The sequence below is a fragment of the Sphingomonas sp. CD22 genome (assembly GCF_034556155.1).
Lineage (GTDB): Bacteria > Pseudomonadota > Alphaproteobacteria > Sphingomonadales > Sphingomonadaceae > Sphingomonas.
This window is the reverse complement of sequence record NZ_JAYDYX010000011.1, coordinates 1-57,671: the sequence shown is the minus strand read 5'-3', so window position 1 is coordinate 57,671 and position 57,671 is coordinate 1. Positions and strand designations below refer to the sequence as shown.

At 68.0% G+C, this 57,671-nt stretch carries 48 protein-coding genes (1 of these 48 running past the window's edge); 18 read left to right on the top strand and 30 right to left on the bottom strand.

What is annotated here, in order from left to right; all coding sequences use genetic code 11:
* From SFC76_RS17760 to SFC76_RS17745, 4 genes are all read right to left on the bottom strand, one after another.
* Nucleotides 1-17: the start of a TonB-dependent receptor gene (locus tag SFC76_RS17760; RefSeq protein ID WP_322850741.1), read on the bottom strand. 3,019 nt of this gene lie to the left of the window's left edge; the window shows 17 of its 3,036 coding nt (coding positions 1-17); the start codon lies at nucleotides 15-17; its stop codon lies beyond the left edge, outside the window.
* Nucleotides 18-203: 186 nt separating this feature from the next.
* A complete protein-coding gene (locus SFC76_RS17755; protein WP_416222442.1) occupies nucleotides 204-1,751 on the bottom strand; it encodes a tryptophan halogenase family protein in 1,548 nt (515 codons plus the stop codon).
* A 2-nt stretch (nucleotides 1,752-1,753) separates the two neighbouring features.
* Entirely contained in the window at nucleotides 1,754-3,178 is a 1,425-nt protein-coding gene (locus tag SFC76_RS17750) for a glucoamylase family protein (protein ID WP_322850739.1), read from the bottom strand.
* On the bottom strand, nucleotides 3,175-4,176 hold the full coding sequence (locus tag SFC76_RS17745; RefSeq protein WP_322850738.1) for a LacI family DNA-binding transcriptional regulator: 1,002 nt from the start codon (nucleotides 4,174-4,176) through the stop codon (nucleotides 3,175-3,177). Before SFC76_RS17745 ends, SFC76_RS17750 begins: the two co-directional genes overlap by 4 nt.
* Before the next feature lie 167 nt (nucleotides 4,177-4,343).
* Between SFC76_RS17745 and SFC76_RS17740 the strand changes: the two genes are divergently transcribed.
* From SFC76_RS17740 to asd, 3 genes are all read left to right on the top strand, one after another.
* On the top strand, nucleotides 4,344-6,620 hold the full coding sequence (locus SFC76_RS17740; RefSeq protein ID WP_322850737.1) for a glycoside hydrolase family 3 N-terminal domain-containing protein: 2,277 nt from the start codon (nucleotides 4,344-4,346) through the stop codon (nucleotides 6,618-6,620).
* A 115-nt stretch (nucleotides 6,621-6,735) separates the two neighbouring features.
* Nucleotides 6,736-7,824, top strand: coding sequence for an NAD-dependent epimerase/dehydratase family protein (locus tag SFC76_RS17735; protein WP_322850736.1), 1,089 nt, complete (start codon nucleotides 6,736-6,738; stop codon nucleotides 7,822-7,824).
* Between the two features lie 29 nt (nucleotides 7,825-7,853).
* The gene (gene asd, locus SFC76_RS17730) at nucleotides 7,854-8,708 is read left to right on the top strand and encodes an archaetidylserine decarboxylase (RefSeq protein WP_322850735.1); all 855 of its coding nucleotides are present in this window, start codon (nucleotides 7,854-7,856) and stop codon (nucleotides 8,706-8,708) included.
* A gap of 21 nt (nucleotides 8,709-8,729) precedes the next feature.
* Here asd and SFC76_RS17725 read toward each other — a convergent pair whose 3' ends face one another.
* The 8 genes from SFC76_RS17725 to SFC76_RS17690 all read right to left on the bottom strand — a co-directional run bounded on the left by SFC76_RS17725 (nucleotide 8,730) and on the right by SFC76_RS17690 (nucleotide 15,696).
* A complete protein-coding gene (locus tag SFC76_RS17725; protein ID WP_322850734.1) occupies nucleotides 8,730-9,308 on the bottom strand; it encodes a class I SAM-dependent methyltransferase in 579 nt (192 codons plus the stop codon).
* On the bottom strand, nucleotides 9,305-9,964 hold the full coding sequence (locus SFC76_RS17720) for a PIG-L family deacetylase (protein ID WP_322850733.1): 660 nt from the start codon (nucleotides 9,962-9,964) through the stop codon (nucleotides 9,305-9,307). Before SFC76_RS17720 ends, SFC76_RS17725 begins: the two co-directional genes overlap by 4 nt.
* Nucleotides 9,961-10,950, bottom strand: a complete 990-nt coding sequence (locus SFC76_RS17715; protein WP_322850732.1) for an acyl-CoA dehydrogenase — start codon at nucleotides 10,948-10,950, stop codon at nucleotides 9,961-9,963. The genes SFC76_RS17720 and SFC76_RS17715 overlap by 4 nt, the downstream gene beginning before the upstream one ends.
* Nucleotides 10,947-11,942: a glycosyltransferase gene (locus tag SFC76_RS17710; RefSeq protein ID WP_322850731.1), complete on the bottom strand. Its 996-nt coding sequence runs from the start codon at nucleotides 11,940-11,942 to the stop codon at nucleotides 10,947-10,949. Before SFC76_RS17710 ends, SFC76_RS17715 begins: the two co-directional genes overlap by 4 nt.
* Before the next feature lie 16 nt (nucleotides 11,943-11,958).
* A complete protein-coding gene (locus tag SFC76_RS17705) occupies nucleotides 11,959-12,150 on the bottom strand; it encodes a hypothetical protein (protein WP_322850730.1) in 192 nt (63 codons plus the stop codon).
* Between the two features lie 3 nt (nucleotides 12,151-12,153).
* Entirely contained in the window at nucleotides 12,154-13,287 is a 1,134-nt protein-coding gene (locus tag SFC76_RS17700; RefSeq protein WP_322850729.1) for an epoxide hydrolase family protein, read from the bottom strand.
* Nucleotides 13,288-13,696: 409 nt separating this feature from the next.
* A complete protein-coding gene (locus SFC76_RS17695; protein ID WP_322850728.1) occupies nucleotides 13,697-14,683 on the bottom strand; it encodes a YncE family protein in 987 nt (328 codons plus the stop codon).
* A 110-nt stretch (nucleotides 14,684-14,793) separates the two neighbouring features.
* A complete protein-coding gene (locus SFC76_RS17690; RefSeq protein WP_322850727.1) occupies nucleotides 14,794-15,696 on the bottom strand; it encodes an SDR family oxidoreductase in 903 nt (300 codons plus the stop codon).
* Nucleotides 15,697-15,790: 94 nt separating this feature from the next.
* Here SFC76_RS17690 and SFC76_RS17685 point away from each other — a divergent pair, with 94 nt between their 5' ends.
* A complete protein-coding gene (locus SFC76_RS17685; RefSeq protein WP_322850726.1) occupies nucleotides 15,791-16,657 on the top strand; it encodes a helix-turn-helix transcriptional regulator in 867 nt (288 codons plus the stop codon).
* On the opposite strand, the gene SFC76_RS17680 is transcribed toward SFC76_RS17685, so the two are convergent.
* Nucleotides 16,607-18,430, bottom strand: coding sequence for a DUF885 domain-containing protein (locus SFC76_RS17680; protein ID WP_322850725.1), 1,824 nt, complete (start codon nucleotides 18,428-18,430; stop codon nucleotides 16,607-16,609). The genes SFC76_RS17685 and SFC76_RS17680 overlap by 51 nt on opposite strands.
* A gap of 107 nt (nucleotides 18,431-18,537) precedes the next feature.
* On the opposite strand from SFC76_RS17680, the gene SFC76_RS17675 reads away from it, so the two are divergent.
* Together SFC76_RS17675 and SFC76_RS17670 are read left to right on the top strand one after the other, a co-directional pair.
* Nucleotides 18,538-20,280 carry an adenylyl cyclase gene (locus tag SFC76_RS17675; protein WP_322850724.1) on the top strand — a complete coding sequence of 581 codons (1,743 nt, stop codon included), beginning with the start codon at nucleotides 18,538-18,540 and terminating at the stop codon, nucleotides 20,278-20,280.
* Between the two features lie 118 nt (nucleotides 20,281-20,398).
* On the top strand, nucleotides 20,399-21,280 hold the full coding sequence (locus SFC76_RS17670) for an alpha/beta hydrolase (RefSeq protein ID WP_322850723.1): 882 nt from the start codon (nucleotides 20,399-20,401) through the stop codon (nucleotides 21,278-21,280).
* A 51-nt stretch (nucleotides 21,281-21,331) separates the two neighbouring features.
* Here the strand turns inward: SFC76_RS17670 and SFC76_RS17665 are convergent, their stop codons facing one another.
* From SFC76_RS17665 to SFC76_RS17655, 3 genes are all read right to left on the bottom strand, one after another.
* Nucleotides 21,332-22,786, bottom strand: a complete 1,455-nt coding sequence (locus tag SFC76_RS17665) for a deoxyribodipyrimidine photo-lyase (RefSeq protein WP_322850722.1) — start codon at nucleotides 22,784-22,786, stop codon at nucleotides 21,332-21,334.
* Nucleotides 22,783-23,259: a DUF427 domain-containing protein gene (locus SFC76_RS17660; protein WP_322850721.1), complete on the bottom strand. Its 477-nt coding sequence runs from the start codon at nucleotides 23,257-23,259 to the stop codon at nucleotides 22,783-22,785. Before SFC76_RS17660 ends, SFC76_RS17665 begins: the two co-directional genes overlap by 4 nt.
* Before the next feature lie 148 nt (nucleotides 23,260-23,407).
* On the bottom strand, nucleotides 23,408-23,656 hold the full coding sequence (locus SFC76_RS17655; protein ID WP_416222441.1) for a DUF3253 domain-containing protein: 249 nt from the start codon (nucleotides 23,654-23,656) through the stop codon (nucleotides 23,408-23,410).
* Nucleotides 23,657-23,841: 185 nt separating this feature from the next.
* On the opposite strand from SFC76_RS17655, the gene SFC76_RS17650 reads away from it, so the two are divergent.
* The 3 genes from SFC76_RS17650 (at nucleotide 23,842) to SFC76_RS17640 (ending at nucleotide 26,902) form a co-directional block, all read left to right on the top strand.
* Nucleotides 23,842-24,438, top strand: coding sequence for an FKBP-type peptidyl-prolyl cis-trans isomerase (locus SFC76_RS17650; RefSeq protein ID WP_322850719.1), 597 nt, complete (start codon nucleotides 23,842-23,844; stop codon nucleotides 24,436-24,438).
* Between the two features lie 134 nt (nucleotides 24,439-24,572).
* Nucleotides 24,573-25,745 carry an alpha-hydroxy acid oxidase gene (locus SFC76_RS17645; RefSeq protein ID WP_322850718.1) on the top strand — a complete coding sequence of 391 codons (1,173 nt, stop codon included), beginning with the start codon at nucleotides 24,573-24,575 and terminating at the stop codon, nucleotides 25,743-25,745.
* Nucleotides 25,746-25,888: 143 nt separating this feature from the next.
* On the top strand, nucleotides 25,889-26,902 hold the full coding sequence (locus SFC76_RS17640) for a cupin-like domain-containing protein (protein ID WP_322850717.1): 1,014 nt from the start codon (nucleotides 25,889-25,891) through the stop codon (nucleotides 26,900-26,902).
* Nucleotides 26,903-26,997: 95 nt separating this feature from the next.
* Here the strand turns inward: SFC76_RS17640 and SFC76_RS17635 are convergent, their stop codons facing one another.
* From SFC76_RS17635 to SFC76_RS17615, 5 genes are read right to left on the bottom strand one after another with little or no spacing between them, the layout of a single operon-like run.
* On the bottom strand, nucleotides 26,998-28,008 hold the full coding sequence (locus SFC76_RS17635; protein ID WP_322850716.1) for a cupin-like domain-containing protein: 1,011 nt from the start codon (nucleotides 28,006-28,008) through the stop codon (nucleotides 26,998-27,000).
* Nucleotides 28,005-29,531 carry a tryptophan halogenase family protein gene (locus SFC76_RS17630; protein WP_322850715.1) on the bottom strand — a complete coding sequence of 509 codons (1,527 nt, stop codon included), beginning with the start codon at nucleotides 29,529-29,531 and terminating at the stop codon, nucleotides 28,005-28,007. Before SFC76_RS17630 ends, SFC76_RS17635 begins: the two co-directional genes overlap by 4 nt.
* Nucleotides 29,528-31,132 (bottom strand): tryptophan halogenase family protein, encoded by a 1,605-nt coding sequence (locus SFC76_RS17625; protein ID WP_322850714.1) that lies wholly within the window; start codon nucleotides 31,130-31,132, stop codon nucleotides 29,528-29,530. The genes SFC76_RS17630 and SFC76_RS17625 overlap by 4 nt, the downstream gene beginning before the upstream one ends.
* A complete protein-coding gene (locus SFC76_RS17620; RefSeq protein WP_322850713.1) occupies nucleotides 31,129-32,613 on the bottom strand; it encodes a tryptophan halogenase family protein in 1,485 nt (494 codons plus the stop codon). Before SFC76_RS17620 ends, SFC76_RS17625 begins: the two co-directional genes overlap by 4 nt.
* Nucleotides 32,610-34,067 carry a tryptophan halogenase family protein gene (locus SFC76_RS17615; RefSeq protein WP_416222440.1) on the bottom strand — a complete coding sequence of 486 codons (1,458 nt, stop codon included), beginning with the start codon at nucleotides 34,065-34,067 and terminating at the stop codon, nucleotides 32,610-32,612. The genes SFC76_RS17620 and SFC76_RS17615 overlap by 4 nt, the downstream gene beginning before the upstream one ends.
* Nucleotides 34,068-34,429: 362 nt before the next feature.
* Between SFC76_RS17615 and SFC76_RS17610 the strand changes: the two genes are divergently transcribed.
* The 4 genes from SFC76_RS17610 (at nucleotide 34,430) to SFC76_RS17595 (ending at nucleotide 44,561) form a co-directional block, all read left to right on the top strand.
* On the top strand, nucleotides 34,430-37,882 hold the full coding sequence (locus SFC76_RS17610) for a TonB-dependent receptor (protein WP_322850711.1): 3,453 nt from the start codon (nucleotides 34,430-34,432) through the stop codon (nucleotides 37,880-37,882).
* Between the two features lie 267 nt (nucleotides 37,883-38,149).
* A complete protein-coding gene (locus SFC76_RS17605; protein WP_322850710.1) occupies nucleotides 38,150-41,602 on the top strand; it encodes a glycosyl hydrolase 2 galactose-binding domain-containing protein in 3,453 nt (1,150 codons plus the stop codon).
* A 96-nt stretch (nucleotides 41,603-41,698) separates the two neighbouring features.
* A complete protein-coding gene (locus SFC76_RS17600; protein ID WP_322850709.1) occupies nucleotides 41,699-43,225 on the top strand; it encodes a sialate O-acetylesterase in 1,527 nt (508 codons plus the stop codon).
* A gap of 106 nt (nucleotides 43,226-43,331) precedes the next feature.
* On the top strand, nucleotides 43,332-44,561 hold the full coding sequence (locus SFC76_RS17595; protein ID WP_322850708.1) for a glycoside hydrolase family 27 protein: 1,230 nt from the start codon (nucleotides 43,332-43,334) through the stop codon (nucleotides 44,559-44,561).
* 14 nt (nucleotides 44,562-44,575) lie between these two features.
* Here the strand turns inward: SFC76_RS17595 and SFC76_RS17590 are convergent, their stop codons facing one another.
* The 3 genes from SFC76_RS17590 to SFC76_RS17580 form a co-directional block, all read right to left on the bottom strand.
* Entirely contained in the window at nucleotides 44,576-44,782 is a 207-nt protein-coding gene (locus SFC76_RS17590; RefSeq protein ID WP_322850707.1) for a hypothetical protein, read from the bottom strand.
* A 175-nt stretch (nucleotides 44,783-44,957) separates the two neighbouring features.
* Nucleotides 44,958-45,206 (bottom strand): hypothetical protein, encoded by a 249-nt coding sequence (locus tag SFC76_RS17585; protein ID WP_322850706.1) that lies wholly within the window; start codon nucleotides 45,204-45,206, stop codon nucleotides 44,958-44,960.
* Nucleotides 45,207-45,422: 216 nt separating this feature from the next.
* The gene (locus SFC76_RS17580; RefSeq protein ID WP_322850705.1) at nucleotides 45,423-45,647 is read right to left on the bottom strand and encodes a hypothetical protein; all 225 of its coding nucleotides are present in this window, start codon (nucleotides 45,645-45,647) and stop codon (nucleotides 45,423-45,425) included.
* A gap of 140 nt (nucleotides 45,648-45,787) precedes the next feature.
* Here SFC76_RS17580 and SFC76_RS17575 point away from each other — a divergent pair, with 140 nt between their 5' ends.
* Both SFC76_RS17575 and SFC76_RS17570 read left to right on the top strand, forming a co-directional pair.
* Entirely contained in the window at nucleotides 45,788-45,913 is a 126-nt protein-coding gene (locus SFC76_RS17575) for a hypothetical protein (RefSeq protein ID WP_322850704.1), read from the top strand.
* 145 nt (nucleotides 45,914-46,058) lie between these two features.
* A complete protein-coding gene (locus SFC76_RS17570; protein ID WP_322850703.1) occupies nucleotides 46,059-46,871 on the top strand; it encodes a hypothetical protein in 813 nt (270 codons plus the stop codon).
* Nucleotides 46,872-47,051: 180 nt separating this feature from the next.
* Here SFC76_RS17570 and SFC76_RS17565 read toward each other — a convergent pair whose 3' ends face one another.
* From SFC76_RS17565 to paoC, 5 genes are all read right to left on the bottom strand, one after another.
* A complete protein-coding gene (locus tag SFC76_RS17565; protein ID WP_322850702.1) occupies nucleotides 47,052-48,665 on the bottom strand; it encodes a Na+/H+ antiporter in 1,614 nt (537 codons plus the stop codon).
* A gap of 90 nt (nucleotides 48,666-48,755) precedes the next feature.
* Nucleotides 48,756-49,511: a glucose 1-dehydrogenase gene (locus SFC76_RS17560; RefSeq protein ID WP_322850701.1), complete on the bottom strand. Its 756-nt coding sequence runs from the start codon at nucleotides 49,509-49,511 to the stop codon at nucleotides 48,756-48,758.
* Nucleotides 49,512-49,551: 40 nt separating this feature from the next.
* Nucleotides 49,552-49,791 (bottom strand): tautomerase family protein, encoded by a 240-nt coding sequence (locus SFC76_RS17555; RefSeq protein WP_322850700.1) that lies wholly within the window; start codon nucleotides 49,789-49,791, stop codon nucleotides 49,552-49,554.
* Between the two features lie 4 nt (nucleotides 49,792-49,795).
* Entirely contained in the window at nucleotides 49,796-50,206 is a 411-nt protein-coding gene (locus SFC76_RS17550; protein WP_322850699.1) for a cupin domain-containing protein, read from the bottom strand.
* A 107-nt stretch (nucleotides 50,207-50,313) separates the two neighbouring features.
* Nucleotides 50,314-52,524, bottom strand: coding sequence for an aldehyde oxidoreductase molybdenum-binding subunit PaoC (gene paoC / locus SFC76_RS17545; RefSeq protein ID WP_322850698.1), 2,211 nt, complete (start codon nucleotides 52,522-52,524; stop codon nucleotides 50,314-50,316).
* Between the two features lie 200 nt (nucleotides 52,525-52,724).
* On the opposite strand from paoC, the gene SFC76_RS17540 reads away from it, so the two are divergent.
* Nucleotides 52,725-53,609, top strand: a complete 885-nt coding sequence (locus SFC76_RS17540) for a LysR family transcriptional regulator (protein ID WP_322850697.1) — start codon at nucleotides 52,725-52,727, stop codon at nucleotides 53,607-53,609.
* A gap of 208 nt (nucleotides 53,610-53,817) precedes the next feature.
* On the opposite strand, the gene SFC76_RS17535 is transcribed toward SFC76_RS17540, so the two are convergent.
* Nucleotides 53,818-54,540, bottom strand: a complete 723-nt coding sequence (locus SFC76_RS17535) for an IS6 family transposase (protein ID WP_322850696.1) — start codon at nucleotides 54,538-54,540, stop codon at nucleotides 53,818-53,820.
* Nucleotides 54,541-54,770: 230 nt separating this feature from the next.
* On the opposite strand from SFC76_RS17535, the gene SFC76_RS17530 reads away from it, so the two are divergent.
* Nucleotides 54,771-55,178, top strand: a complete 408-nt coding sequence (locus SFC76_RS17530; protein ID WP_322850695.1) for a hypothetical protein — start codon at nucleotides 54,771-54,773, stop codon at nucleotides 55,176-55,178.
* Between the two features lie 101 nt (nucleotides 55,179-55,279).
* Nucleotides 55,280-57,670, top strand: a complete 2,391-nt coding sequence (locus SFC76_RS17525; RefSeq protein WP_322850694.1) for a DUF5703 domain-containing protein — start codon at nucleotides 55,280-55,282, stop codon at nucleotides 57,668-57,670.
* Nucleotide 57,671 lies beyond the last annotated feature (1 nt).

Here is a 57,671-nt window from a genome sequence, read left to right as displayed (position 1 = left end):
CGAATCCCTGATGTCATTGCAAACCCCTCCATCCTCTCAGACCCCGTTTTGCTTCTGCTGGTCATCGACAAGCGACGCACGCAGATCGCCAGGGGCGTATGAAACCGGTTACTCCTGCGAGTAACCGGTTACAACTGGCAGCGATGGGTCCGTTTCGTTATCATTACGATTGTTGCACTCGCGCAACACCCGACGAAATGACGTCAGACGCCGACGGTGATCGCGGGCGCTCGGCAGTGCCGGGCAATGAACGCCTCATGGGTCGGCAGCGTCGCCGCGACGTCACCGATCACCGCCTCGATGTCCTTGAGGAAGGCGGTCGTCTGCTGGTCCGGGATCATGTCGACCATCGGATCATATTGCGCCCGCATTCCCTGGCCGAGCAGGACCTGCACCCAGCTTTCCTCGCGGAACAGCTCGGCCTTGCCGTGCATGAAGAAGCGTGCCGAGGCTGCGAACAGATCGAGCCGTTCGGTCAGGCTGTCGGGCACGTCCATGTGCCTGACGTGGCGCCAGAAGGGCGTGTCGTCGCGTTCGGTGACCTTGTAATGCGCGATGATGAAATCGCGTACGTCGCGATATTCGAAGTCGGTCTGGCGGTTGTATTCGGCGATATCGGCGGGATTGAAACCACGCCCCGGGAACAGCGCGATCAGGCGGAGGATACCGGTCTGGATCAGGTGGATGCTGGTCGATTCCAGAGGCTCGAGAAAGCCGCCGGCCAGTCCCAGCGCGACGACGTTCTTGTCCCAGGCGCGATGCCGCTTGCCCGGACGGAAGCGGACCGGACGCGGATCGGCGAGTGCCGGCGTATCGAGATGCGCAAGCAACGTCGCCGCGGCCGCGTCGTCCGACACGAAGCGGCTGGCATAGACATGACCGTTACCGGTGCGATGTTGCAGCGGGATCCGCCACTGCCACCCCGAACCATGCGCGGTCGATCGCGTATAGGGCGTCAGCGGCCCGCTCCGTGCGCTCGGCACCGCAAGGGCGCGGTCGCACAATAGCCATCGATCCCAATCCTCATAGCCGACGCCCATCGCATCGCCGATCAACAGGCCGCGCATGCCCGAACAGTCGATGAACAGATCGCCGTCGATCGTCCGGCCGTCGGCGAGCACGACATGGTCGAGGAAGCCGTCGTGGCTACGCCGGTTCGCAGCGACGATCCGGCCCTCGATCCGTTCGACTCCCGCCGCCTCCGCACGACCACGCAGGAAGCGCGCGAACAGCGCCGCATCGAAATGATAGGCATAGTCAAGATCGGCCAGCGGCGAATGCGGATTGGACGGATCGGGCATGGCGAAGCGGTTCATCCGCGCCGCCAGCGCATTGAGCGCATAATGATCGAGGTGCTTGGCCCGCCCGCGTGCCGCCTCCTTCAGCCAGAATTGATGACAGTGCAGCCAATAGAGATCCTGGCCGATCTTGCCGAAGCCGTGGATGTAGCTGCTGCCGGGCGTGCGCCAGTTACGGAATTCGATGCCGAGCTTGAAGGTCGCCTGTGTTGCGCGGACCATCTCGAACTCGTCGATGCCGGCAAGTCCGTTGTAGGTACGGAGCGCGGGGATCGTCGCCTCGCCGACGCCGATTGTGCCGATCTCCTCCGATTCGATCAGGCGGATCGTATAGGCGCCGAGGAACAGCCGGGCGAGCAGAGCCGCCGTCATCCAGCCGGCGGTGCCTCCGCCGACGATCGTGATCGTCTTGAGCGGCGGGTTGGGATGGTCGGCCGGCGCCGCGTCGGCCATCGTCACCCGAGCCACCCGCCGGTGAAGCCCGCCCGCTGCAGACCGCGACGGATCGTCGGCGAACGGCGCATCACGCGCCATATGCCTTCGTCGCGGGTATTGGCGATCGCGCCGGCGATCGCGCCCTGGTCGATCCCCAGATAATCGTGGTCGACCCAACCCGAGCGGGGATCGACCGAGCCCGCCGCAAGCTTGACCTGGGTCGCGCGGAACGAGGGATTGAAGCTGTCGAGGAAGCCATATTGGCCGTAGAGTCGCGGCCAGCGTTTCATCGCTTCGGCAGCCGGCACGACGATCTCAGGCGCGAAGGCGAGGCTTCCGAGCGCTGCGGTCGGCGCCAGCGTGCCGTCGTCGCGCTCGTCAGGCTGGCCAAGCGGCCCGCGCGCCGAATAGCCGAAGAAGGTCGCGGTCCGCCCCTTGAACGGCAAGGTCAGGTCGCCGGGTCCATCGCAGGCGGTCAGCCCCCAGATATCGCGCGAATAGCCGTCCCAACGCATCGGATTCGCGATGCAATATGCGCGGTTCGCATAAGTCGCGCGACGGCTGTTCTCGAAATAGTCGAGCCCGGCACGGCGCATCGCGGCATCGCGAATGCCGCGAAAGTCGATCCACATCTGGCTGTATTGATGACCGAACAGCGGAGCGAAGGCGAGATGACGGGTGGCCCCCTCCCCGCGCCAGAAGCCCGGATAGGTGCTGGTCCACGCATCCCAGGCGCCATCGGCGAGCGCTGTGCCGCGGCTGCCGAGGCCGACGATATAGACCATCATCCCCTCGTTATACCCCTCCCACGGCCGCGCGATGAAACCCTGCCCGGGATGCCAGCCCATCGACACGCTGCCGCGCGTATTCGTGAACCACGGCCAGTCGGCACGATCGGTGATGCGCTCGGCGAGCCTGCGGATTTCCGCCTCGACCGGATCGGGACGATCATACCAGCTTCCCGCGAACAGGATGCCCAGGAAGAGTAAGGTGGTATCGACGCTGGACAATTCGGTGTCGCGAAACCGCGCGCCAGTCGTCATGTCGAGGAAATGGTAGAAGAAGCCCTTGTGTCCGGCCATGCCGGCGGGAGCGTCGCCTTGCGGTGCGGTGTCGAAGAAGCGCAGGGTGGTGAGCGTCAGATCGCGCGCCTCTTCGCGTGATATCCAGCCGCGCTCGACCCCGATCGGATAGGCAGTAAGAGCAAAGCCGACGGCGGCGATGCTGGCGAAGGACGGCGTCGGCCAGCGATCCGGCACCAGCCCGTTGCTACGGCTCGCCAGATCCCAGAAAAAGCGGAAGGTGCGGTGCTCGAGGTCATCGAACCAATGCGGCAGCAAGACCCGCGGCGCGGTCGCATTGCCCGTATAGGGAAGACCGGCCGCCGCCGCGGCCAGCCCACTGGTGGCGAGCAGATCGCGGCGATTGATCGCTACGGTTGTCATGCCCCCATTCCCCCCGTCGTCGCGCGGACGATGAGTTCGACCGCGACAATCTGCGTCTCCGCCGACAGGATGCCGCCGTCCAGCGCATCGATCAGCCGTGCGACCGCGCGTTCGCCCATGGCGGCGATGTCGACGCGTATCGTGGTCAGACCGAGATAGCGGGCGAGCGGTACGTCGTCGAAGCCGGTGACCGCAATGTCGGCCGGTACCGCCATCCCGGCCTCGCGCAACGCGCCCATCGCGCCGAGCGCCATCATGTCGTTCGCTGCGACGATGCCGTCATAGACGGCACCCGCCGCCTTCAGCCGCATGACGGCCGCGGCACCCGAATCCTCGCGGAAGTCGCCGTCTATGACGATGGGTTCGATATCGGGTGCGTGGTGGGCCAGAGCCGCGACAAATGCCTCCCGACGTTCGCGCGCATCGATATTGCCATCCGGTCCGCCGATATGCACCAGTCTGCGGCGACCGATATGCACCAGATGCGCGACCGCCGCGACGATGCCGGCGGCATTGTCGATGCGATAGGCCGCGCGGCCGACGGCATCGCTACAATTGACCAGCACAGCCGGCACGTCGCGCGGCAGCGCATCGTCCAGCCCGACGGCATCCAGTTGTGGCGCCATGACGATCAGCCCGTCGACCCGCCCCCGCATCGACCGCATCGCCTGCGCGGCCAGCGCCGCATCGGCATGCATGTTCGACAGCAACAGGTGATAGCCGCGCGCCGTCACCTCGCGATCCATGCCGCGGACGATCTCCGAGAAGAATTCTCCGTAGAGATCGGGCAGCACGACGCCGATGGCATGGCTGCGCGCCAGCGACAGGCTGCGCGCACCGGCATGGGGAACGTAACCGAGCAACTTGGCGGCGGCGATCACGCGCGCCCGCGTGTCCGGATGGACGCTGTCGAGGCCGTTCAGAGCGCGGGACACGGACGCCACCGAAACCTCGGCTTCACGCGCGACATCGCGGACCGTGGCAGATGCCCGTTTCATACCCTCCCCATTCCATCTCGGGCCAAAGCCGTTTATCCGACGGACACCGCTTGTGCGATGCCTTCGGTCTGTGTAACCGGTTACAAATGAGCGTCAACGGGAAATGTGTCGCGCCCTGCGGGGATGCCCGGCACGCGCGTTGGCCCGTGTCGGGGAGAGCCTGGGATATGACCGATAGCATGATTTCGCGGCGTGCGGCGCTGCTCGGTGCGGGGGCGATCGTCGCCTGGTCCGCCAGTCCGGCCCGCGCGCTGCTGGCGCAGGTGGACGGCGCAGCACTGCCGGCGCCGATCGAGGCGATCCTGGCCCGGATGACGCTGGAGGAGAAAGCGGGCCAGTTGCAGCTCAACGCGGCGGCGTGGAGCGGCGGCACCGCCACCGGCCTCAATCCGCCGTCGAGCGGACCGAGCTTCGATGGTCAGGTCGCCGATGCGGTCGCGGGCAAGCTGACCGGCGTGTTCAACGGCAACGGCGTCGAGATGGCGCGGCGCATGCAGGATGCGGTGATGCGGGGATCGCGGCTGAAGATCCCGCTGATCTTCGCCGCCGACGTGATCCACGGTCACCGCACCATCTTCCCCGTGCCGGTGGCGGAGGCGGCCAGTTTCGACCCCGATCTGGCGATGCGCACCGCGCGCATGGCCGCCTATGAAGCGGCGGCGGCGGGGATCGACTGGACCTTCTTCCCGATGGTCGACATCGCCCGCGACCAGCGCTGGGGCCGCACGATGGAGGGCGCCGGCGAGGACCCGCTGCTCGGCCAGATGTTCGCCGCCGCGCGCGTGCGCGGCTTCCAGGGCAGATCGCTCGCCGCCGACGATGCGGTGATGGCCTGCATCAAGCATTTCGCCGCATATGGCGCGACGGAAAGCGGCCTCGACTACAATGCCGTCGATCTGTCCGAACGGACGCTCCGCGAAATCTATCTGCCGCCGTACAAGGCGGGGTTCGACGCCGGCGCGATGAGCGGCATGGCCTCGTTCAACGAGATCAACGGCGTTCCCGCGACCGGCAATCCCTGGCTGATGCAGCAGGTGCTGCGCGACGAATGGAAGTTCCCCGGCATCATCGTTTCCGACTACACCGGCGACGAGGAGATGATCGCCGCCGGCTTCGCCAAGGACGGCAAGGATGCCGCGCGCCTCGCCTTTCTGGCCGGGGTCGACATGAGCATGCAGTCGAATCTCTATGCGCTGCACCTTGCCGACCTCGTCCGCGAAGGCGCGGTGCCGCAGGCGACGCTCGACCGGTCGGTGCGGCGCGTGCTGGCGGTGAAGCATCGGCTCGGCCTGTTCGACGATCCCTTCCGGCGGATCGACAAGACGCGCGAAACCGCGCGCTCGCGCACCAGGGCGGCGATCGCGCTGTCGCGCGAGGCGGCGCAAAAGGCGATCGTGCTGCTCCGGAACGAGGGCGATCTGTTGCCGCTCGACCTCAACCGCAGGATCGCGCTGATCGGCCCGTTCGCGAGCGGTCAGCACGATCTCAACGGACCATGGGTCGTCTATGGCGACAACAACCAGGCGGTCGACCTCGTCACCGGCATCAAGGCGGCGGGCGCCCGCGCGGTCAGCGTGACGGCCGGCTCCGGCGTCGAGGAGGCGCTGCCCGGCGGCATCGCTGCGGCGGTCGCGGCGGCGCAGGCGGCGGACGTCGTCGTGCTGGCGATCGGCGAGAGCGAGGGCATGTCGGGCGAGGCGCAGTCGCGCACGTCGATCACCATCCCCGCGCCGCAGATGGCATTGGCCGAAGCGGTCGCCGGGACGGGCAAGCCGGTCGTCGTGCTGCTCAAGAACGGTCGCGGGCTCGCGCTGGAGGGGGCGGTCCGGGATGCGGCGGCGATCATGGTCACCTGGTTCCTCGGTTCCGAAACCGGCCACGCCATCGCCGACGTGCTGTTCGGCAAGGTCGGCCCGTCCGGGCGCCTGCCGCTGAGCTTCCCCTATGAAAGCGGCCAGGAGCCGTATTATTACGCGCACAAGGCGACCGGCCGCCCCGCCCCGGCGGGCCCGCGCGAGCCCTACAAGACGCAGTGGCGCACCGCGCCCAATGCCGCGCTCTACCCGTTCGGCCACGGCCTGACCTACGGCAAGGTGACGTATGCGGCGCCCGACGTGCCGCCGACGCTCGCCTGGGACGGCCGCATCCGGCTGGCGGCGACGATCAGTAACACCGGCACCCGCGCCTGCGAGGAGCTGGTGCAGCTCTACATCCGCGACCGCGTCGCCAGCATCACCCGGCCGGTTCGCGAGCTGAAGGCGTTCCGCAAGGTGGCGCTGGCGCCGGGCGCGCGCGAAACGGTGACCTTCACGCTGACCCGCGCGCAGCTCGAATTCCTCGGCCAGGACCTGCGGCCCACGGTCGAGCCCGGCACGTTCGACGTATGGATCGCCCCCTCGGCCCAAGCGGAAGGCGTCCACGGCACGTTCGAGCTGCTGCGCTGATCGTCGGCTGGCGGTGGAGGTGCGGGTCCGGCGCGTCCGCTGGCTCGTCCTGCGGATAGTTTGGCGGCGCGGATCGTTCTGTGACCCGTCCCCGCTGTGAACCCGGAGCAATTGCTTGACCAACGTCGCGCTCGTCGCCGGTGCCGGTGGCATCATCGGCAAGGCTCTGCTCGAAGAGATCGCCCGAACCCCGGGCTGGCGCGGCATGGCACTATCGCGCAGCCATGGCGATGTCGTCGCCGACCTCAGCGACGCGCCGGCAAGCCGCGCGGCCCTGGCGGGCGCGGGCGACGTCACCCACGTCTTCTACGCGGCCTATGGACCGGGCGGCGGCCTGGCGGAGGAGGACCGGCGCAATTCGGCCATGCTCCGCAATCTGCTCGACGGCCTGGCGGCGGCGGGCGCGCCCGTTGCGCGGATCGTGCTGTACCAGGGAGCGAAGGTCTACGGCGTCCACCTCGGACCGGTCACGACGCCGTTCTACGAGGACGAGAACCCGCGCCCGATCGGCCCGAACTTCTACTTCACGCAGGAGCGCGAGCTGCAACTGCGCTGCGCCGCCGGCGGACCGGAATGGTCGATCCTGCGACCGGACGTCGTGGTCGGCGACGCCGCCGGCAATGCGATGAACATCGCGACGGTGATCGGCGCCTACGCCGCTTTGTCGGCCGCGGACGGCGCGGCTTTCCGCTTCCCAGGCTCGCGCACGACCTACGACGACTGCTTGGTGCAGGTGACCGATGCACACGCATTGGCGCGTGCCAGCCTGTGGGCCGCGACCGCCGGCGCGGCGGCGGACCAGGCGTTCAACTACGTGCACCCGCCGTTCCGCTGGCGGCGCATGTGGGAAAAGATCGCCCGGCATTTCGACCTCGAACTCGGCGAGCCCATCCCGTTCGCGCTCGCCGACCACATGCCTGCGCTCGAACCTCTATGGCAGCGGATAGCCAAAGGCTTGGTCCAGCCCGACCTTACCAAGGCGGTGGGCTGGGAGTTCGGCGACTTCATCTTCGGCACCGAGGCCGATGTGGTCTCCGACATGACCAAGATCCGCCTCGCCGGCTTCCAAAACGATCTCGATCCCGTCGATGCGCTGATCCGGGCGATCGAGCGGCAGCAGGACGCAGGCGTGATCCCGCGGATCGAGCGAAATCGCCCGCCGGAGGCAGGCGCCGACGGTGGATCCCCCGGCGCATCCGACTAGAGGTGCGTGGCCGACGTTTCGAGGTGCCGATGTCCGATCGTTTAAAGATCCTCCTGCAGCATATGCTGCCCAAGCAGCGCCTGACCGCATTGGCAGGCCGGGTCGCGGGTGCGGAGCGCGGGCGGTTGACGACCCGGCTGATCCGATGGTTCGTCCGCACCTATGCCGTCGACATGAGCGAGGCCGCGGACCCGGACATCGGCAGCTACGCGAGCTTCAACGCCTTCTTCACCCGCCCGCTCAAGGCCGGCGTCCGCCCGATGACCGGTGCCGATTTCGCCTGCCCGGTCGATGGCGCGATCAGCCAGTTCGGCGCGATCGACGATCATCACATCGTCCAGGCCAAGGGGCATCGCTTCACCACCACGGAACTGGTCGGCGGCGACCAGGATCTCGCCGCGCATTTCCGCCATGGCAGCTTCGCCAATCTGTATCTCTCCCCCAAGGATTATCACCGCATCCACATGCCGTGCGACGGCAAACTCGTGCGGATGATCCATGTGCCGGGCACGCTGTTCTCGGTGAACCCGACCACGGCCCGCGGCGTGCCCAATCTGTTCGCGCGCAACGAACGCGTCGTCTGCGTCTTCGATTCACCCGAGCATGGACCGTTCGTGATGGTGCTGGTCGGCGCGACCATCGTCGGCAGCATGGCGACCGTCTGGCACGGCGTCGTCAATCCCAAGCGCCTGCGTGCCCCGTCCGAATGGACCTATGGCGGGCAGGACATCGTGTTGCGGAAGGGCGAGGAGATGGGCCGCTTCCTGCTCGGCTCGACCGTCGTGATGCTGTTCGGGCGGGGCGTGATCGCCTTCGACGCGGGCTGGCAGCCCGAACGGTCGGTGCGCCTCGGCGAGGCGATGGGCAGCGCCTGCCCCGCATGACGCGGCGCTTTGGTTTGGCGGTCAGCCCGTGCAGGTCGCGACGCAGACCCGCCACCGGCGTCGCGCGCGCACGCGCCTGACCTGCCAGCACCGCCCGGTCTGGCGGAGGAAGCGGTCCTGGATGCCGTCGGCATGCTGGGCGAAATCGTAGAAGTCGATCCGGTGATGCGCCAGCACCAGCCGCCCGCCGGGACGCAGCGCGGCCGCCACGTCGACCGCGACCCGCGCCATGTCGCGCTCCGACAGATAATAGAGCAATTCCGCCACCACGATCGCATCGTACACGCCGCGCGGAAACGCCGCGGGCAAGGCGAGCCGCGACGCCCGCGCACGCGGATAGCGCGCGATCGCCGCGGCGGTCAGGCGGGTGCCCTCCGCCGTCCCCTCGGTCGCGTCGAGGCGCAGCGCGCGCGGCGCGATGCCCGCGCTGTTCGATCCGTTGCCGCTGGCGAGTTCCAGCACGCGGCCGATCGGTCCCGGACCCAGCGCCTGCACGATGGCGCGGCGCTTGACCGCCTCGTCGCGGTTGCTGAACGTGCCCCAGGGATCGTCGTCGTCAGCGAATTTGCCGGCAAAGCCGCCGAGATCGATCGCGGTCATCGCCGCACCTCCAGATAGGCTTCGAGGGGATGGGAGAAGGCGTCGAGTTCGTGCCGCGCGATCGCGAAGCCCGCCGGATCGTCGGCGATCGCGCCGAGCTGCGTGCGATGGACGCGGATCAACGATCGCTTGGCGGCCGATCCACCGGGCATCGCGACGAGGCGCGATCCGCGGCGCAGCGGCGATTGCGGCGGCCACACCTGATAGGACAATCGCCGCGACCCGCCGCCGATCCCGTGCAGCGCCGCGGCGACCGCCCGATGGTCGGGATGCGCGTCGGCGGCGGCCGGCCCGACGATCAGGTCCACGCCCGCCCCCGCCCCGGCCCGCACGATGCGGCGCAACGCGCGCGTGAGGTCGGCGCGATGCGCGCCGACGACGCCATCGGGCAGGTCGAGGCGGCGCACCGCCCCCGCCGCCACGCCGAGGCGACGCAGCGCGCGCCGCGATTCGCGATGGCGTTCGGCGATCAGCCGCGCGCGCGGCCAGCGCCGGCTGCCGGGATGTGAGGCGGCGCCGTCGCTGACGATCACCACCGTCACCCGCGATCCGCGCCGCGCCAGCGTCGCGATCAGCGCCGCCGCGCCGATGATCTCGTCATCGGGATGCGGCGCGACCACGACGACATGGCGCGGCCGGCCCGGACGGAGCCTCACAACGATGGGACGAGCGCGCCGCCGGCGACCGCCGCACCGACCCGCAGGCGCTGCGCGTCCGGCGCCGGCTGCCGCAGATAGACCGCCAGATCGGTGAGGGTCGCGGCGAGCGGATGGTCGCGGAAATGGCCGGCGAGCCCGACCGATTGCTGCGCGAGCGCGATCGCACGCTCGGCCGCGTCGGCGACCGCTAGCCGCGCGGCCGCCACCCGCAGCAGCCGTGCGTCGTCGCCGGGATCGAACCAGCCGCTCGCGACCCGGCGCACGACGCCCGCCGCGCCCTCCGCCAGATTGTAGAGGTCGGCGAGCCGCGCCGCCTGGAACGGATCGCCGGCGCGGTCGGTCACGGCCAGATGGTCGCGCGTCCGGTCGCACAGGGCGGCGACGCCGCCGGCATGGACCGCGACGAAGCGCAGCGCACCGCCGCTGAAATACGGCTCGCGCACGTAATCCTCGGGATCACCGATCGCCGCCGCGGCATCGATCGCGGCGCCTTCCCAGCGCACCTGATGCGTCTCGGACCGCTGCATGCCGGTCATCCGCCACCAGTCGCGGTCGATCGCCGGCGGTGCCTCCGCCAGATCGACCAGCAGCAGGCGATTGCCCTCGTCCGTCTGCGCGGTCACCAGCGCATGCGTCAGCACCCCCGCCCCCGACGCATAGCTCTTGCCGCCGCGCAACCGGCCATCGGCGAGGATCAGCGGTTCGCCCGCCAGCCCCGCGTTCCACACGCCGAGCATCGCCCCCGCCGCCAGCGCCGCGTGCAGCCGCGCGACCTGCGCGATCGTGCCGTAGCGCCCGACGATCTGCACCGCGTCGACATGCCCCTCCAGCAACCGCCCGAGCGGCAGGTCGCGCCGGCCGGTGGCATAAAGCGTGCCGAGCAAAGCCAGATACGCCTGCGCCGTCGCGGGATCGCCGGGCGGGTCGCGATCCCACCCAGCCTGCGCGATCGCCGCACGCAACGCGTCGCGCATGTCGATCATGCCGCCGCCTCGCACCAGGTCGCTTCGAGCCGCGCCAGCGCGTCCTCGGCTTCGTCCAGCGTCACCAGATCGGCCGCCCCCGGCGGGGCCGGCACGATCCGCGTCGCGAACGCCTCCGCATTCGGGCAGTCGCGTGCGACGCCGAGCACATGGTCGCCGCTCAGCCCCAGCCGCTCGCCCAGAGCGGCGCGGGTCCTGCCACGATCGATCGTCGAAAAGCCGAAGCGCATCGCGGCATGTTCGCGCCACTGCCACGCCATCTGCGCGGGATGCGCGACGCGCGGCACCTCGCCGACATCCGCGGCCCGCAATGCGCTGGCCAGTCCCTGCGGCGCCCGTCCGTGCCGGCGCGACGACGTCTCGACCAGCATCGCGCCGTCCCGCCGCACCCGGAAGCCGGCGCGCGCCGCATCGTCGAGCAGGGTCGCATCCTCGGCGAAGGGCAACGGCCGGAAGCCGCCGATCGCGCGATACGCCGACGCGCGGATCGCCAGATTGGCGCCGCCGCTGAAATGATGCGTGTCGTGCGCTTCCCAGCTCACCGGGTCGAGCAGCCGCCGATACGCATGCAGCCGGTTGTAATAATGCTCCAGCCGCGACTGTGCGCCGTCGCGCGAACCGTGGCGGCGGACGATCCGGCCCGCGACGACGTCGGCCTGGTCCAGCGCCGCACGGCCCGCGGCGATCCAGTCCCGCTGCGGCCGGCTGTCGGCATCGGTGGTGAACAGCATCCCGTCGGCGCCGCCCAGATGCGCCAATCCCATCGCCATCGCCGCGCGCCGCGCGACCCCCGCATTGGACGCCGCGCTGCCCGGTCCCATTTGCATCCGCAGCGCGAACGGCATGTCGGCGGCGGCCTGACGCACCAATGGTTCGCTGTCGTCGATGCATCCGTCCAGATAGAGGCACACCGTCAGCGTGCCGCGCGCATCCAGCCGGCCGAGCGCGGCGAGCAAGCCGGGCAAGGCCTGCGCCTCGTTGCGCGCCGGCACGCAAATCACCGCAGCATCAGTCAGGGATCATCTCCAGCCAGCCGCGGATCTCGCGGCAGGGATATCGTGTCGGGCTCGCCGCCTTGTGCACGACATTAACCGTTCGAAAACAACAGTCTACAGCAGCGATGGTCGCTGTCGAACCCGCCCCGCCATCGCCGGTCGGCAGCGTGTCGATCCTGGCGAGGAACGGCGCGAGATCGTCCACGCGTCAGCCCGGCGAGACGGCGTCGAAAAAGCCGCGCATATCGGCCAGCAGGCTCTCGGGCTGTTCCAGCGCCGCGAAATGGCCGCCCCTGGCCGGCTCGGTCCAGCGCACGACGTCATAGGTCTTCTCGACCTGCGAACGCGGTGGCGGCGGAAAGACGGGATCGGGAAAGGCGGCGACCGCCGTCGGCACGCGGAGGCGCGTTCCCGCCGGAAACTGCCCGGAATCCTCCAGCGTGCGTCCGCGATACATCCAGGTCGAGGTGACGAAGCGTTTCGGCCCCAGGTACAGCATCACGTTGTCGATCAGCACGTCGGCATCGAACGCCGCCCACAGGTCCGGCCGCCCCGCGTCATCGCGGGGGACGTCCGCCCAGGCACCGAATTTCTCCAATATCCAGGCCGCGACGCCGATCGGGCTGTCGCTCATCGCGATCCCCAGCGTCTGCGGGCGACTGCCCTGCTCGTGGCTGTAGCCCGCTTCCTCCTTGGCGAGGTCGGCGCGTTTCGCCGCCCAGGCCAGCTCCGGCGCCCGCGTGGGCACCGCATCGGCGGCCTGGACGATCACCATGTTGAGATGCAGCGCGGCGACCGCATCGGGATGGCCGAAAGCCATCCAGGCGGTGATCGCCGCGCCCCAATCGCCGCCCTGGAGCAGATAGCGGCCGGCACCGTACAGCTCGACCATCAGCCGATGGAACAGCTCGGCGGTCTGCCGCGGCCCGATCGGCGTCGCGGGACGTCCCGAAAAGGCATAGCCGGGCAGCGAGGGCACGATCACGTCATGCCCCGCGGCGGTGAGCGGCGCGATCAGCGCCTCGAATTCGAGGAACGAGCCGGGCCAGCCGTGGAAGAGCATCACCGGCAGCCGCGATCCGTCGCCGCGCACGTGGAGGAAGTGGAGCGTCTGCCCGAGGATATCGGCGGTGAACTGCGGCAGCGCGTTGAGCCGCCGCTCGGTCGCGCGCCAGTCGTAGCCGCCGAGCCAGCGATCGGCGAGGCGGCGGAGATCGGCGAGGCCGACGCCCGAGGTCCAGCCGCCCGCGTCGGGAAAGTCGTCCCAGTCGAAACGCGCGATGCCGAGCCGGATTTCGGCGAGCCGCTCGTCGGGGATCGCGATGGTGAAGGGCTGCACCATCAGCCGCGCCGCCCGATCGCCACACCGGCGGGCACCGCGCCCGCCCTCCCGCCGGCGGGATCGAACCCATGGGTCATGCAGATGAACGGCGCCGGATGCATACGTCTTTTCCCCAGACAGCGGGTAACAATCCCTGCCTCAACGGCCGCGAAGCCGACGCGATCCGCGAGCCTGGACCGACGGCCCGTTTCGTATGACCGAAAGGCCGATGGGATTCGTGCGGGGCCGCGGAAAAACGGAGCGCCCCACCCTCACCCCTCAGCGCTGCGCGCCCCCTCCCCTCTCCCACCGGGAGAGGGGACAAGCCGGCGCAGCCGGCGCGGGGTGAGGGCGAGTGCGCAACCTACGTTCGATCGGCGACACACTCGAACTTCGACGCCGCGATCGCCGCGTTCGGATCGGCCGGCCGCTAGAATAGCACCGACGAATCGGGCGCCGCGCCCGTCGCGAAGCCGCCGGTGATCGCCCACCGGCGCGCGTCGATGATCGCCACCCGGTCGTTTTCGAGCGAGGCGTACAGCGTGTCGCCGGCGAGGTTCAGCCCCGGCGCGCCGGCGTCGAGCGACAGGCGATCCTGTTCGACGAGCGTGGTCGGGTCCAGCCGCGACAGGCTCTTGTCCGCGGTGTTCGACACGATCAGCCGGCCGTCGGCCTGCGTGACGATGCGCACCGCCTCGCCGCGCAACGGCCGGCGCGCGCGCTCGTCCAGCGTCGTCGCATCCAGTGCGTGGATGGTCCCGCTCGGCCGGTCGATGACGTAGAGCGTCCGTTCGTCCGCGCTCAGCGTCATGCCTTCGGGCGCGGTGCCGATCCGCCGGCGCACCGGGGCGACGCCGATATCCTCGGGATCGACCATGATGACCGCACCGCTCAACGTGTCGGCGACATAGGCGCGGGCGCCGTCGCGCCGGACGATCAGATAATGGCTGCGCGCGCCCGTCACCGGGATCAGCCGGGACGGCGCGGTGTCCTTGGCGGGATCGTCGAACCGCGCCAGCATGCTGTCCTGCTCCGACAGGACGTACAGCCGCCCGCGCGCATCCATCCGGACGGCGTGGAGGCGGCCGAACGGCGCCATGTCGATCGTCCGCGCCAGCGTGCGCGCGTGCAGGTCGATCACCCAGATCTGGCTGCCGCCCGCGCCGGGCGCCTTCCAGCTCTCGACGCCGTAATGGCCGACATAGGCAAATCGCCCCGCCGCATCGGCGACGATCTCATGCGGTTGCGTCCCCAGCGCGATCGTACCGATCCGCCTGCCGTCGGGCAGCGCATGGAAAGCGACGCGGCCCGCTTTCTTCTCGACCAGCGCAAGCGTCCGCCCCGGCGCTGCCAGCGCCTCGTGCGCCATCACCCGCACGCCGAGCGCCGTCGCGGCGACGGCGCTCCCGGCCAGCATCCACAAACCTTGGCGACGATCGATCAGCTTCATAGTCTATCTCCCCTCGCTGAAGGATCGGGCGCTTCGGCGGTTCCGCGGGCCGGGAGAATTCGCCACTCGGCGGTCGATCAGGCCATCGCGGGCGCCGAATAGTCCATCGCCGCAAGGTCGGTGAGCAGGTCGGGGCCGCTCGGCACCCACCCCAGCCGCGCACACGTCCAGGCGTTGGATGCGATCATGTCGAGCCCGGCGAACGGCGCCATCCAGCCGAAATAGCGCTCGATGTCCTCGTTCCCGATCGACCGGACGGGCAATCCCGTTCCCGCACCGATGGCGTCGGCGATGTCGCGGGCGGATACGCCGTCCTCCACCGACGCATGGTAGCGCGCGCCCGGCTCGCCCTTTTCCAGCGCCAGCACGTACAGCTTCGCCACATCGCTGATATGCGCCGCGGCCCAGCGCGTCCGCCCCTCGCCCAGATACGCCACCGCCCCGGCGCGGCGTGCCTCGGCGACCAGCGGGGTGATCAGCCCCGCCTTGGTCGTATCGTGGACCTGCGGCAGCCGGATGGTGCGCACGTCGATGCGCCGCGCGATCAGCGCCGCGCCGGCGAGTTCGGTGGCGATGCGCGGATTGGCGTGGTGCGGGTTGAGCACGTCTTCGGTCGCCGCGCCGCCGTTCACCGGCGTACCGATACCGACGCCGGAAGTGATCAGGATCGGCTTGCCCGTGCCTTCGAGCGCCTCGCCCATCGCGGTGATGTTGCGGTCGTCCTTCTTGGTGTTTTCGAAGAACGTCGCGAAATTGTGGTCGAACGCGCAATGGATCACCGCGTCCGCCGCCGCCGCACCGCTGGCGAGCGTCTCGGGCCGGTCCAGGTCGCCGCGATGGACCTCGGCGCCCACCGCTTCGAGCTGCCGCGCGCCGGCATCGGAGCGGGTGAGGCCGAGCACGCGATGACCGCGGCCGAGCAGTTCGGGAATGACGTGCGAGCCGATGAAGCCGGTCGCACCGGTCAGGAATACGCGCATGGGAAATCTCCTTCTTACCCCTGCGGTATCGCGAGCAATTCCAACGTGTTAAAGTAGGGACGATATCGTGGTATAACGTTCAACAGGATGTGCGATGGCCAGTGACGCGTCCAACCCGCTCGGCACCTATCTGCGCGATCGGCGCACCCGGCTCGATCCGGCGGCGTTCGGGGTCGCCGGCGGCCGGCGGCGCACGCCCGGCCTGCGCCGCGAAGAGGTGGCGAGCCGCGCCAACATCAGCCCGACCTGGTACACCTGGCTGGAGCAGGGGCGCGGCGGCGCGCCGTCCGCCGACGTGCTCGACCGTATCGCCAAGGGGCTGATGCTGACCGAGCCGGAGCGCGAGCACCTCTACATGCTCGGCCTCGGCCGCCTGCCGGAGGCGCGCTACCGGCCGGTCGACGGCATCTCGCCGCGGCTGCAACGCGTGCTCGACGGGATGGTGCTCAGCCCGGCGATCATCAAGACCGCGATGTGGGACGTGGTCGGCTGGAACCGCGCCGCCGCGGTGCTGCTGACCGATTACGCCAAGCTGCCGCGCGAGGGGCGCAACATCCTGCGCCTGATGTTCGGCAGCGACCATGTCCGCGCGCGCAACGCGGATTTCGCCGACGTCGCCCGCTTCGTCGTCGGCGCCTTCCGCGCCGACGTGGCGCGCGCCGGCGCCAGCACCAGCGCCGAGGTCACGGCGCTCGTCGCCGAACTGTCCCGCCTCAGCCCCGATTTCGCGGCGCTGTGGCAGGATAACGACGTCGTCGCGCACGGCGAGGGCACGAAGCGCATCCATCACCCCGATGCGGGGCTGCTCGCGATGGAATTCTCGTCCTTCGCCGTCGAAGGACGCCCGGAACTCGGCATGCTCATCTACAACCCCGCCACACCCGCCGATGCCGATCGCCTCGGCCGGCTGCTACTTGCGCGCGGCGATCCAGCCGTCGACCTGCCGCTCGAGGATCGGTAGCGGCAGCGAGCCGGAACCGATCAGCAGGTCGTGAAAGCCGCGAATATCGAATTTCGGACCCAAGGCAGCCTCCGCCTTGCGCCGCAGTTCCACGATCTTGAGCATCCCGATCTTATACCCCGTCGCCTGTCCCGGCAGCGTGATGTACCGGCGCACCTCGGACCGGCCCTGGTCGGGCGCGGCGCGGCCGGTGGTGACGATATAGTCGATCGCCTGCTGCTCGGTCCAACCCTTGGCGTGGATGCCGGTATCGACGACCAGTCGCGCCGCGCGGAACAGCTCGGCATCCAGTCGCATGAAATCGTCGGATGCTTCGGGGAACGCGCCCATCTCCTTGCACAGCGCCTCGGCATACAGGCCCCAGCCTTCGCCGAACGCGACGTAGCGCGTGCTCTGCCGGAACTTCGGGCCGCCACTCTGCCCGACCTGAATGTCTCCCTGCATCACATGGCCAGGCACCCCCTCATGACACATCAGATCGCGCAGCGCCGCGGGCGGGGTCGCGTCGGTGGTGCCGAGCAGGTGGACGTAGACGCGGCCCGGCCGAGCGCCGTCGCGGCTGGGTCCCGCCGCATGCGCCGCGCCGCCGGCGACCTCGCTGAACGACGGCTCGCGGACCACTTCCATGGCATGGACCGGCAGCTTGCCGAAATATTCCGGCAGCAGCGTGCGGTTGAAGGCCAGCGCGGCATTGGCGTCCTGCAGATATTTCGCGCGCAAGGCGTCGGTCCACGGCACCACCGGGAAGCGGCGGGCGATCTGCGCATAGAAGGCGTTGCGGTCCTTCAGCCCGGCGGCACGGGCGAGCGCGTCCTGCTCGCCTTCGATCCGCGTCACTTCGGCAAGACCGATTGCGTGGATCTGGTCGGCGGTGAGGTCGGTCGTCGTATTGAGCTTCAGCGCGGCCGCATACCAGACCGCGCCGTCGGGCAGCGTCAGCGCGCCGACCCGGCCGCTCGGCGCGGTCGGCAGATCCGCCTGCGCCCAGGCGATCACGCGGTCGTAAGCAGGCTTGATCGTCATCAGCGCCGCGCGGGTGTCGGCGAGGAGGGCTGCGGCCTGCGCCGCGTCGAGCGTCCCGCCAGCGCGCAGCTTCGCGACCTTCGCCTGAGCATCGGCCCACAGCGGCGACGCCGGGCCGGCATCGAACGGCGCGCCGGTCACGATCGCGCGGCTGCCGGAAATAACGCGCTCGATCTGGAATTTAGGCGCGCGCACGCCGGCGGCATCGGACACCCGGCTCAGCGCGATCGCGGTATCGAGCACGCCCGGGATCGCCCGCAACCGTGCCGCATATGCGCGCATGTCACCGGCATCCTGGACGGTGTGGGTGTTGATCAGGAAATTCGGGAGCTGCGCATGCACCGAATAGAGAAAGGAATAGAATGGCGGCGCCTGCAGCCGGTAACGATAGCTCAGCTCGGCGCGGTCGAGCTCCAGCGTCCAGATGTCGTAATTGACTTGCGCGTCCGGCGACAATTTCGCGCGATCGAACCGGGCCTTCAGCCGCGCCACGCTGGCGCGGCGCCATTGCAGCCGGCGCAACGTCGCGGCATCGCTGATATCGTCGAGCCGATCGTTGCCGTCCTTCTGCCCGAGCTGCGTCGCAAGCTGCGGACGATCCCGCAGCTCCTCGGCGAACTCCTGATCGAGAAACGCATAGAGCCGCGCATCCTCGGCGGGTGCCGGCGCCGCAACCGGCGCTTGCGCGACCTGCCCGCCCGGCATGGCGAATGCGAGAGCGGCGGCTCCGAGCCAAGGCAGTGCGTGCATTGTGATCCCCCGTTACGTGTCGGATGAACCCTATCGTCGTGACGCAAGACGGTGAAGCGTTAAGGTGCCAAATCGTCGCGGCGGGATTCGATCGGAAGGACAATGGGTTGACGGCAGAGACGACACGTCGCGGCGTATTGGCGGGCATCGCCGCCGTCGGGATAGCACCGGCCGGCGCGAGGCAGCGCTGGGCGGTGGACGAGCCCGATTTCGGTCCCAACGTGCTCGTCGTCGATCCGGGCATGCCGGATGCGCAGCGCCGGATCGACGGCTGGTTCGCGCAGCAGGAACGCGCGCATTTCACCGACCGCCGTTATGCCGTGCTGCTCAAGCCGGGCGCGCACCGGCTCGACATCAACGTCGGGTTCTTCACGCAGGTGGCCGGCCTCGGCCTGCAGCCCGGCGACGTGACCGTCACCGGACACGTCCATGCCGAGGCCGATTGGGCCAAGGGCATGGCGCTGGTCAATTTCTGGCGTGCCGTGGAGAATCTGTCGGTCCGGCCGCCCGACGGCGCCGACCGCTGGGCGGTGTCGCAGGCCGCGCCCTATCGCCGCGTGCATTTGGCGGGCGATCTTGCGCTGGACGACGGCGGCTGGTCGAGCGGCGGCTTCATGGCCGATTGTCGCGTCGACGGCACGATCCATTCGGGCACGCAGCAGCAATGGTTCACCCGCAGCTCGCAGATCGGCGGCTGGCAGGGCGCCAATTGGAACATGATGTTCATGGGCGTCGTCGGCACGCCGCCGGGCAGCTTCCCGGAGCCGCCCGTCACCACCCTGCCGTCCGTGCCCCTCATGCGGGAGAAGCCGTTTCTCCACGTCGCCGCCGACGGCCGCTGGGCGGTGTTCGTGCCGGCGCTCCGTCGCGACGCGGCCGGGACCTCGTGGCAGGGCCGGCCCGCCGGGCGGGTCGTGGGGTTGGACGAGTTCCTGATCGCCACCCCTGCCACCCCGATCGCGGCGATCAATCGCGCGCTGGCGGCGGGGCGCCACCTGCTGCTCACGCCGGGCGTGTACCGGTTGCGCGAGCCGATCCGCGTCATCCGGGCGGATGCGATCGTCCTCGGACTGGGGCTGGCGACGCTGCTGAGCGAGGCGGGCAACGCCGCGATGACGATCGCCGACGTGCCGGGCGTATCGGTCGCCGGCCTGCTGATCGACGCCGGGCCGCGATCCTCGCCGGTGTTGATGGAGGTCGGGCCACGGGGCGCCGCGCGCGACCACCGCACCGATCCGACGCTGCTCGCCGACCTGTTCTTCCGCGTCGGTGGCGCGGCGATCGGCAACGCCGGAACGTGTCTGGAGATCAACAGCCATCACGTGATCGCGGACCATCTGTGGATCTGGCGCGCCGATCACGGCGACCGGGACGGCGGTCGCGTCCATGTCGGCTGGAACGAAAGCCGCGGCGACCACGGACTCGTCGTCAACGGTGACGACGTGAGCTGTTACGGATTGTTCGTGGAGCATTTCCAGCGCTGGCAGACGGTGTGGAACGGAGAGAACGGCCGCACCTTCTTCTACCAGAACGAACTGCCCTACGATCCGCCGAGCCAGCACGCCTGGCGGCAGGATTCGCCCCGCGGCTGGGCAGCGTACAAGGTCGCCGACCGGGTTCGCCGTCACGAAGCGATCGGCATGGGCGTCTATGCGAACTTCACCGCGGACCCGACGATCGTTCTGGCCAGCGCGGTCGAGGTGCCAGACACCCCCGGCGTACGGGTGGAGAACGTCACCACCATCTCGCTGGGAGACGACAAAGGCACGATCGCGCATCTGGTGAACGATGCCGGCGCCGCCGCGCGGCCCGGCAGCATCCGCCAGACGCTACGGCGCTACCCGGCGTGACGCCCCCGTGCGCTGGCCCAAGCGGGCCATCGGAACGATGCGCGCCAGCGTTCGTCCTGCCCTCGCCCTTCCATAAAAAGGCCGCATGCGTGACCGCACATCCCACGACCCCGGCGGCATGATCCGTCCGCGGGTCACGGCCCGCCACCTCGGCGTGCTCGCCCTGCTTGGCGCGCTGTGCGCGGCGTGCTCGCCGCTGACCACCTTCGACACCTTGGTGCCGAAGGATCGGGGCGGCGTGCTCGTCGCCAGGAACCTCGCATATGGCGGCGCCCCGCGTCAGCGCCTCGACGTCTATGCGCCGCGCGCCGGTTGCGGGCAGGCGCGGCCGGTCGTGGTGTTCTTCTACGGCGGCAGCTGGAACAGCGGCACGCGCGCCGGCTATGCCTTCGTGGGACGCGCGCTCGCGGCACGCGGGTTCGTCACCGTCGTTCCGGATTACCGCCTGGTGCCGGACGTCCATTATCCCGCTTTCGTCGAGGATGGCGCCGCGGCGGTGCGCTGGGCGATCGCGCATGCCGGGGATTATTGCGGCGACGGTGCATCGGTGGTGCTGATGGGCCATTCGGCGGGCGCCTATATCGCCGCGATGCTGGCGGTGGACCCGCGCTGGCTGGGCGCATCGCGAACGGCGGTGAAGGGCCTGGTCGGGCTGGCCGGCCCCTATGATTTCGCGCCGTTCGACGTGGCTGCGAGCCGCGCCGCTTTCGGCCAGTCGTCCGACCCGGCCGAGACGCAGCCGGTCACCTGGGCCGGCGCCGGCGATCCCCCCGCGCTGCTGCTCTACGGGACCGACGACACCGTGGTGCAGCCGCGCAACAGCAAGGCGTTGGCCGCGAAGTTGCGCGGGGGCGGCGTGGCGGTAGACGAGCGCGCTTATGCCAAGCTGGGCCACGTCGGCATCCTGCTGGCGCTCGCGCGACCCTTCCGCGGTCGCGCGCCGGTGCTCGACGACGTTTCCAGCTTCGTCCGTCGGACCGTGCGCGGCGATCAGCGTTGACGGCCTCGCGCGAACGATCGCCGCGGAGCATCATCGGTCGACGGCGCTGCACTAGACATAGCGCTCCCGAGGCAATTCGGACGGGACGGTGACCGCCGGTACGTCACGCGACGCCGCCTTGGCGAGCCACGCGTCGCCGCCATCCCTCGCCCGTGTCGACCCGTCGCCGCGCGTGGCGACGCGGCCGTAGACGGGCCGGTCGGTATCCCCCGGAGCGCCGCCGAACATCGCCGCGATGTTTCCATACGTCGACGGGTCGCGCCCATCCAGGCTCAGCCGGTCGTTGAGGTAACAGGCCGTCGCCCAGGCGGTTTCGGGATCGGGCGTCATCGCCAGGATGCGCTTGGCCCAATACATCCGCAGATTGTTGTGCATCCAGCCGAAGCGGAGGAACTGCCGCTGGCAGGCGTTCCAGGTCTCGTCGCGCGTCTCGCCGCGCAGCATCGCCGACAGGCGTTCGAGATGCGGCCGTGGGTCACCGGCATGCTCGGCCAAGGTGGCGCGCGCCCAGCCGGCGACGCGGTCGTAACGCTCGGGCGCCACCAATGCGCGTGCCTGATAATGGAACCACTCGCGCCAGCCCAGCAGTTCGTCGGCAAATTTCGTCTTGTGCCGGGCGCCCGCCGGCGACGACGTCACCGCCCGCATCGCCTCGCGCGGGCCGAGCACCCCGAAATGCAGATAGGGCGACAGGCCGCTCGCCCCCTCGCGCTGGGTCGCATCGTTGCGGGTCGTGGCATAGCCGGGCAGCACGTCGCGGATCAGGCGGTGCAAGCGTGCCTCGCCGGCCGCGCGACCGGCGGGGAAGGCCGCGCTCGGGGGCAGGCTGTGGTCGATGTCCAGCCCGGCCACGAGCGCCTCGATATCCCCGTCCGGATCATCCGGCACGAACGGCAACGCGCCGTCATAGGCGGGAAGGTCGGTCTGCACGTCCTCGCCGTCTGCCCAGGCCGCCCGTGCGGGCTCGTGGCGGCGCAGGAAGCCCGACCGGCCGCCGATCCCGTCCCCCAGCACGGCGGGCGGCACCAGACAGGCGGCGTTGACCGCATAGGTCGGTATCGCGATCCGCTCCGCGACGCGTTCCGCCTGCCAGCGCGCGACGAAGGTCGGCTGGTCCTCCAGCACCAGCGCCGCGGCATCGGCGCCGAGCCGATAGACCAGGCCCTTCTCACGATGATCCGCGCGATCGATATGCTGGACGCAAGCGAAACCACGCGTACGGCATCCCGCGGCGAGATCGCGGCTGGCGCCGAGGATGAAATGGTGCAGCCGGTCCGAGGCATATGGATAATCCTCGCGGACGCCGTGATAGACGAGCACCGGCAGTCCCAGCGCGTTGCCGAGCCGCACCGCGGCGTCGATCACCGGATTGTCGGTCGCGCGCAGCGCCTGCTGAAGCCAGCACAGCACATAAAGAACGCCGGTGGCGATCGGCCGGTCGTTCATCGCGCGGACGCGCGGGCACTCGTGCCAGTCGCCCAGCCCCGGTGGCAGCGCGCCGCTCACCAGCCCATGCTGCCCGGCACGCCCTTGAACGGGCCGGCGAGGTCGGAGGTGATCCAGCCGCCGTAGAAGCTGCCGGGCTGCGGCTGCACGCGCTCCCCGTCCACCGCGCAGCGGTCGAACGGCCCGGCGTAGAAGGCGATGTGATCGCGCAGGATCGCGAATGCCGGCGTGGGATTGGCATAGCTCCATCCGACGTCGCGGAACGTGTGTCCGCCGATCTCGATATGCCAATAGCGCGCCTCGCCCTTCCATTCGCAAAACGAACGACGGGTCGATGGACGCAACAGGCCGGGCGTGATCGCATCGGGTGGAATGTACCAGCTCGGCGGATGGCTGGTCTCGATCGTGCGCACCGCCGCATCGCTGTCGGCGACGACGATGTCCGCGTGCACGATCTGGATCCGCCGGCGGCTCGGCTCGGCGATCGCGGGGCGCGGATAGGACCAGACGCTTTCCTGTCCCGGCGTAGGCATATCGGGTCGCGGCCTCATATGCGCGCCGCGGGACCGGGCTTGCGCCGGTCGGCCGCGCCGACGCTGGCGTCGACGATAAAGTTACGACGGGACATGATCTTGCGCTCCTCTGCACGGCACAACGGTCGGGCAGCGATTCGGTCGCCTGTCACGCCGGGGGCATCGAACGACTGATGCGATAAGGCCCGTCGCGGACGGCCAGCGGCCTCCCTTTCCAACTGAGCCGCACGCGGCCTTCCGCGACGAGCCCGTCGACCGCGGCATGCACCAGCGGCATCGCGTCGCGCCAGGCCTCCTTGGGCGCGATCGCGCGCGCCACCTCACTCGGGCACACCGTCGCTTCCGGAGATCGCGACGCCAGCAGCGCGAGCGTCGTATCGCGCGCGCTCATCGTCATGCGCCGCGGGCGTCCGTTATCGGCAGCGCTGACGGCATTGTCGCAGGATTCGTCACCATCGCCACCCGGATCGAACGCATGATGATGCGTCCCGGTCGCACGGCGATCCGCGTTCCGCACGCAGGACGGTCGATGTGCGACGATCGGGTTGGCGCGGATCGCCCGCCTTGCATATAGCCGCGTCCATGCCCTTCATTAAGCACGCTTCATCCCGCCTGATCCTCGCTGCGATCCTGCCGCTGCTCGCCGCGCCCTTGCCGGCGGATGCCGCGGCCACCCGCCGGCAGAAGCCGCGTGCCGCGGCCCCGGCCCCGGTCAGGGCGGACAATGCGATCATCGCCTTGCCGCTCAACCCCGTGGTGCCGGCCGGGCAGCGGCTGTGTTCGACGACGGCGCCGTCCGGCCTGGGATCGACATTGCTGCGCGCCGGCACCGGTGCCAAGCCGGCGGCGGGGGATGTCGTGCTGGTCAATTACATCGGCTATATCGCGGCGACGGGGGTTGTGTTTGATCAGGGCATGCGATCTCCCCTGCCGGTGAACGGCGTGATCCCCGGGTTTTCGCAGGGATTGCAGACGATGGCCCGGTCCGGCGTCGCCCGGTTCTGCATTCCCGCGGCGCTGGGCTATGGCGCGCAGGCATCGGGGCCGATCCCGGCGAATGCCGATCTCGTCTTCCAGGTCGAATTGCTCGACTTCAAGACCGCTGCCGAGGTCGAGAGCATGAACCGCGCGCAGGGCGGGGAACCGCCGGCGCCGAAGGATACGCCGCCGCAGCCATAGGCCCGCGCCGGCATGCACAGTCGGCCATCGCCCCGGCACACCCAAACAGCTTGGCGATCGGCGCCCAGCTGACGCAGCCTGCGGCGACGCAGGCGGCACGCGGGAGGCTTCAGGCGCGAAGGGACATAGGCACCATGACGCCACTCGAGCGGGCGAACAACGTCGCCGACCTGCGCCTGATGGCGCGTCGGCGGCTGCCGCGGCCGATCTTCGACTATATCGACGGCGGTGCCGACGACGAGGTGTCGCTGCGGCGGAACGTCGGCGCCTTCGCCGACTATGAGCTGATCCCCGACGTCCTCAACGACGTGTCGGCGATCCGGACGGAGACGCGGATCTTCGGCCAGCCCGCGCGCTGGCCGCTGATGCTGTCGCCCACCGGACTCACCCGCATGTTCCACGGCCATGCCGAACTCGCCGTGGCCCGCGCGGCAGCGCGGCACGGCCTCCTCTACAGCCTCTCGACGATGGGCACGACCCGGCTGGAGGATCTGGCGCAGGCGTTTGCCGGGCCGAAGGTCTTCCAGATCTACATCTTCCGGGATCGCGGCCTCACCGCCGAATTCGTCGCGCGCTGTCGGGAGGCGGGCTTCCACGGCCTGGCGCTGACCGTCGACACGCCCGTCGCCGGCAATCGGGAACGCGACCGGGTCAGCGGCCTGTCGCTGCCCCCGGCGCTGACGCTGCGCTCGTTGCTCAGCTTCGCGCGCCACCCCGCCTGGTCGATCCCCGCGCTGACCGGATCGAAATTCGACCTCGCCAACGTCAGCCACAAGGTCGATGCGCTGGCGGCGGGGCCGATGAGCCTGTTCGACTATATCGGCGGTCAGTTCGATCGCTCGGTCGGCTGGCGCGACGTCGAATGGCTCGCGCGCGAATGGAACGGGCCGCTCGCGATCAAGGGCGTGATGACCCCCGAGGATGCGCGCCGTGCGGTCGAGTCCGGGGCGACCGGCGTCATGGTCTCCAACCACGGCGGGCGACAGCTGGACGGCGCCCCCGCCCCGATCGACCAGATCGAGGCGGTCCGCGCCGCCGTCGGCGATGCACCGGATGTGATCTGCGACGGCGGGATCCGCCGCGGTTCGGACGTGGTGAAGGCGCTGGCTCTGGGTGCGACCGCCTGCGCGATCGGCCGCCCCTATCTCTACGGCCTCGCCGCGGGCGGCGAGCCGGGCGTCGATCGCCTCCTGACGCTGCTGCACGAGGAATTCGAGCGCACGCTGACGTTGGCGGGGGTCAACGATATCGGCGCGTTGTCCCGCCGCCACCTGCGCCATCGGCCGGGCCACCGCGCTGTCGCCTAACCGCACCATATGCTTGACAATTCCATGCCCGCGCCTGACCGGTACGATCGAATGACGCGCCTGCGTTCGCCGCGAACCCGAGCCCCATAAAGACAGGCGCCGCGCCACCAGCGAGAGGCAATAGCCATGGAAAGCCAGCGAGGATGACCTCGGCCGTAATCGAGCGCACCGCCGTCGACGCCGCCACCTTCGCGCGCGAGATCGCGGGCTGCTATGTGCCGGTCGTCCTGCGCGGGCAGGTCGAGCATTGGGCCGCGGTGCGCGCCGGCAGCCGCGGCGACCGGGCGATGGCGACCTATCTTGCCGGATTCGAGGGCGGGCAGACGCTCGACGTGATGATCGGCGCCCCCGAAATCGCCGGCCGGTTCTTCTACAACGACGATCTGACCGGCTTCAACTTCCAGAAGCAGAAGGTCGCGCTACGGCAATTGCTCGGCCAGCTCGTCCGCTACAGCGAAGACGCGGTCGCCGACGCGCATGCGCTCTATGCCAATGCGGCGACCGCGCCCGAGCATCTGCCGGGGTGGGACGCGGAGAACCGCCTCGACCTGCCGACCGGCGGTGCGCCCGCGCGGCTGTGGATCGGCAACGCCACCCGCGTCGCGACGCATTACGACGAGTCGAGCAACATCGCCTGCGTCGTGCACGGGCGGCGGCGGTTCACGATGTTCCCGCCCGATCAGATCGCCAACCTCTACGTCGGGCCGCTCGATCATACGATGGCCGGGCCGCCGTCGAGCATGGTCGATCCCGAACATCCCGATCTCGATCGATACCCGCGGTTCGCCGAGGCGCTGGCGCACGCCGAGGTCGCGGAACTCGGGCCGGGCGATGCGATCTTCGTGCCGGCGATCTGGTGGCATCACGTCGCTGCGCTCGATCCGCTCAACGTCCTCGTCAATTACTGGTGGGGCGATGCGCAGGCGGCGTCGCCCTTCGGTGCGCTGGTGCACGCGCTGATGGCATTGCGCGATCTTCCGCCGGCGCAGCGCCACGCCTGGGAGGGATGGTTCGATCACTATGTCTTCGCGGACGGCGCCGAAGCGGTCGGCGAGCATCTGCCCGTATCGGCGCGCGGCATCCTCGCCGCGGCCAGCCCCGCGCGGACCGAGCGGCTGCGCGACTTCCTCATCCGCCTGCTCGGCGGGACGCGCTAGCGAACAGGTCCGATGGTACCCCGGCGGAGGCCGGGGCTCATCCGGCATTGCTCCGAGAGGCGAGGCATGTCGATCGGCTTCAGGGCGAGCCGGTGTTACGGTCGGGCGAGGCTGTCGCGCAGCGTCGCGCGGATCCGTGCCGCGGTGGTCGCGTCGATCGGTCCCAATACGCCCTTCGCATTATCCGGCAGATGCCCCGAAGGGTCGCCATGGCCGCGGAACACCAGATGTTCGAAGACGGCGCGGAACGCGTCGCGCTGGTCCTCCGGCAGCGGCGCGATCGCCAGAAGCGCGTGCAGCAGCGCGTCATAGGGATTGCCCAGCTCCGCCGGCGCCGCATTCCACCAGTAATTGACGAAGGCATTCACCGGATCGAGCGATTCGACCGCATGCCACCAGTGGAACGGAATGTAGATCGCGTCGCCCGGCGCCAGCGTCGCGCTCTGGGCGACCTTGGCGGCGTCCGCGAATCGCGGGAAGCGCGCGAGATCCGGCGCGTCGGGATCGACGAGGCTGACCGGCGTGCCCGCCGGCGTCAGCTCGAGCGGCCCCATGTACAGATTGGCGACCTGATCCGGCGGGAACAGCGTGAAGCGCCGCCGCCCCATCACCACCACGCCGACGTTCTCCATGAGGTCGTAATGCGTCGCGACGCGGATCGCATTGCCCAGCCAGATTCGCGGCACCACGTCCGGCGCGACCAGATCCGTCGCATTCGCCTCGGCGAACCCCGGAAGCAAGGTGGGCAGGGGCACCGACTGGACCGCCATCGCGAAGGGCTCGCTGCGATCCCGATCGCGCAGCAGCCGCGCGAGGAACGGGTCGAGCGGGGTTTGCCCGCGCACGAAGTTCATCCCGGTAAGATCGTCGTTGTAGAAGAACCGGCCGCCGATCGACGGTTCGCCGAGGATCGCGGCGACGGGTTCGCCGTGACTGAACCGCCTGAGATAGGCGACGCCCTCTTCCGCCGAACGCTGCGCGGCCTGCACCGCGGGCCAGTCGCGCCCGACCTGCCGCAGCACCACGGGCCGGCCGGCGGGGCGGATGTCCTCCTCGAAGGTGCGCCGGTCGACGTTGGCGATCTCGGGCAAAGCCTGCGCGGTCATGCGGCGACGCCCGTCAGCGTGCATCCATATTGTGCCAGCAGGTCGTCCTGCCGCGGCAGCAGACCCGCCGTATCCGCGACCACGCGCCGGATATGGTCGAGCCGCGACAGCGTCTCGGCATCCGATAGCAGATCGGCGGCGGGGTGATATCCGCCCGCCGGCACGCCCTGCCCGACCATCACCGACAGCCAGCTCGTCTCGGTGAACAATTCGTCGTTCTCGCGGAAGACACGGCCGTTGGCGGCGAAGACGGCGAGCTTTTCGGCGAGGCCCGGCGGCGGTGCCAGCATGCGGCAATAATCCCAGAAGGCGGTGTCGCGACGCTGCGTCGCCTTATAGTGCAGCACGAGGAAATCGCGGATGTCGAGGTAATCGGCAACGTGCGCGGCGTTGAACCGGTCGATCTCGACCTGGTCGAAGCGGCGCGTCGGCCAATAGGTCAGCAGGCGCGCGATCGCCGACTGGACGAGGTGGATGCTCGTCGATTCCAGCGGCTCGAGGAACCCGCCGGCCAGTCCCAGCGCGACGACGTTGCCGACCCAGGCACGGCGGCGATGCCCGGCGGTGAAGCGCAGGAAGCGGGGATCGCCGAGCGGCGCACCGTCGAGATTGGCGAGCAATGTCGCGGCCGCCTCGTCGTCGGACAGATGGTCGCTGGCATAGACATAACCGTTGCCGATGCGATGTTGCAGCGGGATGCGCCACTGCCACCCCGCCGCGCGCGCCGTCGAGCGGGTGAGCGGCTGCCGGTCGCCGCCATGCGCGCAGGGTACCGCCACCGCGCGGTCGCAGGGCAGCCATTGGCTCCAGTCCTCGAACCCGGCCTGCATCTCGCCTTCGATCAGCAGCCCGCGAAAGCCCGAACAGTCGATGAACAGGTCGCCGGCGACCCGCGTACCCGAGGCGAGCGACACCGCGCTGACATGGCCGGTCTCGCCGTCGCGTTCGGCCCCGACGATCCGCCCCTCGATACGGCGCACGCCGTTCGCCTCCGACAACCGCCGCAGGAGCTGTGCGTACAGGCCCGCGTCGAACTGAAAGGCATAGCTCAGCTTCGACAGCGGCGATCCCGGCTGGTCGGGACGCGGATGGCTGAACCGCCCCTGCATCCCGGCGACGATCGCCAGCGAATAGGCGTCGAGCGGCGTCGTATCGCCCAGCGCCTGCCCCTTCAGCCAGAAATGGTGGAATTCGATCCCCTTCATGTCGAGCCCGTAGGTGCCGAACGGGTGGACGTAGCGGTGGCCGGGACGCACCCAGTCGACGAACTCGATGCCGAGCTTGTAGGTCGCGCGCGTCTCGCGCATGAACATCGCCTCGTCCAGGCCGAGCATCTTGTTGAACAGGACGATCTGCGGGATCGTCGCCTCGCCGACGCCGACGGTGCCGATCTCGTCCGATTCGATCAGTTCGATGCTCAGTCCGGGCATCTCGCCGAGGACACGCGACATCGCCGCCGCCGCCATCCACCCGGCGGTGCCGCCGCCGACGATCACGACGCGGCGGATCGCATCCTCCCTCACAGCGGGTCCGCCGAAAAGTCGAACGGCGATTCCGACGCGAACGAAAAGGTCGGGCCGGCGGCCGCGGCCGGTGCCGCGGGGGCGGTCGCCGGCGCGGAGGGCTGGCCGGCGATATGGCGGAGGAAGTCGCCGTGGCTCGGCAGGCGGCCCGCGATGTCGAGATACTCGCGGCGCATCTCCTCCAAGGCCCCCGCGACCCGCTCTTCGTCGAGCGCGTCGACCGCGGGCTCGTAATCCTGCGGCACGATATCCTGGCCCAGGCACACGCTGACCCAGCTGGTCGTCGCGAACAATTCGCGGTTCTCGCGGAACACGCGTCCCTTGCCGCGGAACAGCTCGATCTTGCGCGCGAGGCTGTCGGGGATATCCATCGTGCGGCAGCGATCCCAGAACGGCGTGTCGCCGCGCCGCGTCGCCTTGTAATGGAGGATGACGAAGTCGCGGACGTCGGCATACAGCTCGTGCATCTGCGCGTTATATTCGTCGCGCTCGACCGGATCGAAGCGCCGGTCGGGGAACAGCGCGATCAGCCGTGCGATCCCGGACTGGACGAGGTGGATCGAGGTCGATTCGAGCGGCTCGATGAAGCCGCTCGCCAGCCCCAAAGCGACGACGTTGCGGTTCCACGCCAGCTTGCGACGGCCGGTGGTGAAGGAGAGATGGCGCGGCGCGGCGAGCGGTGCCCCCTCCAGATTGGCGAGCAATTCGCGCTCGGCGGCGTCGGGCTGCAGGAAGTCGCTGCAATAGACGAGCCCGTTGCCCATGCGCTGTTGCAACGGGATCCGCCATTGCCAGCCCGATCCGCGCGCGGTGGCGCGGGTGAACGGATCGGGATCGCCGCTATAGGCGCTGGGCACCGCGACGGCACGATCGCACGGCAACCAGTGCCGCCAATCCTCGTAGCCGGTCTCCAGCGCCTCCTCGATCAGAACGCCGCGGAAGCCGGAGCAATCGATGAACAGGTCGCCGCCGACGACCTGCCCGTCGTCCAGCCTGAGCGCGGTGACATGACCGTCCTCGGGCCGCTGCGCCACCGCGACGACCTTGCCCTCGACGCGCTGCACCCCGTTGCGTTCGGCGAAGCGGCGCAGGAAGCCGGCGTAGCGTACCGCGTCGAAATGATAGGCGTAGAACAGGTCCTTGACCGCCGATTGCGCCTGCGGTGCCGGCGGTGCGAACTTGCCGGCCTGCGCTGCGACCGCGCTCATCGACCAGGCGGAGATATCGGGCAGCACCCGCCGCTGCCGCTCGCGCAGGTAGAGCTGGTGGAAGTGCACCCCGCCGAGGTCGTGGCCGTGCGCGCCGAACGGATGGAAATAGCGTTCGCCGATGTCGCCCCAACCGACGAATTCGATCCCCAGCTTGTACGTGCCGCCGGTCTCGCGGATGAACTCATGCTCGTCGATGCCGAGCATGCTGTTGAAGGTACGCAGCGGCGGGATCGTCGCCTCGCCGACGCCGACGGTGCCGATCTCCTCGGACTCGATCAACGTCACGCGCGTCACGCCGTTGTTGAGGAAGCGTGCCATCGCCGCCGCCGCCATCCAGCCTGCCGTTCCCCCGCCGAGGATCACCACGCTGCGGATCGTATGTTCGTTCATCTGCCCAGCCGTTTCCGCTGTGAGTGTAGATACGCGTCCAGATCGGGACACCGCGACACCGCCTGCCCGATCGCCGCGCGATAGGCGGCCATGGCGCGTTCGCTGTCCGCGACGTCGGTCGTCTCGATCAGCGGATCGATGCGGCGCGGCATCGCCCCCTGCCCGATCAGCACCGTCAGCCAATCGTCGCGCGAGAAGGTCTCTTCCTCGAAGAACGGCAGGCGGCCGCGTTCCCGAAACGCCGCCAGCGTCCGGGCGAGGCTGTCGGGAAGCGCCGGCAAATCGCGCCAGAACGGTTCGGTTCGCTGCGCCGTGGCATAATGACACAGTACGAAGTCGCGTACGCGCACCACCTCCGCCTGCGCCTGCCGGTTGTAATCGGCGATCTCCAGCGGATGGCAGGCACGGCCCGGCAGCATCGCGACGATCCGGTCGATCGCGCTATGGGCGAGATGAAGGTTGGTGAATTCGAGCGGCTCGATCACCGTCGCGGCATCGCCGATCGCCACGCAATTGCGCGCCCACGGTTCTGGCCGGGTGCCCTGGCGGAAGGCCACCGCCGGCGTCATCGCCGTCGCGCCCGCCGTCGCCAGTACCTGCTGCGCGTCGGCGTCCGACATGAAGGCGCTCGCATAGCAACAGCCGTGCGACGTCCGGTCCGGCGTCGGCGTGCGCCAGCGCCACCCTGCCGGCATGGCCTGCACCCGGTCGAGCCCGGTCGACCGCTCCGCCGCGCCCTCCGCCGTGACGAGCCGGTCGCACCGCAGCCAGCGCTGCCAGTCCTCCCACATATCGTCGATCGCGCCGCGGACGACCGCGCCGGGACCGGCGGCGTCGACGAACACGTCCGCGGTTACCGCGCTGCCGTCCGCCAGCAGCACGGCGTCGACGAAACCGTCCTCGCCGCGCAACCGCACCGTCGCGACGTCCCCGTCGCGCACCTCAACCCCCAGATGCCGCGCGAACGCCTCCAGCATCGCCCGATAGCGGGGCACGTCCAGCATCACCGCGGCCTGCGCCTCCGCGACGATCCCCGCCGGCGGGATCGGCATCCGCCCGGCCCGCGCCAGCATCGCCGCGGGCGCGTGCGCCTCGAACGGGGCCGCGGTCCCGTCCCGCGCCGCGCGCAGCCAATGGTGGTGAAAGGAGGCCGTACCGAACGGCTGGCCGCACGGTCCGTATGCGTGGACGTAGGGCGGTCTTCCCGGCGCCCAGTCTTCGAACTCGGTGCCCAGCCGCCACACGCCGCCGGCGCGCAACACCGCATCGTCCTCGCCGAGCCCCAGATCGTCGTGGAAGCCGATCGTCGACGGCAGCGTCTGCGCGATGCGATCCGCAAGCGCGTCGGGCGGCGGCGGCGTCGCGACGATCGTCACCGCCAAGCCGGGGACGCGCCGGCGCAGCGCCACCGCCGCCGACCAGCCGACGATGCCGCCGCCGATGACGGCGATCCGCGCGATGGGCGCATCGATCGACGTCACGTGGCGGCCGGCATCGGGCAATAGCCGGCCAGGAACGCGGCATGCGCCGGCATCGCGCCGACCGCCGCGGCGATCTCGCCCCGCATCCGGTCGAGCCCCGCGACGAGGCTGTCGGTGGACGGCGCCGCGGCGCGCGGATCCGCACCCGTCGGAACGACGCGCTGCCCGAGATAGACCGACACCCAACTGGCATCGAGGAACGCGCCCTCGCGATATTTGACGACCCGACCGCGGCGTTTGAACAACGCCATCTTCTCCGCGAGACTATCCGGGACCGGCATCGTCCGGACGTAGGTCCAGAACGGCGAATCGTCGCGCTCGGTCGCGTGATAATGCAGAATCAGGAAATCGCGGACGCGGTCATATTCCATGTTGATCAGGCGGTTGAACTCGTCGCGATCGACCGGCGCGATCCGTTTCTCCGGAAACAGCTCGATCAACGCGGTGATCGCCTGCTGTACCAGGTAGAGACTCGTCGATTCCAGCGGCTCGAGGAATCCCGATGCCAGCCCGACCGCGACGACGTTGTTCACCCAGCTGCGCGCGCGCCGTCCGGCCTTGAACCGCAGGATGCGCGGATCGGCGAGCGGCGTGCCCTCCACCGCGCCGAGCAGCGCGTCGGTCGCCGCGCTTTCGGACAGGAAGTCGCTGGCGAAGACATAGCCGTTGCCGGTGCGATGCTGCAGCGGGATACGCCAGCGCCAGCCCGACGGCATCGCGATCGCGCTGGTGTACGGCGTCACCGCCGTCGCGGTCCGGCACGGGACCGCGACGGCGCGATCGGCCGGCAACCATCGCGACCAGTCCTCGAACGGTTCGGCGAGTTCCTTGCCGATCAGCAGGGCGACGAAGCCCGAACAGTCGACGAACAGATCGCCTTCGACGCGCCGCCCGTCCTCCAGCACGAGAGCGGTGACGTCGCCGCTCTGCGAATCGCGCTCCGCCGCGACGATCCTGCCCTCGGTCCGGCGCGCGCCGAGCCCTTCGGCGATCCGCCGCAGATACGGTGCGAAGGCGACCGCATCGAACTGATAGGCATACCCGAAGGTCGAAGCGATCTGTTGCGGGTCGCGCGCGGGCTGGCCGAAGCGATTGGCCCGCGCCAGCGAACAGGCCATCGAATAGCTCTCGATCGGCGGCAGCGGCACGCCGTCGCGGAGCAGGCGGGTGTAATAATGGTGGAATTGCACTTCGCCGCTGCCGCGGCCGAAGGTGCCGAACGGATGGATGTAGCTATCCCCGATCCGCCCCCAGTCGCGGAACTCGATACCGAGTTTGAAGGTCGCGCGGGTCGCCGCCATGAACTCGGCTTCGACGATCCCGAGCCGTTCGTTGAAGGCGCGGATATGCGGGAGCGTTGCCTCGCCTACCCCAATGATTCCAATGGCTTCCGATTCGACGAGTTCGACGGTGCAGCGGCTGGGCAACAGCTTGGCGAGCGCAGTGGCGGCCATCCAGCCGGATGTGCCCCCTCCCACGACCACCACCCGCTGCCGCTCCGCCCGTTCCATCCACTCTGCCCATGATCGGCGCGGTAATGCTCTCCGCGTTTGTCCGCGTCATACCGGAAATTCGGTGACCGGGAACCGTCTTTTGGCAGCGTGCGGGAAGTTAGTGGTAGCGCAAACAAATTGGCTTGCGTCCAACAAGTTCCGGTCGTACCTGATGCTGCAAGATGCCGCACGGTCTGCCGTGACGAGACATCGACAGGGAAGACGATGGGGATGTTATGATGGCCGACGATAGGCAGCTTGCGCGCGTGGTTCGTACCCGGATCCGCAGCGGGGCTATTCTCAGCAGTGTTTCGGCTACCGCGATGTGCGTGTTCGCACTCAGCGTACCCGCTTATGCACAGACCGGCGCGACCAGCGGCCAGAATACCGCAGGCAGCGCGACTCCGACCAACGTACCGGGCGGCGATCCGGCCGCGGCGCAGAGCGGCGAACCCGCTGCCCGCGATGATTCGGGCGCAAATGACATCGTTGTCACGGGTATCCGGCAGAGCCTGGCCAACGCGCAGACGATCAAGCGCAATTCGGATACCGTCGTCGACGCGATCACCGCGCAGGACATCGGCGCACTCCCCGATCGTTCGGTGACCGAGGCGCTGCAGCGCGTGCCGGGCGTGTCGATCAACCGCTTTGCCGGCAACAACGATCCGGACCATTTCTCGGTCGAAGGATCGGGCGTCAACGTGCGCGGGCTCAACTTCGTCCGCTCGGAATTCAACGGCCGCGACACCTTCTCGGCCGGTATCGGCGGTCAGGCGATCAATTTCGCCGACGTGCCCTCCGAACTGCTCGGCTCGGTCGAGGTCTACAAGAACGCGACTGCCGATCTGATCGAGGGCGGGCTCGCCGGCACGGTCAACCTCAACACGCGCAAGCCGTTCGACAACAAGGGCTTCCACATCGGCGGTGGGCTCGAGGCGAATTACGGCGACTTCGCGAAGAAGTGGGCGCCGACCGGATCGCTGCTCGTCTCGGACACCTGGGATACGCCGATCGGCCGGTTCGGCATCCTCGTCAACGGATCCTATTCGCAGCTGAAGAGCCGCGCCGACGGCATCCAGGTCACCAACTTCCAGACCCGCGACGGCATCCAGGCGGCGACCGGCACCGGGACCAATACGACGGTCACCTGCCGCAACCAGCTTCCGGGCACTACCGATGCCTTCACGCTGCTGCCCGGCACGGTCAACGGCCTCGACGGTTCGGCCTTGCCCAATCCGGCGAACCTCTGCGGCGCCACCGGCACGGCGGGCGCGGACGGCTTCGCCGATCCCACCGGCATCGCTTACGCCCCGATCGGCGGCCAGTTCCGCAGCCAGGACTATAACCGCAAGCGCGACGGTCAGGCGCTGGCGGTCCAGTGGGAAAGCACCGACGAGCGCACCACCTTCACCGCGCAGTTCCTGCGTACCCATTCCACCAATGCCTGGGGCGAACATACGTTCGAGACCGCGCCCGACCTGTCGGAATACAGCACCTATCCGGCCGGCTGTCAGCAGAATGCCAACGGCCCGCTCAACGGTGCAGGCAACGCCACGACGCGCGCGGAATGCCAGCTCAACGGTGCGGGCCAGTTCCAGTTCGGCACCGACCAGCGCGGCGGCGGCTACAATCCGGCCGGCGGCGCCTATCCGAACTTCGTCTACGACAACAACGGGCTGTTCCAGAGCGGCTTCGTCACGCTGCCCGGCGCCGGTTGGCGGACCGCGGGAAGCGGCACGGCGACCACCACCGTGCCGACCGGCGGCACGCAGCAATCGCTGTCGCGGCGGCAGGTCTATGACGAAAACCTCGTCAAGGATGCCGGCTTCAATCTGAAGATCAATCCGGACGACCATTGGTCGATCGGCCTCGACGTCGACTATACCTATGCCAAGCACGACGTCACCGATCTCAGCGTGTTCGGCTCGACCTTCGCCGATTCCGAGCTCGACCTGACCGGCAATCTGCCCGTCGTCGTCCCGCACAAGCCGCTTACGCTTGCGGCAAACTGGGCGACGCCGAATCCCGCGCTGGCGGCGGCCTCCGACAGCCAGTATTTCCAGAGCCGCGACTTCCAGTTCTGGCGCGCGGCGATGGATCACATCGAGCACAGCGTCGGTTCCGAATATCAGATCAAGGGCGATTTCGCCTACAAGTTCGACGACGGCAAGTTCCTGCAGCGTATCAAGTTCGGCGCCCGCTATGCGGAGCGGACGCAGGACGTGCGCTACACGGCATACAATTGGGGTGCGATCAGCGAAATCTGGTCGGGCGCGCCGGTCACCTTCAACCAGGGCGATACCAGCCGGTCGTCGCTGTACAATTTCGACAATTTCTTCCGGGGCAAGACCAGTGCCCCGCCGAGCGCTTATTATTATAACGGCGACCTGATCAACGGCTACAATTCGGCGACGAGCTTCTTCCAGACGCAGAACGACATCTGGCGCAACACCAACGGCGCCACCGCGACGAACCGGTTCCTGTCGGCGGGCCAGCGCGCCGGCGCGATCCCCGGGACGTCCTTCCTCCCCTCCGAAGTGTCGAACGTCACGCAGCAGGACAGCTCGGCCTATGCGATGTTGCAGTTCGGCAGCAACGACCCGATGTTCGGCAATATCCGCGTCTCGGGTAACGTCGGCCTGCGCTACGTCCGCACGACGGTCAATTCGCAGTCGGAAACCGCGGTGCCCAACCGCACCGAGCTGGGTGTCGTCGATCCCTATGCCACCCGCTGCGTCGCGACATCGCGAACCCTCCCGGACGGCACCGTCCAGGTCACGCAGCCGGGCGGCGTCTGCAACCTGGGCGCGACCGAATATGAGCGGCTGCGGTCGTTCGCGACGGCCGGCTATGCCTCGCAGGCAGCGTTCTTCACCAACAGCTACGGTTATTTCCTCCCCAGTGCGAACCTGAAGCTGGGCGTCACCCGCGACGTCATCATCCGCCTTGCGGGATCGAAGGTGCTGACGCGTCCGGACTTCGCCAACATCCGTCCCTATGTGACCTATGCACTGGAGCCGGGTTCGGGCACCGTCACGATCAACGCCGGCAACCCGTATCTCAAGCCGGCCACGGCGTGGCAGTTCGACGCTACCGCGGAATGGTATTTCGCCCGCGTCGGCCAGTTGTCGGTCGATGCCTTCTACAAGACGGTCGATGGCTTCTTCTATCAGTCGCTGGTCAATCGCTCGATCACCAACAACGGCATCACGCAGAACATCCAGGCGCGCGGTCCGGCCAATTACGACGGCAAGGGCAAGATCAAGGGCTTCGAGGTCGCCTATCAGCAGACGTTCGATTTCCTGCCCGGCTTCCTGAACGGCCTCGGCTTCAACGGCAACTATACGTTCATCAGCAGTTCCGGCCTGCCCAATTCGTTCCTGAATGGTGGCACGCCGTCGTCCGGCTCGACGATCGCCAAGGGCAATCTGCCGCTGGAAGGTTTGTCGAAGCACAACTTCAACGCCACGCTCTTCTACGAAAAGGGACCGATCTCCCTGCGCGCCGCCTACAACTGGCGTTCGCGGTTCCTCCTGACCGCAGCGGACGTGATCTTCCCGTATACGTCGATCTTCAACGACGCGACCGGGCAGCTCGACGCTTCGGCGTTCATCAATATCAACAAGTACCTCAAGCTTGGCGTTCAGGGCGTGAACCTGACGAATACGACCACCAAGCTGCTGCAGGCCTATAAGGCGGGCTCCGATGATCTTGCGCCTCGATCGTACTTCACGAACGATCGCCGGTATTCGATCATCCTGCGGGCGAATTACTAGAGCCCGTCGACTACGCCTCGTTGCTAAGACCGTCTGCCCCCCAACATATAAGATGTTGGGGGGCAGATGTTTTACCGGCGGTACCGTCGATCATGTTCGATCGTCCGAGGATCAACGGCGCGGCGCCACGCGCACCGCACCCAATCACCCTCTTCTCCGCCGTCACGCTCGCCGCCACCATCGTCTGCTGGCTTTGACAATTGGGTCATGGCCATAAGACGACGATAGAGAGGTGCCGGCGAAGACCGCACGTCATCAGAGAGGATCATGATGCGACCATTGCCGCCTATTGCCGCCTTGCTGCTCGGCGCCGCATCGCCCTTGCCGCTCGTCGCGCAGACCGTTCCGACCGACACTAGGGGCGTCATCGGCAACGCCGGTCCCTATAATGTCGCGATCCTGGCCGGAGGCATCGGGGTCGAGCGCGCGCTCGACAATGCCGGCGACGCGGTCGCAGCGGGGGCATCATGGACCCTGTCCGCATGGGTGCGTCCCGATGCCGGCGCGGCCAACGGCATCCTCGTCGCCGTCGGCGACCCGCTCGGCGCCTGCCGTTGTCTCGGCCTGGTCGATGGGCGGCCGAACGTCACGGACGGCGCGGTGCGGATCACCGGTGGACGCACGCTTGCCGCCGGCCGCTGGACGCAGGTGGCGGCGGTTGCGGACGGACGGACGCTCACGCTCTATGTCGACGGTCGCGCGGTGGCGTCGCAGGCGAGCCGCTCGGCCGGGGTCGCGCCGCGGCTGGGGATCGCGCCGGTCGTCGGCTTGGGCGACGCACAGCGGCATTTCGGCGGTTCGCTCGCCGATGCCCGCTTCACCCCCGGCGCCCGCACCGCGGGCGAGATCGCCGCAGCGGCGCGCGCCCGGCCCGATTTCGCCTCGGTGCAATTCTGGCAGGTCGGCGTCGGCTGGCCTTTGCAGAGGCAGGCCAACATCGGCCTCACCCAGCAGCAAGACGCCTGGACGCTGCCACGGGCGCGGGGCGATGCGACGACGCCGCCGGCGGTGCATCTGCCGCTGCCGCCCACCGGCCTGGCACGCACCAGCGACGGGCGCTGGCGGGTCAATGGCTGGCAGCTCGCCGCCGCCCCCGACGTCCGCGAGGACGGCGCCGCCTTGTCTCGGCCGGGACGCGCGAGCGGCACCTGGCGCCCCGCGACCGTGCCCGGCACGGTGCTGACCACGCTCGTCGACCGCGGCGTCTATCCCGATCCCTATTACGGGCTGAACAACCTCAAGATTCCCGAAAGCCTCGCCCGACAGGATTATTGGTACCGCACCAGCTTCACGGTGCCGGCCGAAGCGGCCGGGAAGCGGCTGACGCTGGTGTTCGGCGGTATCAATTACGCCGCCGACATCTGGGCCAACGGCCGCAAGCTCGGCAACACCCGCGGCGCCTTCATCCGCGGCCAGTTCGACCTGACCCCCGTTGCCGGCGAAAACGTGCTCGCGGTCCGCGTTTCGCCACCGCCGCACCCCGGCATCCCGCACGAACAGTCGATCAGCGCCGGCGTCGGCGAAAATGGCGGTCAACTCGCGATCGACGGGCCGACCTTCGTCGCGACGGAAGGCTGGGACTGGATCCCCGGCATCCGCGACCGCGACACCGGGCTGTGGCGCCCGGTCGATCTGCTCGCGCACGGCGACATACGCCTGCTCGACCCGCACGTCGTGACCGACCTGCCGCTACCGCGTACCGATCGGGCCGACGTCTACGTCACCGTCCCGATCCGCAACGATGGCGCGACGCCGCGGCAGGTGACGGTGCGCGCCGCCTTCGGCGACGTTCGCGTCGAAAAGACGGTCGCCGCCCCACCCGGTGAAAGCCAAGTGGCGTTCACGCCCACCGACTTCGCGCAATTGCACGTCGCCAATCCCAAATTGTGGTGGCCGAACGGATATGGCGAGCAGGCTTTGTACCAACTCTCGCTCGAGGTGCTGGCCGATGGCCGGATCTCCGACACCCGCACCGATCGCTTCGGGATGCGGGAGGTGAGTTACGATTTGTCGTTGTTCACCACGGTCGGCGGTTTGCGTCGGGTCAACGTGCAATTCACCGATGGCAGCCTGCGTGGCGAGCGGTTGGTCGACATCCGGCATGCGGCGATCAAGCAATCCCCCAACGGCTGGGCGGAGTCGCTGACCGCAGCCGGCGAGCGATCGCCCGCGGTGACGTCAATCGCCACGACCATGCCGGAACCGCACCTGACGATCCGCGTCAACGGCGTGCCGATCGCCGCGCGCGGCGGCAATTGGGGGATGGACGACGCGATGAAGCGCGTCAGCCGCGACCGTCTGGCGCCGTATTTCCGGTTGCAGAAGGAGGCGCATATGAACGTCATCCGCAACTGGATGGGCAACAACACCGAAGAGGAATTCTACGATCTCGCCGACGAGACCGGCATGATGATCCTCAACGATTTCTGGCAGTCGACGCAGAATGCGCAGGTCGAACCGCAGGACCCGCAGCTGTTCCTCAAGAATGCCGACGATGTGGTGCGCCGCTACCGCAACCATCCGTCGATCATCCTGTGGTTCGGCCGCAACGAGGGCGTGCCCTATCCCGCGCTCAACGAAGGCCTCGACGACGTCATCGCGCGCGAGGACGGCACCCGCTGGTTCACCGGCAGCTCCAACGTCATCAACCTGCAGGGGTCCGGCCCCTATAACTACCGCCCGCCCGTGGGCTATTTCACCGGACTGGCGACCGGCTTCTCGGTGGAGACGGGAACGCCGTCGCTGTCGACGCTGGAATCGGTCCGCGCCACGATGCCCGACAGCGAGACCTGGCCGCTCAGCGACACGCTCGCCTACCATGACTGGCATTTCGGCGGCAACGGCGACACCAAGACGTTCATGGCGACGCTCGCCACGATGTTCGGTCCCGCGACGAGCTTCGCCGACTTCGAGCGCAAGGCGCAGATGATCAACCTCGAAACGCACAAGGCGATGTACGAGGGGTTCCTCGGCCATCTCTGGACCAAGAATTCGGGGCGCTTGCTGTGGATGACGCACCCGGCCTGGCCATCGAACACCTGGCAGATCTACAGCTGGGACTATGACACGCACGCCGCTTATTACGGCGCGAAGAAGGCGAGCGAACCGCTGCACGTCCAGCTCAATCTGCCCGGCAACGAGCTGGTCGTGCTCAACACCACGCGCGAGGCACGCAATGGCCTCAATATCCGCACCCGCGTCGTCGGCCTCGACAATGCCCAAGTGTTCACGCGCGAGGACCGGGTGGACGCCACCGCCAATGCCGCCACCCCCCTCGCCGCCATCCCGCTCGACCGGCTGTTCGCCGCGCATCCGATGCTGCTCGTCAAGATCGAGATGTCCGACCCGTCGGGACGGATCGTCGCCGATAATTTCTATTGGCGCGGCAAGGACGAGGCCGCCTATCGCGCGCTGAACGATCTGCGGCCCGTCACGCTGACCGCATCGGCCGCGGCGACGCGGGTCGAGGGCGACGACCGCGTGGTGACGGTGACCCTTGCCAATCACACGGCCGTCCCCGCGCTCAGCGCCAAGCTCACCTTGGTCGACGCGCACGGCACGCGGGTTCTCCCGGCGTTCTACAGCGACAATTACGTCGCGCTGTTGCCCGGTGAAGACCGTCGTATCGAGGTGCGTTATCCCAAGACCGGCGGCGCCGACGCGACCGCGCTGACGCTGCGGGGCTGGAACGTCGCGGCGGGCGACATCGCGATCCGCTGAGGCAAGTTTTCGCAATCTTACTAGCCGGTTGCCCCGGTGCTGATAGGCTGCGCCAAGTCCGGCGCGACCGTCAGGCCGGGACGCCTGGAAGGACCCATGATGAAACGCCTGCTCGCCACTGCCGTGTTCGCCGCCGTCCTCGCCTCGCCCGCCGCCGCGCAGCTCAAGCTGCCGCACCTGTTCAGCGACCATGCCGTGCTGCAACGCGACCGGCCGCTGCATATCTGGGGTTGGGCGCATGCCGGGGCGACCGTCGCGGTCGCGCTGCACGACCAGCGCGCGACGGCGATCGCAGACCGTCTCGGCCGGTGGGAGGTGTGGCTGAAGCCCGCGGCGGCAGGCGGACCCTATGTCCTCACCGTCGACGGCGGCGCGACCGAGGGCACGTTGCGGGTCGAGGACGTCATGCTGGGCGACGTGTGGTTCGCATCGGGCCAGTCCAACATGGAGTTCCCCCTCAAGGGCTTCGACGGGGCGCCGTTGAAGAACGCCGCGGCCGAGATCGCCGCCGCGACGAACCCGCGTATCCGGTTGCTCCGTATCGCGCACAAGGCCAGCACCCTCCCGCTGCGCGACATCGACGCGACCTGGACGACCACGACGCCGGCGACCGCGATCGACTTTTCGGCGATCGGCTATTTCTTCGCGCGCGAGATCGCGGCGCGCGAGCACGTGACGGTCGGCGTGATCGATTCGACCTGGGGCGGAACGCCCGCCGACAGCTGGGTATCGACCGATGCCTTCGCGACCGACACCGCGCTTGCCCCGGCGATCGACGCGCGCGCGCGTTTCCAGCAGGACCAGACCGACGCCGACCTCGCCCTTGTCGCCGAGGCGCGGGAAGACGCCGCCATCCGGGCCACCGGCGGCACGCCGCCATCGCATCCCTGGCACCCGCCGGAGGAGGCGTATCGGCCGTCGTCGCTCTACAACGCCATGGTCGCTCCGTTCACCGGCTACGGCATCAAGGGCGTGATCTGGTATCAGGGCGAAACCAACAGCAACGTCGCCCGTGCGCCATATTATGCCGATCTGTTCCGCGGCTTGATCACCGACTGGCGCCACAATTTCGCGCAAGGGGCGTTCCCGTTCCTCTACGCGCAGATCTCGTCGTTCAATTCGCCCGCCGAGGAATGGGGCCTGGTCCGCGACGCGCAGCGCCGTGCGCTGGGGCTGGCCGGCACCGCGATGGCGGTGACCACCGACGTCGGCGATCCCGGCAACGTCCACCCCGCCGACAAGCAGACCGTCGCCGCCCGGCTCGCGCTCGCCGCGCGCAGCGTCGCTTATGGCGAGCGCGTCGCCTATGAAGGCCCGCTGTTCCGCCAGGCGAGCGGCGAACCGGGCGGGATGCGCATCTGGTTCGATCATGCCGCGGGATTGACCAGCCGCGGCGCGCCGGTGACCGGTTTCGAGATCGCCGGGTCGGACCGCAGCTTCGTCGCGGCGACCGCCACGATCGACGGCGACACCGTGGTGGTGGCCGGGCCGGTACGGCAGCCGCGCTACGTGCGGTACAATTGGGCCAATGTCGTGCCCGGCAGCCTCTACAATGCCGCGGGCCTGCCGATGTCGACCTTCACCTCCGAGGAGCGCATCCAGGGGCATATGGCGTATCCCTGAGCGCATCGACCCCCTCGGCCTTCGGCGGAGACGCCGACCTCGGATGACGATCGGATGGCGCGGACCGAGGGCACGCCCGCACGCTCACAGGATTGGAAGATCAGGCATGGTTAGACAGGCGTTGTTCCAGATCATGGCGGCCGTGCTGCTGCTGCACGCCGCCCCGTCGTCGGCGCAGGAGACGCTCGACCCCGACCCGAACACGCTGGCGCCGTCGAAGGACCCGAAGCGGGTCGCGAACGGCCTCGCGCAGACGCCGCCGATGGGCTGGAACAGCTGGAACAAATTCGCCTGCAAGGTCGACGAAGCGACCATCCGCGCCACCGCCGACGCGATCGCGTCCAACGGCATGAACGCGGCAGGATATCGCTACGTCGTCATCGACGATTGCTGGCACGGCACCCGCGACACGAACGGCTTCATCACCGAGGACAAGGCGCGCTTCCCCGGCGGGATGAAGGCGCTGTCGGATTATGTCCATGCCAGGGGGCTCAAGTTCGGCATCTACTCGGACGCCGGCACGAAGACGTGCGGCGGCCGCCCCGGCAGCCAGGGGCACGAATATCAGGACGCGCTGCAATATGCGCGCTGGGGTGTCGACTATCTCAAATACGATTGGTGCTCGACGGGTGTCCGCAACGCCGAGGAGGCCTATGCCTTGATGTCGGACGCGCTGCGCGCCTCGGGTCGTGACATCCTGTTTTCGATCTGCGAATGGGGTACGGCCAAGCCGTGGCTGTGGGCGTCCAAGATCGGCAACATGTGGCGGACTACCGGCGACATCACCGACACATGGACCGGGCATCACGGCTATAGCTGGGGCGTGGCATCGATCGCCGACATGAACGAGCCGCTGTGGCCGTATGCGGGACCCGGCCATTGGAACGACCCCGACATGCTGGAGGTCGGCAACGGCGGCATGGCCGACAGCGAATATCGCGCGCATTTCTCGCTTTGGGCGATGATGGCCGCACCGCTGATCGCGGGGAACGATGTGGCCCGGATGGACGAGGCGACGCGCGCGATCCTGCTCAACGCCGACGTCATCGCGGTCGATCAGGACGCAGCGGGCATCCAGGGCCACCGGGTGTGGAAGGACGGCGACCATGAAATCTGGTCCAAGCCGCTGGCGGACGGGGGTCGCGCGCTGTTGCTGTTCAACCGCGGCGATGCGCCCGCGACGATCGCCGCCGACTGGACGATGCTGGCAATGCCCCGATCGGTGCGGATGCGGGTGCGCGACCTGTGGCTGCACGAGAATCTGGGCAAATTTGCGGGCCGCTATGCGGCGTCGGTCGCCCCGCACGGCGTCGTGATGCTCCGGCTCACGCAATGATCGCGACATGCGCCCTAGGGCGACGGATTGCCGATGCTGGCATCCTCGAGACGATCGGGATCGCGATAGGTCAAATCGATGCTTCTCATCCGGTGCAGGCTGAAGAGATGCGCGTGCGCGACGGCTGACCTGGCGCAGCGGGCCCGGCGCATGCGCGCCTTTTCCTGTTCGCACCGCGTCTCGTGGTAAATCCTGAGCGCCCTTGATTCGTCGGTCAGCACGCGTCTCTCCTGATGACGCGTGCATCGTTGATGATCGAGATTATCCGGAGGTTAAACAGCCACTCTGATGACTATCCCGGCTCCGGGTCGGTCGGATTAGCCCAGAATCGCATCGATAAACGGCGCTGCGTCCTATCTCGCGACGTAACCGGCCTGCCGATGCGGCGGTAGCCGGTCAGTTCTTCGCGGTAAGGGGTACCGAAACCCGCCCATCCCGGCGCGGCGTCGCTTTCGCGGCATCCGCCCCGCCCTCCCCGGCATGGCGAGTGGCGTACAAACGACGGAGGATCAGCGCGAGATCGCGCTCGGTGAGTTGCGATGCGGGGTCGATGACCGCGCCCTCGGGCAGCGGCTCGACGAAGGCCGCCAGGCGGTTGCAGGCCGCGCCGAGTTCCGGGTCGAATGTGTCGTCGAAGTCAGCCATCGGCGGAATCTACGCAATCTGCCGATGGCTGCAAGATGACGGGGGTAGGCCGGATCGACGTTCAGAAAATTCCTCCCCCGCCAGGGGGAGGTGGCATGCCGAAGGCATGACGGAGGGGGAGGTAAGTGACGACCTCGGTTCCGTGTCCTCCCCCTCCGTCACGGCTTCGCCGCGCCACCTCCCCCTGGCGGGGGAGGAATTTTGGCTAATCCCGGCCTAGGCCTGCTCGGCGTCCGGATCGAAGGCTTTTCCCGCCGCTTCGTCGCTTGCCTCGGCTTTGTCATCGGTCTGATCGGTGCGGCCGGTATCGCTCTGTCCCTTGCCGTCATCCGTCTTGCCGGCGGTCGGGCGGCTTTCGGAGCTCGGCGCTGCGGCCTTGTCGATCGCCTCGCCGCGATCGTCCGAACGCGCGCTTCCGGTCGTCTGCTTGTCGTCGGGCATAAGGCTCTCCTGTTCCGCTGCTCAACGTCCAAGGCACGGATTCGGCAGCCGATCTTCGGCGTGGGCGGAAATGGTGTGCAACGATCCCGGTGGAAGGGTGTACCGCAGAAACGGGCGCTTCGCCCCGAAGGATAACGACGATGGCCAAAAGCCAGCACAAGTCGAACAAAGAAGTCCGCAAACCCAAGGCAGAGAAGGTCAAGACGATCGCTGCCAATGCGTCCACCAAAGACAATCCGGTCGGCATGGTCACGATCCGGAAATAAGCGGACGCGGCGGTCGGGGCTTGCGGGCGGACACCGGAGAACGTCGCCAGCATGAGCGCGCGGCTGCGCCCGCCGGCGTCCGGCGCGCAACGGGATTTTAATGGCTGCGCGCTAGCTACCGGGCTCTTTCCGGAGCGAAATCAAAATGAAACGCCTCTTGCTCTGCCTCTTCTTGGTCGGAATCGGCGGGCCGGCATGGGCAGGCGGCAAGCCTCCCTATTACGGTCCGATGAAGAAGGGCGGGATCGGCTTCAAAGTCGGGTACGAGGATCGCGTCGAGAAGGACGGATCGTGGCGTATCGGTGCCACCACCCGCGGCGGTGGCGATGCCATCGACATGGCGCTGTATCGCGCTGCCGAACTCGCCAGAGATGCGGGCTACCGGTATGTCTTCCTTCTGGGTGGCCGATGGTCGAAGACGCCGGGGCTGGATGTCGCCGTTCTCTTCGCGCGCCCGAGCCACGAGGCGGTGGCGCCGATCGGGTGCAAGTCCAAGAAGGTGACCACCTGCTACACCGCCGACGCAGGCGAAGTGATGCGGATCCTCGGCGGACCCGGCGGGACGCAACCCGGCGTGCCGATCGTCGATCATCGCGACGAATACGGACGCGAGGTCTTCCTTTCCGGCTACGGTACCGGTGGTGTGGCGACGCTCGTGCCCGGGGCCGGAATCGGCAGCGGCATCACCACGATCGTCGATGGCAAGTTGCAGATCCGCACGCTCGGGCGATCGGTGGCGGCCCGGCCGGCTGCTGCGCCGCCCGCGATGGTCTTGCCGGCCCCTGCCCTGCTCCCGCCCCCTGCGCCGCTCGCTGCCGCGCCGATGCCGGTGATGATGACGGCGGAGGCCGGCGGATCCGCACGCGTCGACGCGATGGAACGCTTCGACCAGGCCCGTAATGCCGTGAAACCGATTCGCGGGGGCAGTCCGACGCAGGGCTGGACGATCAGCGACTGATCCCGTCGCCGCGTGATGTTCATCCGATAGCGGCAGGCAGCTTCGCGTCCGGCTGGGCGTCGCCCCTGCAACGGAGCGGACCAGCCTCCCGGCAATCGGAGACGCCCCGCCGTCCGTAGTGACACAAGCTGGCGGGGCGCCGGGCCGAATTGCCTTGGCGACCGCAATAGCCTGCTATGGTTAAGACGGAGCTAACGCGGCGCTGGGCGATTCGCCTTTCGCTGCCACGGCGGCGAGTTCCTCCAGGTCGAGGTCGTGTTCGAGGTCGTGGAGCGTCTCGTCGTCGATACGCCCGGCGCGGTGCAGGCGGACGAGCTCGGTGCGGCCGGCGGTGACCGCGGCGATAATGACGTCGAAATGGCTGGCGATCGCCACGTCGCGCTGCTCCGCCGTGCCGTCGAACGCATCCGCCGCGGTCGCGCGGGTGCGGTAGCGCCGCAGCAATTGGGGGTGGATGACGGTGCCATCGGCCGCCACCGCCTCGCGTTCGACGACGACCAGCTGCGCGCGGAACAGCATCGTTTCGGCGGCATGGAGATCGAGCGATGGTCGCGTGCCGGCGTCTTCCGGCGGCTTCGCCCAGCGGATGATCCAGCCGAGCGAGGTGCCCTGCACCAGCACGGTGACCAGGATCACGGTGAAGGCGGTGACGAGCATCAGGTCCCGCGCCGGCATCGACTCGGGCAGCGACAGCGCGACCGCCAGCGTCACCACGCCGCGCATCCCCGCCCAGCCCATCACCACCGCAGCGCGCGGCCCGAGCGGGTGCTGGCGCGTCCACCCGATGCGGCGAACGGCCGCGACCCCGGCATCGACACCGAAGATCCACAGGAAGCGCGCGACGATCACCGCCGCGACGATGAGCAGCACGGGCTGCGCCATCGTATCCACCACCACGCCGAGCCCGCCGACGCGGTCCAGCAATCCCCGGAGCGACAGGCCGATCAGCAGAAAGACGGCGGCTTCGAGCAGGAAGACGAGCACCTGCCAGAACGCGAACGCCCGGATGCGCACGCGCGCGCTGAAGACGACGTGCTGGAACCAGCCGCAGGTCAGGCCCGCGGTGACGACCGCGATGACGCCCGACACGTGCAGCAGTTCGCCCGCGATATAGGCGCTCCAGCAGACCAGCACGGTCGCCGCGATCATCAGCGTATCGTCGCCGAGCCGGCGGAGCAGGGTCACCCACAATCCGCCGATCGCCGCGCCCACCGCGATGCCGCCCGCCACCAGCAGGAAGAAGGTCCCGGTCGCCGCACCCAGATGGAAGCTGCCGGTCAGCAACGCCGCCACCGCAAAGCGGAACAGGACCAGCCCTGCGGCATCGTTCAACAGGCTTTCGCCTTCGAGCAGCGTGGTGAGCCGGCGCGGCAGCCTGACCCGCTGCAACACGGCGCGGGCGGATACGGCATCGGGCGGCGACAGGATCGCGCCCAATGCGACGCAGGCGGCCCATGGCAGATCGGGCATCAGCAGCCTGGTCACGACCGCCACGACCGCGGTCGTGAAGAAGACCGCGCCGACCGCCAGCGACAGGATGCCGGCCATGTGCCGCCGGAACGGCGCGATGGCAGTGAACCACGCACCGTCCATCAGCAGAGGCGGGAGGAAAAGAACCAGGACCAGTTCCGGATCGATCGCGATGCCCTGCACGCCCGGAACGAAGGCCACCGCGCACCCGCCGACGATCAGCGCAGCGGCGGGCGGCAGCGACAAGCGCCGAGCGAGATAGTGAAGCCCCACGACCACCAGGAACATGCCGATGATCAGCTCGAAGTTCGCCGCTGGATGCACGAAGCCGCCCTTTTCCCGCTCGTTATCGTGCTGTGCAGTTTGCCCCCAACGCCGTCAACGTGATCGCGGAGCGTATCGGGTCGCCGGCGATCAGAGCGACCAGCCGCCATCCACGGAGATCGCGGCACCGGTGACGAATCCGCCGAGATCGGCGCTCATCCAGAGCACGGCGTCGGCGATCTCCTCCGGCTTGCCCAGGCGGCCTACCGGCTCGAGGTCGATGGCCTTCTGAATGTCGCCGTTGGTGAAGCGATCCATCATCGGCGTCTCGATATTGCCGGGAAGAATGGCGTTCACGCGGATATTCTGTTTCGCATAGTCGAGCGCGGCCGATTTCGTCAGGCCGATGATGGCGTGCTTGGAAGCCGCATAGGACGCACCGCCCGCCACGCCCCGGACACCCGCGCCCGACGAGGTATTGACGATCACGCCGCCGCCCTGACGGACCATCTGCGCCAGTTCGTGCTTCATGCAGACGAACGTGCCACGCAGGTTGATGTCGAGGATGCGGTCCCATTCGGCGAGGTCGATCTCGGCGACGGGCGCGGCCTTGTTCTCGACGCCGGCATTGTTGAAGGCGATGTCGAGCCGGCCGAAGGTCTCGACCACCCGTCCGATCGCCGCCTCGACCTGTTCCGGTCTGGACACGTCGCATGCCATCACCAGAACCTCTGTACCCGCGCGCCTGATGGCATCCGCGGTGTCGGTCAGCGCATCTTCGGTAAGATCGAGGATCGCGACGCGTGCGCCCTCCGTGGCGAAGGCAACGGCCGTCGCGCGGCCGATACCGGTGGCTGCGCCGGTGACCAAGGCGACTTTGTCGGAAAAACGATGGCTAGTAGACATAGGGATATCACTCGATTCTTGGTGGGTGGGTCGCGGTCGATCAGTCGCCCGGCCGCATGCCGTATCCGGGCTGTTTGGTGAGACTTGGCCATTTGGCCAGGATGTCGGGCTCGTATACGCAGGGCGTCCATTCGGCGGGGGCGACCTCCTCGAAGGCGACCGACACGGCGTCCGCATCGTATTCCAGAACGTCCGTGACGCCGCGCGTGATCGCCTCGGTCAGGCGCTGCTTCTGGTCGTCGGATTTGCCGGGCCAGAGTTTCACGATGACGTGCGGCATGCGATCACTCCGTCCCCAGCGGCGCGAGATACTCGTCGTCGGTCACCTTCTCCATCCAGGTCACGGGCGATCCGTCGAGCGACTCCTGGATGGCGACATGGGTCATGCTCTCGTGCGGCGTCGCGCCATGCCAATGCTTGTGCTCGGCGGGGCACCACAGGATATCGCCCGCGGTGAATTCCAGCTTTGGACCACCCACGATCTGCGTCCAGCCGATGCCCTCGGTCACGATCAGCGTCTGGCCGGCGGGATGCGTGTGCCAGGCGGTCCGCGCGCCGGGTTCGAAGTGAACGATGGCGCCCGAAACGCGCGACGGTGCGTCGCGTTGGAATTGTCCGGTGATCGTCACCTTGCCGGTGAAATAATCCTCCGGTCCGTCGACGGTCTTCATCTCCGATTTGCGTGCGATGGCCATATCGAAAGGTCCTCTTTGCGGTTGAGCGGGGCTGACCGGCACCAGCAGCGCGACGAAAGTGCCGATGTTCAGCAAGAATGCCGTGTGTGGCGACATCGATGGTCCGATCACGTGAGCGCCGGCAGGCCGTCGAGATGCTTTTCGAGCGTGATGGGATAATCGCGCACGCGCACGCCGGTGGCGTTGTAGATCGCATTGGCGACCGCCGGCGCGACCCCGGTTAGGCCAAGCTCGCCTACGCCCTTGGCCTTCACCGGCGAGATCGTCGGATCGACCTCGTCGATGAAGAAGGCGTCGAGGTGGGGGATGTCGGCATGGACCGGCACCTCATAGCCGGCGAGATCGTGGTTCACGAAGAAGCCGAAGCGCTGGTCGATCGCCATGTCTTCCATCAGCGCCGCGCCGACGCCCATCACCATCCCGCCGATCACCTGGCTGCGCGCGGTCTTCGCATTGAGGATCCGTCCCGCCGCGCAAACCGCGAGCATGCGCCGCACGCGGACCTCGCCGGTATAGGCATCGACCGCGACCTCGGCGAAATGCGCGCCGAAGGTCTGCTGCTGGAATTGATCCGCAAGCTTGGCGAATTCCATCAGGTCCTCGGCCACCAGGTCACCGTCCCTGGCCGCGTCGGCGAGCGTCACCGACCGGTTGCCGCCACGCACCTGCCCGTCCGCGAAATCGACGTCGGCGGTGTTGAACCCCAGCCGCTGGGCGACCGCCTCGCGCAGCTTCATACAGGCCGCATAGACGCCTGCCGTCACCGAGGGTGCGCCCTGCTGCCCGCCCGAACCCGGCGTTTCCGGGAAAGTGGAATCGCCGAGCTTGACGACGATGCGGTCGGGCGCGACCCCCATCATCTCCGCCGCGGTCTGCTGGACGACGGTGTAGCTGCCGGTGCCGATATCGGTCATGTCGGTCTCGATCGTCACCATTCCGCGACGGTCGAGCCGGGCGCGGGCACCGGCCTTGGCGATCTTGCCGCCACGGATCGCCCCCGCCATCCCCATGCCGATCAGCCATTGTCCCTCGCGAACCGCGCCGGGCGTGCTCTGGCGTCTGTCCCAGCCGAATCGGTCCGCGCCCTCGCGCAGGCAGCGGACGAAGGCCCGCGTCGAGAAGGGCTTGTCCGGATTTTCGGGATCGACCTGGGTGTCGTTGACGACGCGAAGCGCGATGGGGTCCATCTTCAGCTTCTCCGCCAATTCGTCCATCGCGATCTCCAGCGCCATCAGCCCCGGTGCTTCCCCGGGCGCACGCATCGCATTCCCCTCGGCCAGGTCGAGCGTCGCCAGCCGCATCCGCGTCAGCCGGTTCGCGCCGGCATATAATGTCCGCGTCGAGGTGACGGTCGGCTCGGTCCGCCCACCGACGAGGTTGCCCGACAGGCTGTCGTGGCCGATCGCCGTCAGCCGCCCGTCATGTCCCGCGCCAAGCTGCACACGCTGGATCGTCTTGGGCCGATGGATCGTGGCGTTGAACATAAGCGGACGTTGCAGCGCGATCTTCACCGGACGCCTCACCACGCGTGCGGCGATCGCCGCCAGCGCGAGGTCGATCTGCACGGTCCCCTTCCCGCCGAAGCCCCCGCCGATATAGGGCGAGATCAGGTGGACGTTCTGCTTGGGGATGCCCAGGATCAGCCCAAGATCGCGCGTGCCCCAGTTCATCTGCTGGATCGACGTCCAGCACGTGACGCGGTCGCCGTCCCATTTGGCGATCGACGCATGCGGCTCCATCATCGCATGCGCCTGATCGGGCACCGTATAGGTCTCGTCGACCTTGATCGGCGCCGCAGCGAACGCCTTGGCGAAGTCGCCGACCTGCTTCTCGTTGGGGCCGCCGAACTCGCCCTGCGGCGGGACCGGCGCGCTGCCGTTCTGGGCCGCCAGATCGAACCGCCCGGCGGTCCGCTGGTAGTCGACGTGCACCAGCGCTGCGGCGGCACGCGCCTGTTCGAACGTCTCGGCGACGACCACGGCGACGGGTTGGTGGTAATGATCGACATCCGGCGCCGCGAGCATCTTCTGGACGTAGAATTTGCCGACGCCGGGTTTGCCGGCATTGAGGTACGTGACGACCCCGACCACGCCGGGCGCGCGCTCGGCGTCGCGCGTATCGATCGTCGCGATCCGGCCCTTGGCGATCGCGGCGCCGAGGATGTAGCCATAGGCGAAGCCGGGTGCGACATCCTGCCATTCATAGGCATAGGTCGCCGTGCCGGTCGTCTTCAGATGCCCTTCGTAACGGTCCAACGGCTTGCCGAGAACCTTCATCCGATCGGTCGGATTTGCCCCTGCGGGCGTGTCGAAGATCATGATTTTGCCTCCGCGAGCGGGATCTTGCATGCGTCGTCGTCATCTGGCCGCGTCCTGATGGCCATCGGCGATCCTCCGCATGCTTTATGAACGCCGGTCAGGATCAATAACGCGTCAGGGCAGAGCAGGTTACTGCCACACGAGTTGATGCGATGATGAATCCGGTTCAGCATGCCGCGATGCCCGTCACCCGCACGAATTTGACCGACCTCGCCTATTTCCTGGCGATCGCGCGGCACCTGAACTTCCGCCGCGCCGGGCTGGAGCTCGGCGTGTCCGCCTCCGCGGTCAGCCACGCGCTGAAAAGCTTCGAGGAACGCGCGGGCGTGCGGCTGATCAACCGGACGAACCGCTCCGTGACGTTGACTTCGGCGGGCAAGGCGCTGGAGGCATCCGTCGCCAGATCGTTTGCCGACATCGGATCGGCGCTCGAAGCTCTCGACCGGCTTCGTGCCAGTCCGGGTGGCAAGATCCGCATCAACGCGGTGGTCGATGCGGTGACGTTGGTGCTCGGCCCCGTGCTCGCCGAACTGTCGCGGCGCCACCCCGATATCGAGGTCGATCTCGTCTCCAGCAACCGTATCGTCGATGTCGTCGGCGAGGGATTCGATGCGGGCGTACGCTATAGCGGCACCGTTCCCGAAGATATGATCGCGCAGCGGCTCTCCGCCGACCTTCGATGGGTCGTCGCGGCATCCCCCGCTTATCTGGAAGCGCATGGCACGCCGGTCCATCCGGATGATTTGAAGCAGCACCGATGCCTGGGGGTCCGGCTCGGCGACGACAGTATCTACCGATGGGAATTCGAGGGCCCCGACGGTGACTTCGATATGCCCATCACAAGCGCGATGACCGCCGACGACAGTCGATCGACGCTGGCGATGGCGCTGAACGGCGCGGGCCTGACGTTCGGTCTCGAGGCGCTATTTGCCAGGCATGTCGCTGACGGCAGCCTTCGCCTTGTGCTCACCGAATGGGCGCCGACGGGACCGGGCTTCTACCTTTATTATTCCGGACGACGGCAGGTGCCCGCAGCGCTGCGCGCACTGCTGACCATAGCGGGCGAACTCAAGCCGCTCGGCTGACGCATGCCTGCGTTATGCGCTATCCGTGTGGATGTTCGTCGCGGTGTCAGCCGTTCGGAACGGTCTCGACATCGCTTGGTGCGCGAATGGCGCCGCGTTTCCGGGGGTGGTCTGCAGGGAGAGCCCGTCAGCAGACCGGTTGGCGGTGCTGTCAGTCTAACGCGAACCGCTCTCCACACGATGCAGGCTGGTCTTTGAAGGGCGCGGCCTAGCTCGCAAGGAGCTGCCACTCCGCCAGCGCGGCAGAGCGTCGTTCCTTGTAGGTCTGGCGATCGATGAGGTGACGTTCCAAGTTGAAGTAATTGTGGACGTTGGCGTGGACGGAAGCGAACTTCTGAAGCGTCTTCATCTGCCGGAACCTGAGCATCGCCCGCTCCCTTCGTCGAAACGGCAGGTGACTGTTCTCCACCCGGTTGTTTGCCCAGCGACCAATCTCCTGGCGTTCCCTGCAGCCCAATTCGTCCAATGCAGCACCGTAGCTGCGCAGACCATCAGTTGTGATTGTGTCTGGCGAGCCATGCCGCTTCATCGCCTTCTTCATGAAGGCCAGCGCTGCGCCCTTGTCGCGTGTCGTGGTGACATAGCTTTCCAGCACCTCACCTTCGTGATCCACGGCCCGCCACAGATAGACCATTTCGCCATTCAGCTTCACGTACATTTCGTCGAGATGCCATCGCCAGTGGCGAATATTACGCATGCGGCTCACGCGTGCCCGTCGGATGTCACCGGCAAAGAGTGGCCCAAACCTGTTCCACCACAGCCGCACCGTCTCATGGCAGATATCGATCCCGCGCTCGAACAGCAGGTCTTCCACGTTCCGCAACGACAGCGGAAAGCGCACATACATCAGCACCACCAGCCGGATCACCTCAGGTGACGAGTTGAAACGACGAAACGGGCTGGACGGCAAGGCCCTCGATTTCCGGCTCATCCCTTACCGTTATCAGCCCCCTGCCCCGCCTGCCACGTTGGTTTGACGGAGCCGAACGCACCTATGCGGTCGCCGACAAGGTCGACCCCCTTGCCTGGTACGCGATCGACTATACTGGTGCGCGTATATTCGTCAGTCGTGACGGGGCGAAGACGTTCACGTAGGCACCCGCGCAGGGACTCCCGGCCGGCATTGCCAGCTCGCGCCCGGCGGCACGGGAGTTTCAACCAATGGCGGCGGCAACGCCGGGGACGGCCGGCGAGCTCTGGCTGATTCTAGGCGGCCGCTTCTTCCACACCAGTGACGGTGCCCACACGTTCGTGGCGTCCACGCCAGTCGATCCGGTGTTGCGTGACATGTATTTCGTGAGCTTCGGTCTCGGCAAGGCGGCGCCCGGCGGGCACGTGCCGACTCTCTACGCCTTCGGGGTCACGAAGACGTTTGGCGGGCTGTGGCGCTCGACCGACGCGGGCGCGCGCTGGTTCCGGATCAACGACGACGCGCACCAATGGGGTCTTAGATACCGAGTCATCACGGGCGATCCTCGCCTCTTCGGCCGCGTCTACTTGGCGACCGATGGCCGAGGCATCTTCTACGGAGATCCTTTGCCGCAGCCCGTGCGTGCCAGTACGCATTAGACCCAATCGAAGACGATCGACGCGTGGTCGCCGACTCCACTTAGCTGCCGTTTGTTCAGGGTGCGATTGCCCGTGCCTTCAGCAAGTGCGACACTGGTGACGTGGATCACCAGAAGCGCCAATCACTGAAGCAGCTGGCCGCGGCGGCGATCGTCGGCACGTCGCACTCGACACCCGTCGCGTCTCAGTCGGTCTCGCACGCTGCCGCGCTTCGCATGTCGGCCTATGATCCGGTTTGGACAACGAGGAGCCGGCATGCAGGCGAATCTATGCCGTGCGGTGCAGGCGACATCGGCTTAAACGTCTGGGTCGAAGGCGACGACCTCCTATTCTACGTTGCTCGCAGTGGCGCTTTCGACGAGACCAATAGCTACCTCAAACTCGGGCGCGTTCGACTGCGGCTTGATCCCTCGCCCTTTGGCGCAGATGTTCCCTTCGAGCAGCGGCTGAACCTCATCGACGGTGAAATCGCCGTGACGTGCGGGAAGGTGACCATAACGATCTGGGCGGATGTCGACACGCCGCTCGTCAACATAACGGTGCAGAGCGGCACGCCTGTAGGTGTGATCGCGACGTGGGAGACGTGGCGGACACGGGACCGTGACTATCTGCCGGCCGAAATGTCGATGCACCGCTCATACGACGGCGCGCCTATCACGCCGCGCCAACACGCCGACGAAGTGGCCTTTGCGGATGGCGGTGTCATCAGCATGCATCGCAACAGCACACCCACCGTATTCGACCTTTTGGTCGAGCAGCAGGGTTTGACGAGTGTCAAGGATAAGCTCTGGAACCCGCTGGCCGGGCTAGGATTTGGTGTGCTGCTGCACGGCGACGGGTTTGTTCCGGCCGGCACAACGCAAGGCCGCTACGCGAGCACCGACTTCACTGGCTGGCGCCTGACGAGCCAACGCCCGCGACAACGCCATGCCCTTCGCCTCCACTGCCACGTCGCCCAGACCGACACGCGGGACGAATGGATGCTCGGCCTGCGCCGCCTCGCCAAGAACGCGCCCGGTTCGGCAGCGTCCCGCACGCGGAGCAGGCGTTGGTGGCGCGCCTTTTGGGAACGCAGTTGGATCGTCCTTCGACCCGGCCCTGCCCGACCGGAGGATCTGGCCTGGCGGATCGGACGCAACTATCAGCTTTTTCGCCATCAGCTTGGCACTAATGCGCGCGCGGATTGGCCCACCAAATTCAATGGCGGGAATTTCACCGTCGACCCAGAATATACTGATCCCAAACTGCGCCTATCACCCGATTACCGCGCTTGGGGCGGCGGCGAGTTCACTGCCCAGAACCAGCGGCTGGTCCATTGGCCAATGCTGAAGAGTGGCGATGCCGATGTGATGCGCCCGCAACTTGATTTCTACCGTCGCCTCCAACGGACGGCCGAATTGCGGACCGCGAGTTATTGGGGCCACAAGGGAGCCTGCTTCGTCGAGCAAATCGAAAATTTCGGCCTCTGCTGCGGCCAAGAATGGGGTTGGCACCGTAGTTGGAACACTCCAGCGACGCGGATGCCGGGCGTGGAGGATAGTGCGTTTGTCGATCATCTTTGGGATACGGTGCTCGAATTTTGCCTGATGATGCTGGAGGTCGGCCGCTTTACCGGTGCGGATACGTCCGGCGATCTTCCCTTCATCGACAGCTGCCTCGTGTTTTTCGACGAGCATTACCGGCGCGAGCATGCCCGTGTGTCCGGACGCGAGGTGGACGAAGACAGCAAGCTGGTGCTTTTTCCGGGAACGGCGTGCGAGACGTATAAGAACGCGACGAACTCGGCCGTGACCATCGCTGGGCTCGACGCGGTACTGGCGGCTTTGCTTGCGTTGCCGGATCGAATGATCGGTGCGCCTCTGCGCGAACGCTATCGCGCAATGCGGGCCACGCTTCCGCCCCTGCCCGTGCGCACGATCGGCAACCGGCGAGTCCTTGCACCCGCCCAAGCATGGGACCGCATCCAGAATGTCGAGATCCCGCAGCTCTATCCTGTTTTCCCCTACAATCAATATGGCGTCGGCCTGCCAAATCTTCAGCTTGCCGTCGACACATGGCGTTATGGCGTCGATACGCCTGCTCAAAAAGACGTCAAAAGCTGGCATCAGGATGCAATCTTCTGCGCCCGCCTTGGGCTTACCGACGAGGCGGCGAGACTCACCGAGCGCAAGATGGAAGACAGCGGGCGGCGGTATCCAACTTTCTGGGGCCCTGGCCATGACTGGGCGCCGGACCACAATTGGGGTGGGTCTGGTATGATCGGGCTGCAGGAGATGCTGATGCAGACACCCGGCAACGCAATCCATCTGTTTCCGGCATGGCCCCGTGATTGGGATGTCGACTTCAGCCTCTGCGCGCCGCATTCAACACGGGTCAGTGCCGTCCTTCGCAACGGTAAACTTGTCGAGATGACGGTCGATCCCGCCTCCTCAGTCAGTCGCATCGTACTGCCACCCTGGCTGGCGAAAGAGACGGTGTTAACCAAGAACTAAA

Excerpts from the sequence above, each read along its gene's own strand:
- SFC76_RS17755 (WP_416222442.1), bottom strand. The coding sequence starts at position 1,751 with ATGGCCGACGCGGCGCCGGCCGACCATCCCAACCCGCCGCTCAAGACG.
- SFC76_RS17750 (WP_322850739.1), bottom strand. The coding sequence starts at position 3,178 with ATGACAACCGTAGCGATCAATCGCCGCGATCTGCTCGCCACCAGTGGG.
- SFC76_RS17745 (WP_322850738.1), bottom strand. The coding sequence starts at position 4,176 with ATGAAACGGGCATCTGCCACGGTCCGCGATGTCGCGCGTGAAGCCGAG.
- SFC76_RS17740 (WP_322850737.1), top strand. The coding sequence starts at position 4,344 with ATGACCGATAGCATGATTTCGCGGCGTGCGGCGCTGCTCGGTGCGGGG.
- asd (WP_322850735.1), top strand. The coding sequence starts at position 7,854 with ATGTCCGATCGTTTAAAGATCCTCCTGCAGCATATGCTGCCCAAGCAG.
- SFC76_RS17725 (WP_322850734.1), bottom strand. The coding sequence starts at position 9,308 with ATGACCGCGATCGATCTCGGCGGCTTTGCCGGCAAATTCGCTGACGAC.
- SFC76_RS17715 (WP_322850732.1), bottom strand. The coding sequence starts at position 10,950 with ATGATCGACATGCGCGACGCGTTGCGTGCGGCGATCGCGCAGGCTGGG.
- SFC76_RS17700 (WP_322850729.1), bottom strand. The coding sequence starts at position 13,287 with ATGGTGCAGCCCTTCACCATCGCGATCCCCGACGAGCGGCTCGCCGAA.
- SFC76_RS17695 (WP_322850728.1), bottom strand. The coding sequence starts at position 14,683 with ATGCTGGCCGGGAGCGCCGTCGCCGCGACGGCGCTCGGCGTGCGGGTG.
- SFC76_RS17690 (WP_322850727.1), bottom strand. The coding sequence starts at position 15,696 with ATGCGCGTATTCCTGACCGGTGCGACCGGCTTCATCGGCTCGCACGTC.
- SFC76_RS17685 (WP_322850726.1), top strand. The coding sequence starts at position 15,791 with ATGGCCAGTGACGCGTCCAACCCGCTCGGCACCTATCTGCGCGATCGG.
- SFC76_RS17680 (WP_322850725.1), bottom strand. The coding sequence starts at position 18,430 with ATGCACGCACTGCCTTGGCTCGGAGCCGCCGCTCTCGCATTCGCCATG.
- SFC76_RS17670 (WP_322850723.1), top strand. The coding sequence starts at position 20,399 with ATGATCCGTCCGCGGGTCACGGCCCGCCACCTCGGCGTGCTCGCCCTG.
- SFC76_RS17660 (WP_322850721.1), bottom strand. The coding sequence starts at position 23,259 with ATGCCTACGCCGGGACAGGAAAGCGTCTGGTCCTATCCGCGCCCCGCG.
- SFC76_RS17655 (WP_416222441.1), bottom strand. The coding sequence starts at position 23,656 with ATGACGATGAGCGCGCGCGATACGACGCTCGCGCTGCTGGCGTCGCGA.
- SFC76_RS17650 (WP_322850719.1), top strand. The coding sequence starts at position 23,842 with ATGCCCTTCATTAAGCACGCTTCATCCCGCCTGATCCTCGCTGCGATC.
- SFC76_RS17645 (WP_322850718.1), top strand. The coding sequence starts at position 24,573 with ATGACGCCACTCGAGCGGGCGAACAACGTCGCCGACCTGCGCCTGATG.
- SFC76_RS17640 (WP_322850717.1), top strand. The coding sequence starts at position 25,889 with ATGACCTCGGCCGTAATCGAGCGCACCGCCGTCGACGCCGCCACCTTC.
- SFC76_RS17635 (WP_322850716.1), bottom strand. The coding sequence starts at position 28,008 with ATGACCGCGCAGGCTTTGCCCGAGATCGCCAACGTCGACCGGCGCACC.
- SFC76_RS17625 (WP_322850714.1), bottom strand. The coding sequence starts at position 31,132 with ATGAACGAACATACGATCCGCAGCGTGGTGATCCTCGGCGGGGGAACG.
- SFC76_RS17615 (WP_416222440.1), bottom strand. The coding sequence starts at position 34,067 with ATGGCCGCCACTGCGCTCGCCAAGCTGTTGCCCAGCCGCTGCACCGTC.
- SFC76_RS17610 (WP_322850711.1), top strand. The coding sequence starts at position 34,430 with ATGTGCGTGTTCGCACTCAGCGTACCCGCTTATGCACAGACCGGCGCG.
- SFC76_RS17605 (WP_322850710.1), top strand. The coding sequence starts at position 38,150 with ATGATGCGACCATTGCCGCCTATTGCCGCCTTGCTGCTCGGCGCCGCA.
- SFC76_RS17600 (WP_322850709.1), top strand. The coding sequence starts at position 41,699 with ATGATGAAACGCCTGCTCGCCACTGCCGTGTTCGCCGCCGTCCTCGCC.
- SFC76_RS17595 (WP_322850708.1), top strand. The coding sequence starts at position 43,332 with ATGGTTAGACAGGCGTTGTTCCAGATCATGGCGGCCGTGCTGCTGCTG.
- SFC76_RS17585 (WP_322850706.1), bottom strand. The coding sequence starts at position 45,206 with ATGGCTGACTTCGACGACACATTCGACCCGGAACTCGGCGCGGCCTGC.
- SFC76_RS17580 (WP_322850705.1), bottom strand. The coding sequence starts at position 45,647 with ATGCCCGACGACAAGCAGACGACCGGAAGCGCGCGTTCGGACGATCGC.
- SFC76_RS17575 (WP_322850704.1), top strand. The coding sequence starts at position 45,788 with ATGGCCAAAAGCCAGCACAAGTCGAACAAAGAAGTCCGCAAACCCAAG.
- SFC76_RS17570 (WP_322850703.1), top strand. The coding sequence starts at position 46,059 with ATGAAACGCCTCTTGCTCTGCCTCTTCTTGGTCGGAATCGGCGGGCCG.
- SFC76_RS17560 (WP_322850701.1), bottom strand. The coding sequence starts at position 49,511 with ATGTCTACTAGCCATCGTTTTTCCGACAAAGTCGCCTTGGTCACCGGC.
- SFC76_RS17555 (WP_322850700.1), bottom strand. The coding sequence starts at position 49,791 with ATGCCGCACGTCATCGTGAAACTCTGGCCCGGCAAATCCGACGACCAG.
- SFC76_RS17550 (WP_322850699.1), bottom strand. The coding sequence starts at position 50,206 with ATGGCCATCGCACGCAAATCGGAGATGAAGACCGTCGACGGACCGGAG.
- paoC (WP_322850698.1), bottom strand. The coding sequence starts at position 52,524 with ATGATCTTCGACACGCCCGCAGGGGCAAATCCGACCGATCGGATGAAG.
- SFC76_RS17535 (WP_322850696.1), bottom strand. The coding sequence starts at position 54,540 with ATGAGCCGGAAATCGAGGGCCTTGCCGTCCAGCCCGTTTCGTCGTTTC.
- SFC76_RS17530 (WP_322850695.1), top strand. The coding sequence starts at position 54,771 with ATGGCGGCGGCAACGCCGGGGACGGCCGGCGAGCTCTGGCTGATTCTA.